Origin of the sequence: Yersinia fenwicki (assembly GCF_043099325.1) — a bacterium.
Taxonomy (GTDB): domain Bacteria; phylum Pseudomonadota; class Gammaproteobacteria; order Enterobacterales; family Enterobacteriaceae; genus Yersinia.
This window is the reverse complement of sequence record NZ_CP170755.1, coordinates 749,731-807,114: the sequence shown is the minus strand read 5'-3', so window position 1 is coordinate 807,114 and position 57,384 is coordinate 749,731. Positions and strand designations below refer to the sequence as shown.

Genomic DNA, 57,384 nt, shown 5'->3' with positions numbered 1-57,384 from the left:
CTCGAAGCCTTTGGCTACCCGCATCGGCTCCTTCATCTGGAGCCAGTCCGGGGAGAATTCGACCACGGACAAGGACGGGATGGTTCGCAGGTAATGCGGCCACAACAGGCTGACCAGCCCTTCAGTCAGTTCCGGCAGATCGTCGTCCAGCTTCTCGCGAAGTCGTCCCATCAGGAAGGCAAAGCCTTCGAACAGGCGTTCGACATACGGGTCGCGTGCGCTCGCTTTATCAAGATTGAGCATTGCCGCCTGTTCAGGGTGGGCCTTAGCAAATTCTTCACCCGCTTCGAGCAGGTAGCGCATTTCGGCGTCGTAATAACGCAGGGTTAAATCATCCATTCTTTTTTCTGCTTAGTTAATTGCTGCGTGTTAAACACTGAAGCAGACTTCGCGAGTCTGGCGGGAATATCAATAAGAAACGAGACCCATCAATGCTGAGCACAAAGGGAGGGCTCTATGGCATATTTTTTTGCCATACCAGGCATCCATCCTGAAGGGATCCCCCGACATTCGGTGTAGCCTTTATCCATGAGTGATGCTGTGTATCTTTCTGAAAAGATGAACATTCCAAGGACAGTAAGCCCCAGGATGATAAACACTGCCTTCAGTAATTTTTTGCCTGATGTAACACTTATCTGCTTTCCGGTAAAAACAACAGGAAAAAGCATCGCTAATAATGGAGCGAAAAAGAAGAAAAAAGCTGCAGCGAAAAACACCCAAAATGAAAAATTGACTACATCAGGATAAGACAGATATTCAGCTAATTTATACATTCCGAGATATGAAATCCCGGCGGCAAGCCCCATGAAGAATGCAACCCCAGCAAAAACAATCACACGCTGTTTAAATGAACACTTCATAAATAACCTATCATGACTCTGCATTGTAATAACACAACATTAAGTAACTCATATTCATTTCTGCTTGATTAACTGCGGTTTTATATGCGATGGCAAAACTGGTTGCGTCATTTAACCAGATGATTTTAAATTTCTTCAATTTACGACGCATATAGACGGATCTTTAACGTAACGGGTTGCAGTTCCTGCCATCCAGCCTGATGGAATACCATTACAACGGACATATCCCTTGCTGAGCAATTGTTTGGGGTACAAACAGGAAAATAATACACCTAATATTACAATAGCAATACAACTCCACTTCAAATAAGAAACATAACTATCCATTGTTTTGAAAGCGAAATCCTTTCCCCTAACAATCATCAGAATGAAATAGATAAGTGGAAAAATCATCACAACAGGCAACGCAATTAATGCAATGCTTAACCATGAAAATACAATGCTATCTTCGAAAGAAAAGTATGCCCGGAATATACTATTCCCAAGATAAATACTCAGCACACATAAGCCAAGGATTATGACTATAGCAAGAAAAGGTCGGATTTTTTCCTCAAACATCAATACAATCTCCGTTGAATACTCGTCAGATTATCCCGAATATAACTGCGAACCTCCTCAACAATCACATCCTTTCCTTTAATTAACATTTTTTCAGCAAACATTGCCCCAAGATCCAGCAATCCCTGTTCAGCCTCTCTGGCTTTGTTTGCAAATTCTTGTTGTGCTGACTCTATATAGGCTACAACCTTGTCAGTCGCACCAAACTTTTCATCAAGAACATTTAAGGTAATGGCCGCGACACCGCCAACGACGACAACTATCGCTAAGTTTGCAACGATCCATGGAGTTACCAGAACCAGTCCCACCCCCCAAACGACAGCAGATGCTATACCAATTTTAACTGCATCTGTTGCCAGACTACCAATGAATTCAGCGAAGGATGTTTCATCATTCATAATGTAGTCGATAGTGCGATATGCTGCAGCCACATAAAAAGTTAATCTAGCACCTTCTATGATCGATTTCGCCAGACCATACTTACCTATGCCTATATCTACAACCTTAGGGTTCTTTGCAGCAAATACTGGCGCATTTAATATTTTCCTAACCCCAGGGTAGCCACTTATTTTAATCAATTCTGTGCCTTTATGATTCACATATACCGTGGCCTTTATACCAAAACTACCTAACTGCCCAACCAACATGGATGTTGTGACGACATCTTTTATATTTGTTCCATAGTTAACAATTATTTGACCTGGTGTGCTTTCAGTTATTGCAACCCAACCGTGCTTCCACGCCCCCCAGGATGACAATAACTCAAACACTTCGGGTAAAGTTAGTAGCATGATGTCTTGGTTATTTTGCTTAAACATCATTCTTAACTTTGCATCAGGTAAATCATGTGTGTTTTTTAACACAGGGTAATCAGATACGAATCCCGTTGGCTTTTGCTCCCCTGTAAGGTATGAGGGCAACTCCGGGGAAGTTTGCACCGGTGCCACAAAGCCTGCTGCTGATTCTGTAGTAGATGCCCCGCCACTCTTCTCGTATGTATCATCCAGCATCGACGGAATAAATTTTGCTTTGCAGGGGCAGGTGCTGTAACTGTCGAGGGTGCCAGCCATACGCCGGTCATGAATGGTGTCGTTATCGATACCGCCGGCAATTTTAAAAAGCCCGGCATGCTTGCCGCAGGTCACACTGTCCCGCTCTCTGGCAACGGGTTTATCAAAGATCGTGTGATCCTCTGCACCCGTCGTTATTCTTCCGCCACAGGTTGTTTTATCACCCTGTACCAGATAGTTACCTTCTGCCATGTGTGGCTCTCCTTGATAAATTCAGTCCTGATTATCCGCACAGTACCGCGCTGCTTGCCGGGTCGAGCGCGATAAGACCCGCCAGAAGCCGTTCCATCTCTGGCTGGAAGCGCGATTTGTCGGTTTCACTGCGGGTGGCTTTCATACGCAGCAGCCGGAGGCGGCGGGATTTGACCTCAAACAGCAGCTCTGGCGTCCACTGTGCCAGGGTGATGGACTGTGCAGCCCCATCGAGTTCACCCAGCAGATGCAGGGCCAGTTCATTCTTCCCCTTCTGCTCGGCCACGCGGGCCATCAGCAGGCGCAGCAGCCATTTATCACGGGTGCTGTCTGTACCCGGGCGGGTCTGAAGCCACTGCAGTGTGGCATCAAGGCCTTCACTGTCCGCTTTCGCCAGCGCTTCCGGCTCCAGAGCCAGAATATCGTTGTCTATGGCACTGACGGCGGTGACGGGCTCATCTTTCCAGCCCGGCATATCGTCCAGCACGCTTTCGCTTATCCAGTTCAGCGTGACCTCATCGGCAAACGGCGTCCCGTCGTTAAAGGCCAGCGTTTCCAGTCCGGTGAGGCGGCGAAGCAGCCCTTTCAGGTCGGCCACGATAATCTCTGCGAGGACGCTCTGCCCGGATTTCAGCAGCGCCTGATGGGTATACCATTGCAGATCCAGCCAGAGATGGTTGGCGCCACGGGAAAAGGCACTGTCTGCCTGTTCCAGCATTTCCGACCAGCTTTTCTGCAGATACAGGCGCTTGAGCATGGCCCGTTGGTCAGCGCGCGGCGGTTCGATGCGCGTTTTCCCTTCCGCGTCCGGAGCCGGGATCGCCCTCAGCGTGTCATGACGCAGGCTTTTCATCAGCCGGTGTGCGGCAAGCCAGCCATCAGGCTGTTCACGCAGGTAGCCCGTCAGCGTACGGGCCTGTGTCAGCAGATCCTGCCCGGACGTGATGCGGGTCAGCACGGGGGCCGTGCTCCCCGTCGTGTCAGGTACGGATGCTGGCGTGCTGCTGGCGTTCTGCGGTACTACCGCATCCACGCCGCCCGCTTTCATCAGACGGGATCCCAGTGCGCTGTAAAGCGCATTCAGCTCTGGCCGGGAGGCTTCCGGCTCTGACTCCAGGCATTCCTGGATAAGCAACAGTGCGCCGACAGTACGCTGTGCGTCATCACCCACGACTTCCGGATACAGCGACAGGCTGTCGAGCACGCGGGAGCCTGCCAGCCATTCCAGGGCGGCTTTACGGCTGCGGTCGCGCTGCGGGTGCAGCTGCGTGCCAAAGTGCTGCAGCATCCTGGCCAGCAGCTCCAGTCCTTCGGCGAGCCCGGCCTCACCCTCCTGATGCAGGCGCGCCCAGCAGTAATAGGTGGCAACGCGAATGTCCTGGGCGGTGGTGGTGAGCAGCTTTTCCGCCAGCTGACAAATCAGCGCGGTATCGATGCCGGAGAGTTTATTGACCTCTTCACGGATACGCTGGAAATCATCGTCGTATCCGGGATCTTCACCGGTCGGGTGACTGTCGCTGACCGGTGTTGTCCAGTGATGCCAGCTTTCCGTTCGCGCCTGTGCCTGTTGCTTCAGTTGGGTTTCATCAGCCTGACAGGCCGTCACAAGGTTTTGCAGTGCGCTCATTGCGTTATTCCACTCCGTCCATGTCACTGTTTCCTGAACTCATCAGAGCCTGCGCCGTAGCGGCGCTGTCCACACTGAAAATCTGGTCCGGTAAGGTGAATCCCCGGAGATCAAGCAATGCCAGCGGGCCTTTACCCAGCTGGGAACGCAGCACCCACTGCAGTGTGCGACCATCCGAAGCGGTGAAACTCATCATCCACTGGCTGCGGTCAAGTTGCTGACGTTTACCCTGCTCCAGCCAGCGGATGAAGCCCCAGGTCCCGCTGTAATCCCCGAACAGCCGCGCACCGGCGCTGGTTGAGGTCCAGGTCAGCATGGTGCCCGGTTTATAGGTCTCGCCTGGCCAGCGGAAGGTCTGCCAGTCGGTCATCTGGTTGAAGTAGTGCAGCTGTTGCCCGTCAATGGTCAGCTGGGTTTCCACCACCTGCGGTACAGGTCGGGCTTGCAGTTCGAAGCTGATGCCCTGGCTGCCGTCGGTAAACAGGATGTCTGACAGCTGGCTCAGCTGGTTAATAGCACGCAGGAACGCCGGGTTGAACGTCAGTCCCTGGCTGTTCACTTTATCCGGCACCCACTGACTGCCCTCTTTGTGCAGCACACCACTGAGCTCCGTGGTCAGGAAGCGCTCAATACGTCCGCTGTCCTTACGCAAAAATTCGGCGATCATCGGCAGCGAGGCTTCGCTTTTACTGGCGGCAAACGGATAGCGGCCATCAAAGGCCGTGTGCCAGTTGGCCACCACTGAACGACTCCACTTGTCATTGAGGCTCGCCGCAGACGGTTGCAGAACCGTTTCCCAGGCCTGGGTCAGCGGCTGCACAAACATCGTGCTGCCAAAGCCACTCCATTCTTCACCGAGGCTTGCAGAAATCAGACTGCCGTATTGCTGGGTATCGGTCAGGTCAACGCTTTTGCCCTGGAACACCGTCTGGGCCAGGGTCTGCATCATCTCCTGCGGATCGGAAGCGCTGGCGACCTGCTGCAGGCGCAGGCGAACACGGGTAATGCGCGTCAGGTAAGTCTGCAGGCTCAGCGATGTATCAGCCGACATCACGTTGCTGCCGGTGTTTTTGCCCATCAGGGTTAGCAGCGGACCAAAGGTTTCATCCATCGGCCCCTGTGGACCGGATGCTGTCTGGTCAATGGCAGGCTTCTCACTTCCGCCCACCAGGTCTTTGGCTGACTTGATGATAGAGTCAGACAGCCCTTCGCTTTTCTGACCGGTCTGCCCCTGCCAGGCGATGGTGTTCATCAGCGCAATCAGCGGCGACTGACGAACATCACTCATCAGCGTGAGCTGGTCGGTAACATCCGCGATATTGTTCGCCGGATTAAGCCGCAGGCTGTTGAGGAAACTCAGCCAGCTGCCTGCAAAGTCGGTGAAATAGCGTTGCGTCAGACGGGCTTTCAGGGCTTCCGGCGACAGGTCAGCAGACACGGTCTTATGGCTGTCACTCAGCACCCAGTCGATTTCATCCCGGCGGGAAGTCGCTGCTTTCTCAATTGCCTGCTGAATGCCGCCTTCCCAGGCCTGACGCGTGAACATCCCCGGCACCACTTCTTCGGTGGTGAACAGGCGGCGGGCATCGGTACCGCTGGTCATATCTTCCAGGGTGACATCCGCAAAATTGCGACGAACGGATTTGAGCATGTTTTCATACAGCGTGCTTTCGGCGTTACGGCGACCAATCTGCTGGAGCAGCACCTGACGACTCTGGCTGACCAGCTGCGCGTCCGGAGTGATTTTCCACTGCGGCTGTTTCGGCAGTTCGTAGAGATAGAAGGCCCACAAATCCGGTGACAGGCTCTGCCACAATCCGGTGGAAATCCCGGTTCGCGTCGGCTGCACGGATTTCATCGTTTCGGCATAGAACACGCCGTCAACCTTATCCGGACGTGACATCATCAGCCAGGCCTTGAGCTGGTCATACCCCGGTTTTGCCAGCTGTGCGCGCTGATCACTGTTCGGTGCCGAGTTTGCGAGCGCACTGAGCTTCTGCTGCAGGGCCTGGTTCGCCGGGTCACGGATAAGACGGTTATTCGCCACCCCGTACCACGGCAGCATGGCATTGAGTAATGGCTGATTATGGTCGAGGCCAAAACGCTGGTACCACGGCGAACCCTCGCTGATGTTATGCTTCAGGCGGCCCGCATCATTGCGCAGACCATGCAGCGCCGTCAGCTGGTAATCTGAAACGGAAGGGTGCTCCACCAGGGCATGAGCCTGTTCAGCAACAGACACAATCTGCAGGCGGTTTACCGCAAACGACAGCAGCGTTCCCGTCCCCCAGATGCCGATGATGGTCATCAGCGACCAGGCCAGCGTCTGTTCCCAGGCCATCCCGACCCGGCGACCGCGTACCCGGGTACAGTCGTCCACAATCCCCTGCCAGGTGACAGGTAACGTCAGGGCATGGCGCTGTGATGCCGGAATAAATTTCTCTTCACCGGCTGCCACCGGTGTTGTTCCCTCAGGGTCTTCTGCAAGCTGGCTCTGTGGCAGGCTGAACATCAGGCCACGTAACGGGATGCGTTGCTGAGTGGCATACATCCAGGGAGCCAGTTGCTCTGCCCAGCAGCGGATACCATCAGCCTTCAGAGACTGGCCAAGACGCAGCAGAAAGTCGTTTTGCCGGTGTTGAGCAATCTGACTCACGCCCTGCTCCCGTAGCCCCGAGAGCATCGACTCCAGCTGATGGGTGACATCGTCAGTCCTGGCACGCAGGGGGAACGACGCCCCCACGGCCTGTTCGGTACGGTTTGTCTGTGACCAGCCACTGTCACAGAGCTTCCATATCCATACGGGGGCCGAATAGCGCAATAACTCGCTGATTTTTTCTAGTCCGCGCAGGTCGTTGTCGCTGATTTGTGGTGTAAGATTCAGCGTCTGTGGTAGTACCCGGACAATACCATCCAGTGGGCGACCCCGGCGCAGTTTGCGCAGGGCAGAATATTTTTCTTTGTCGTGTTCAGCGGTCAGACTGCCACCATAAATCAGCACCGTGCGGTTCCCTTCCAGCCACTGATTCTTCTGCAGACCGGGGACCAGTTGCTCAATGGCTTCTTCGTTACCCGTAACCAGTAACAGGCGGACCTTACGGCGCCAGAAAAGGCCAAAGCGTGAATGCAAATGGCGGCGAAGGGTGTTACTCATCACTACAGCCGGACGAACAGCAACCTTCTCAGTTTCCCGTTTCTTTTTCTCGTCATCACCGTTTGTGCCATCTACCAGGTTATCAAATTCAGCCTTCCCGGCACTGCGAACCGCAACCAATAGCAACAGTGAAGCAAGTAATGCACATCCCGTGACACAACCTCCGGCAATCAACCAGTAAGTCTGTTGCTCGCTGTCAGGCTGAAGACCTGCCATGTCCGGATGTTTCCAGACAATAAATGTCATGGCGGCCAGCAGGGCTAAGAAGAACACGGCGACAGCAAGGTAGCGGCCTTCCGTTGTTTTCGGTAATAAAGCTTTCAGCCTCACGCGTCCATCTCCTGTCGGGAAGCAATCGGGGTAACGAGGGTGCTCCACAGCACATCCTGTGTGGTGTCACCGCTGATGATCATCTGCGGCAATTGAGTTTGTCGGGCAATTTCTGTGGCTGCAGCGATGGCCAGCCAGGGTGCAGCTGCACCGGCATGACCCATTGATACGTCAAGGTTTGCTACCGCGTCGTCTTCAACGGACTGAGCAGGATGCTTGTTCTGGCTCTCAACAACCTCCGCGCGTTGCTCTTTCGTCAAGCCGGCAAGCCACAGGTGTTTAACGATATTTTCTTTGACCGGAACGTTATAGGCTGCCATTCGCATCCCATCTTCCAGTCTTCCTGGCGGGGCAGGGTCCGGGCGATGCAGCAGTGCAACAGGTTCGAGAGCCTCCTGTGTCAGGCGGTTGCCGAGGAGAATGGCCACTGCCGCTTCAGCAGAGTTATTTGAAACCACTGGCGCAATCTGAAGTGACACAATAAGCAGCATCGCAGGCTCTTTAAAACGATTGTTCATCCAGCTATCAATAACGCCAGGACCAGATCCGTCGAGATACTCAACAGCGCACGCTATGCCACTCTCCTGCCACTCTTGTTGCCAGATATCACGAACAGCTGTGAGCGACAGTGATGATGAAATATCAAGAACAACAACCAGTGAGGCCTGTGCGGGGAACTGATCGACAGGCAGACCGGTAATCAATTCTAAAAACAGGCGTGAGATAAGTGATTCAGGAGTATCTTCCGACCCCACCACAATGCGGCTCACTCTTTTACTTTTCTCGCCCTTCCAGTCAGGCTGGGAGGCGATGATGCTTTGATTATTCAGCATCGCGGCCGCAACAACATCCTTCGCCATCTCAGGATAAGCAGTTATAAATGTCGTATTCAGCACTTGAAGTGCGCGTCGAGCCCTCCGGGTTTCGCATAAAATCCATTGTTCCCGGCGTCTGTCAAAACCATTCGCTTTACTGTCCTGCAATGACCAGACCCACATACGAATAATGAAGCTCACAGTCCATGCAACGATCGGCATGCCAATAGCAATTAACCAGAAGTGCCTGTTATCGATGTAGCGTCCGAATATACGCATAAGGATTACACTAATGACTAACATTGCTGCTAGAACAGCGAACCAACGGGATGTTTTTACCGGGGCTGGTCGTGGATAACATTCAGGAAGATGCTTAAGGGAATACGACATTCATTCTCTCATCCGTCAAGGATTTAAAATATTAACCATAATTAATTATCATCAAATGAAATGCTCTCGAGAAGTTTCAACGTATCTTTAGAAAGGTCTTCCCCCTTATCATCAAAAGAGCTATCCCCAGAACCACATAGTGCGTTATTGTTATGTATTAAACAGAAATAAACGCTCTTACCTATGGCTCCGCCCTTGAGTTTCGCCATGTTATTAACAGCCATAAAACCAGATGCATTTTTACTCTTTACATTTATAAGAGATAAGTGGTTGATTTCACCATTTTTCACATACGTTTTATCTGAAACTGACTTCCAGATTTTATTTTTATAATCGTAAATGATTTTATTATCAGTGCCACTAACATTAACCCCCTTATTATTAATTTGCTGTGTATCATATCCAGCTTCAAATGCTTCACCAGAATATAAACAACTCCATTGTGATATTGGTGTTTTTTTCTCATAATACTCATCATCAGTTAATGCTGGATATTTATAATCTGTGAAATGTACATTGCATGCATCAAAACTGGATGATGAAGAAACATCTGCATTAGAGTCCGAAGACAGCGCCCTGGTAACTGAAGTACCCTCAGGTCCAACAACAGGAGTTGTAGCCATAGCGTAGGAACTAACACAAAGAAAAACCGATACATATAACAATTTCATAAAGTTTACTTCCTATGTTTATATCCTTCTGGAAAGTCTAAAACCAAATTTCCAGATGCATTAGGTAATTTATTTTCTGTTAAAATAGCAATAGAAACTCCGTAGGCACAGCACCTTGAGTCAAAACCATTGAGTGAGTGATGGTAGAGCGATCCTATCCTACCTGGCAAGTTAACTGCTGCACTTGCTTTCCAAAAGCTAGGGCTTCGGTAGTAATACTTCGTTCCATGATTCGAATTAACGGAAACTCGTTCTAAAACATGCTCTTCATCAGCATATTTAGCCATCTTATTTTTCACCCAATAAAAACCAGCACTATCGGCAGCTAACATACTATGCGAATCACTTACGTCATTCCTTAGCTCTATAAATTCTGCTGAAAGTGTAGGAAAGTGATGATCTTGCAATGCAGCATTAGATCTAGTCGCGGGTGGTTGTGCTGCAATTGATGCATAAGCATCAACCAAACTATGCTTCAATGGTTCTTGGACTGTTTTACCAATATATTTAAAATAATTTAAGTAGTTTTCTGGGTTTGTTAATTGCAAGAATCCGCGTCCGTACCACGGAGCGTACCAAAGATTACTGCCATTTCCTTCATGAAGAGTACTTATCCATCCAGTTTCTTGAATAGCATTACCTAGAAAACAGGCGATCCTGAATGGAGTATTAATGCAATGCTTTCTCATAGAGAAATTCAGGTTTGATATCTGGCTACTTAGTATGGAGCCAGACTCTCTTAAATTGGTATTAATGGCTTCCCAGGCGAACCTATTCCTACCTGCTTGCCGTAAAGCATGACTAGGTACCATTTGTTTCATTTCAGCGAAACTTAACCATCCGCAATGTCTAAAGTGATTAATAATATTCTTAGGTTCAAAATGCCATAATCTTCCAGAGCTTAATTCTCCTGAGTCAAAACACAGTGCTTCAGCGTGAGCCTTAAACTTCGCATAATCGCCTTCCGACATCGGCGCATGCTCATCACTGCCGGTCTTTAGCCACGAGAATCGGGTATCTACGGTGCTTATTTCCCACTCAAACGGGAAATGACATACCAACCTGCCGCACTGATTGTCATAGTCGCCATTTTCATTCAGCGCAGCAATCGCTGCGGAATTACACTGGCTATTGGAGTCCGCGTCATCGTCAACCAGTTGCCAGCCAGTCCAGTGGGGAAAATCTGCGTCACTGAACTTCTTGATATTCGGATCCGCGAGGTTAACCACTCCTTGCCCGCCCGGATAATTGACCGTCATCCATAGTGGCGCGTCTGCTGGCACCAGAGTCTCATGGTCGGTATTGATGACCCGCCCAAAACGAAGCAGTTCAAATCCCGCGCTAGGGCTGTCCTGGTATTTGGCCATGGCGGTTTTATAGAGGTTGTACTCGTAGTCCTTTCCATCCGCATCAACTAAAGGTTCTCCCACCAGGAGGTATTTCCCTTCAATTTGAGCATCCTTCTGTCGGGTCACCATGGTGCAGCTTCCCTTCTCAAGGGTCATACTGGCATACAGGGGAACCGTGCTGGTACATCGCTCAGTCAGCCCGTCAGTGGACGTGCCGTTATGTGCCGGGGCTTTGTCGTAAAATTTAGTTCCGGATGGAAGATAAAAATGAATGTCCCCGTATACGGCATCGGTTCGGCCATCTTTCGACACGTCAAGTTCGCGGGTATTCCTGCCCGTTAATTTGCTGATATTGTCATCGTCGCAGAATATCTGGAAATGGAAGGCATTCACCGCATCAACCATTCCGGAGGTACCGAGCGGATCTTTCCGGTACACCTTCTCGCCGGCTTTCACTGTCGATTCAAGTGATTTCAGGTGCATATACAGCGAATAAAAGACCACTTTCGCCTCATCACCACTGCCGATCTCAGTTTCGTGTTTCAGCAGCACATAACCGTCATCGCTGCCTTTAACGCCAGGCTTATCTGCATTGAGGTTCAGTGGTGCCTGGTCTCGCTTTTCGATACCCGAACTTTGACGAAGAGACACAACAGAGCCATCGGCTATCGCCCGCACACGTTCTGCAGGGATACCGCCATCGGTGTGCCGGATGTGGATACCACCATGCCATGAACCATGTGCATTGACGGGATAACCACGGCGTTCAGCCACAGTCATTACTCTTTCAATCCACGTCGCATCGGTTTCAGTCGCGTCTTTCGCTTTCAGGAGCGGAGGGCTGATAATCATGTTAGGACTCCTTGTCAGGAAAAGCTGAAGGTGTTGGTCGGTTCAGTGGTTTCAGGAGCGACACTCGGGAATTGTGTGGTGTTGCTGGCTTTATCTTTGCGGCCGTAATGCCCGGCCCTGGTCCTGTACTCACCCAGCGTGGCGGATTCAATCCCGTTGGCATCCAGGTTGATGTAGCTCCCGCCGCCATTGATTACTACACGCTTATTTGCCGTTATGTGGATCTCATTCTCAGTACTGGTAATGTTCAGCTCGCCGCGCGCGACCAGTTCCATCAGGTCATTTTGTGCCTGAATTTTTACTGGCCCCTGGTTGGCAATGAGCTTAATACCGAGCTTACGCACAAACACGCTGAGCGCATTCCCAACCCCCACAAACAGATTCTTCACCACGCTGATATCGGCATTCTTGCCGGCAGTGGCGATCAGGTTCTGACTGGCTGAGAGCTGAAGATGCTGTCCGCTGGCCAGTGCGATGCCGTCCGGCGCACTCATCAGCAGCACCGATTTCTTGAGCTCCGTCAGTTGCTGCTCCAGCAGTTTAATTTGCGCCTGCAGGTCAGCCGGGTTCGCCGTCGCTTTCTGCGCATCCTCTGAGATGGACGTCATCTGCTCCCGGGCATCGCCCAGATTGCTGACGGCTGGCTGCATTTCCAACACCTGGCCCTGCGCCTTCGCCTGACCGTCTGCCGTAATGAACATCCCTTTCTGAGCACGTATCGCGCCCCAACTGTCACTTCTGAGCTCAAAGCCTTCCCCGCGCTTCTGACGCTCAGCGTCCACGAGATGGCCAAGGTTCAGCTGGCTCTTGCCGCCATACTCGGTTGAGAGCTTGATATGCTCCTGATTTTCCGAGTCATCCAGGCGGAGTTTGTTGTTTTTTGGGGTGCGCAGGACGTTGCGTTTGTAGTTCTGGATGGTGACGTGGTCGCCGTGCGCTGAATCGTGCAGCACGCCAGAGATGTACGGACGATCCGGATTGCCATCTTCAAAACCAATGGCCACTTCGGTGCCTGCCAGCAGCGGCAGGTGCAGGCCGTAGGTGTCACCGGCATACGGGCGGGACTGGCGCACCCACAGGCTTTCAAAACCGGTCTCCCAGTTATCGCGGTCGAACAGCATGTTGACGCGGTAGCGGCCATCGCGGTCGATATGGCCGTAGGTATCGTTCTCTTTGGTACTGGTGACGCGCGCCGGTAGTGTGCCGGCCATCACCGGACGGTCACCGGGCTCCGGGCGGAAGCCAAAATCGGGGCTGTCCGGGATACCCTCAAAATTAACACCAAAATCTTCGTCACGACGGGCGTGCGTGTGCATCGCAGTGATGGCCACGCCATGCGCAAACACGTCAGCCACCTCATAGCCGCCAGTGACTTTTAATACCTGGCCGGGGAAGAGCGTCGGGCAGCTGGTGATGCCCCGGGGCTGTGTCTGACCATTCAGGTAGCGTTCGTGGCGAATACGGGCACAGAACGCCCCGGATTCCGGGGCCGGATGGCGGTCGTATTTACTGCCCGGCGTCAGGTAATTGTCGGCATAGTGATAGGCATCACCGTAGGTGGTGGTATCCCCCCGGGTCACATCGACCTGGATGTTCATGTCCTCGTTTGCCGCGCGGTAGTTGTAATCGCGGGTGCTGACCTGCTTTTGCACCACTGCGTGGTGACATTCCATGCCCCAGACGGAGTCCACTCCTTTTGAGTGCTGGCCTGACGGCGGCACCGATGGCAGGGTCAGGCCTTTCTCATAGCCCTGCTGGCTGTCGTAAAATTCCACCACATCGATATTGAGGCGCGTGTCGGTGGTAAAGCGGAACCAGATGCCCACTTCGCCCAGCAGGCGGGTGATAAAACGCAGATCGTCCTCGCCGTACTGCATGACCTGCTCACGACGCGGATAGTCCTGGGTCAGTGAGAACAGAAAATCCTGGCCGCGCATGTTGTGACGCTCGCGCAGGATTTTTTCAACAATCTGCGGAACCGACATGTCCTGATAGATAGCGTTCTGATGTGAACGGCTGAGCAACGCCAGGCGTGGGGTCAGCGTCAGGGCATAGTGCGTTTCGTCTTTTGAGGTACTGAGGCGTTCAAACCCACTGACTACCCCCTGAATAACGCGAACGGCCTGTTGCACCTTAATGCCGTAACCCTGATCCACCGGTGCCTGCAGCGTCATGGAAGCGGCTTTCATCAGCATCATTTCCTTGCTGATGGCATGATCGCTACTGGTGAACTCAATACGGTAGCTGAACGGTTTGCTCAGGGCTTCGTGGCCCTCAAAGGCCAGAACGTCCAGCCCGGACTCGCAGCCTTTTACCGCCAACAGATGGTGATTGTGGCTGAAGCGGATTTTAAGATTCGTGCTCATGCGTCAGTTCCTTCTGGTTCAGTGGCTGGGGTATCAAACTCCAGCACAATGCCCTCATCGTCGGTCCACTCCAGGGTCAGTAATTTGGGCTTCTGCTTCGCGGCCATATGGGTCAGCAGCTGCTGACTCAGCACCGGCAGGATTTGCTGGTTGAGAAGACTGTCAACGTTACGCGCGCCGGTATCCGGCAACAGGCAGGCTGCGGTCAGGGTGTCATACAGGCTCTCGCCAGTCTGCGTGGTCAGGCCGTAGTGACGCTTCAGGCGCTGGCTCACCTGACTGAGCTTCATCTCCACGATGGTGCGCATGGCAGATTCTGCCAGTGGGCGATAAATCACCGTCTGGAAACGTGCCAGCAGCGCGGGCTGGAAGTGGTCACGTAAAATCGGGCGCAGCAGTTCGTGCAGGTCGCTTTCGCTGGCGTCTGGCTGTTCATCCAGCAGTTGCATGAGGTGGTCGCTGCCGAGGTTCGAGGTCATCAGGATGACGGTGTTACGGAAGTCGATTTCACGCCCTTCGCCGTCGCGCATAAAACCGCGGTCGAACACCTGATAGAACAGGTTCATCACGTCCCGGTGGGCTTTTTCCACCTCATCGAGCAGTACCACGCTGTACGGACGCTTGCGCACCGCTTCGGTCAGAATGCCGCCCTGGCCGTAGCCGACGTAGCCCGGAGGGGAGCCTTTCAGCTGGGAAACGGTGTGCGGCTCCTGGTATTCGGACAGGTTGATGGTAATGAGTGACTTTTCACCACCATACAACACATCGGCCAGCGCCAGCGCGGTCTCGGTTTTACCGACACCACTCGGACCGACCAGCAGGAACACGCCCTGAGGGCCGTTCTCAGACGTCAGACCGGTTTTTGCCGCCCGCAGACGCTGGGCAATGGCATTCAGGGACATGTCCTGACCCACCACGCGCTTACCGATTTCAGCTTCCAGGGTCAGCAGTTCGGTCTGCTCGTCTTTCATCAGCGAGGAGAGCGGTACGCCGGTCCAGTCGGCAATCACGTTCGCCACGGTGCGAGTGTCCACATCCAGCGACAGCAGCGGCGTGCTGCCCTGCAGCGCGGAGAGCTGGTTTTGCAGGTGGTTGATATCCGTCTGACGGCTGATGTCCTGGCGCACTTCGAGCAGTTGTTCCGTCAGGCTCAGCTCGCGACCGTACTGGCTTTCCAGTTCGTCGAGTTCGACGATCAGATCGTTCTGCTGTTGTTCAATCACCGCCAGACGTTCGCCGTGCTGATTGTTGCCCAGCGCGATATCTTCCAGCAGCGCCTGCTTTTCGATGTCCAGCGCGGTGAGCTGCGCGCGGTACTGCGTCAGCGCTTCTGGCACGGTGTCGAGGCTCATGCGCACGCGGGCGCTGGCGGTATCCAGCAGATCAACCGCTTTGTCCGGCAGCTGGCGGCCCGTCAGATAACGGCGGGAAAGCATGACGGCAGCGCGGACGGCATCATCGGTAATGTGTACGCCATGGTGTTCGGCATAGCGGGATTTCAGGCCCCTGAGCATCAGGCAGGCGGTGTCGTCGTTCGGCTCGTCCACTTTCACCATCTGGAAACGACGCTCCAGGGCCGCATCACGCTCGAAATACTGTTTGTATTCAGACCAGGTCGTTGCGGCAATAGTGCGCAGTTCGCCACGGGCCAGTGCAGGCTTCAGCAGATTGGCGGCATCCGCGCCGCCCGCAGAGTTACCCGCACCAATAATGGTGTGGGCTTCATCGATAAACAGCAGGATCGGCACCGGCGACTGCTGCACGGCATCGATGACATTTTTCAGGCGCTGTTCAAACTCGCCTTTTACGCCTGCGCCCGCCTGCAGCAGGCCGAGGTCCAGAGTACGCAGCACCACCGTTTTCAGGCTCTCCGGCACGTTGCCCTCATGAATGCGCAGCGCCAGCCCTTCCACCAGGGCCGTTTTACCGACGCCCGGCTCGCCAACCAGGATCGGGTTGTTTTTACGGCGACGGGAGAGGATATCCACCATCTGGCGGATTTCAGTATCGCGACCAAACACCGGGTCGATTTTGCCCTCTTTTGCTTTGGCGGTGACATCGAGCGTGAATTTATCCAGCGCGTTCTGCAGCGCAGGCGACAACTCGCCTTGTTTGCTTTCAGAAACGCCGACCGGGCACCCCACGAACTCAACCGCATCGCTTTTGACTAATTCTTCCTCCAGCTGCATGTCCGGGCGCTCGTCAGATTGCGTATCCAACAACGGGCGCAGTCGCTCAAGCTGGCTCTGGCCCAGCGTCAGCAATGGCCACAGGCCATCGCAGCGCGCCAGTTTTGGTTGGGCAACCAGCGCCATCAGCAGATGGACACTGCGGATCTGTTCTTCCCCGGCAAGGGAGGCCAGTAGCCAGGCTTCCTGCAGGAGGGTCTGAATGCTGGCGGACAGCTGTGGACGCTGACGAACTGAGCGGGGCTGATTATCCAGCCAGGCAAGCATGTCCTGCCACAGCGCATCCATATCCCACTCATAACGGCGGGCCAGCACCGTCAGGTCACCTTCACCCTGCTCAAGCAGCTTCAGCAGCCAGTGCTCAGGCAAAATTTCTGCATGCGCCCGGGTCTGGCAGAGCGAAGCCGCCCCTTCCATCGCACGGGCACAGTAAGGGTTCAGACGTCGCAGCAGAATGGCTGGATTTTCCATGACTTTCTCTCTTTGTCGTTTCCTGGACACGCTACCGCCCCTCGCTGTTTCCCGGGAAGGGGACCAAAGCGCATACGGTCAGGCTGGCAGTTTGTGGGGTTCTTTGCTGAACGCCCGCACAAGCAGGCGTTCAGCAAAAACAAAAAAGCGGGCAGGATGCGCTGCCCGCTTCTGGTCTTACGCGGTAGCGCGTTCGTTCCAGGAATCGGAATGAATGATGTTGCCGTCTTTGTAGGTCCAGGTGATTTTTTCGTAGCGCAGTTCAATGCGCTCAAGGTGGTTATGCTTCTCTTTGGACGGATCCTTGATGTCGTACATTTCAGGATTCACCTTCACCACTTTCACGTTTTCAAGCTTGGTGTTGAAGTACTCAACTTCCTGACCCGCGTCGTTGATTTTGTACCACTTGAATTCAGCAGACTTCAGGGTCTGGCCCGTGGTCACCGCCTTGTACAGGTACGGGCTTGCGGAGTCGATTTCCTTGGTGAACAGGAACGGCGTGTGGATACGCGTGCCGGTCAGCTTGCCGGTGTTGTTGTCGGTCGGGATGTACAGATCGTGTTTCTGTGCCACCACTTCGATGCTGCCTTCACGATCCTGAACGTCCACAGACCCTTTGATGTCCGCGCCGCCGTCGTCTTTCAGCCAAAGATAAACAGGAATTGCCATGTGATTTACTCCATTACAGTTTTATCTGCGCCATCATCCGATGGCGCCTGGGGATTGCCCGGTATCTGACAGGCGTCTGCCTGCGGAACCAGACTGATTTCGACACGACGGTTAAGTGCGCGCCCTTCCGGGGTGTCGTTCGTTGCGATCGGACGGCTTTCGCCATAGCCCTGCACCGCAAAACAGCTTTCCGGCACATCGCCGGTGTCACGCATCCAGTTGCGTACCGCGTCGGCACGCTCACGGGACAGCGTCTGATTCAGTTGGGGGTTGCCGGTGTTATCGGTGTGACCACTGACCACAATCAGCCAGCCCGGTCTGGCCTTAATACCCACCAGCGAGTTAACCAGCAGTTTGGTGGAGCCGGGTTTGAGGTCGTATTTGCCTGAATCGAACAGCGACATGCTGTCGAGGCGAACGATTTTCGGAACCGGTTTGGGTTTCGGCTGCGGTTTGGGCGGCGGTGGTGGAGGCACATACGAGCGGATCGCTTCCAGCACCGGTATGCGCAGATGCCCGCCCTGATACAGACCCAGACTCATGTTCAGCGGTTCACCGTTACGCGACCAGCTATCCAGCAATGCACCGTCCTGACGCAGCACCTTCACGGCCTCTGCCTTCGGGCCGTAATCATCCATCGAAATGCGGTCATAGTGCGCAATATCAAAACCGACACGCTGCAATAACTGGTGATTATTCCAGCCGCTGCAGAGCAGTGTCGCCATCGCTGCCAGGGTGAACATCCCGAGCGCACAACGCAACGTCCTGCCCCGCGGTGTCAGCCCCTGGCCTTCCGGCAGCAGCGGCAGAACAAAGTCAGGGAACAGTGACATCACCGTGCTGTCGGTGCCAACGGGCTGCCATCCAGCGACGTGTTGCATCGCGGTGTGGCGGGATAATGAGGCTGTCCAGAGGGATGAGGCCAGGCTGCCGTCCAGAATAGGTCCTGTCCCCCACAGTACGGCGGTCGGGGCAATGGCCGGGATATCCGGATTTTCATCCATGAAGACCGCTTTGACGTGATGGTGGAACCAGCTCATCAGGCTGTTCATCAGCACCTGTTGCTGCATCGCCATTGCACCACCGGTGGTGACCCAGCTGGAAATCGAGCAGGGCGCTGACGATCCTCGCCAGACGCTGACCCCTTCGCCAGGTATTGCTGCCTGCCAGAGCATGTCGTTCATCATGGCGCTGCCTGCCTGACCGTTCAGAACCAGTGGCACGGAATGACCACTCTCCTTACGCAGCTGGCTGATTTGCCAGCGCAAAGCCAACAGACGGCTGGTCAGTGCTTCACGGTCTGCGTGCTTCTGAGGGCAAACGCTGACCATCACCGACAGCTGCCGCCCCCAGTCGGGGCGAAGCCATAACAGCTGACGTGCCACCTGCTCCAGGTCCTGATGGTCTTCCACACGGATCCAGCACCCCTGGGTGACGGTCAGGACCTGAGAGTGCTCCGGCCAGGCCTGTGGCAGATCGCCGCAGACCAGTACCACCGGCTGACGGTAAGTCGCATCAGGCAGATCGTCGGGGCACAACGTCGATTCATGCTCAGCACGGCGGCTGGCCACAATCCAGCACGCCAGAATGGCCCCCAGCGTTGCCAGCAGAAGCAGGATCGAGACCAACCGTGACACTGGCAGAAACCCCAGGCACACCACGGTGCTCAGCAGAGCGGCCCACAATGCCAGCCCGCGCTGTTGTGCAGGACTCATTTCACCGCTCCCGGCAACAGGGCTTTCAGGGTCTGGTCAAGCCAGAAATCCAGTCCCCACCAGAGGGCCGCCACCACGATAAGGCTCAGACCGATACGCACCGGCCAGGAGGCCAGCCAGCCCCCCGTGCCCCGTCCGGCACGACTTTCTGCCAGTACCGGATGGGTCTGCGGATAGCTGAAGGGAGCGACGTGCTCATTGAGCGCACTGACGAGGGACTGCCGCGCCGGATCGTTCAGAGACCGGTAGCTGCCGAGGAACCCCAGCATCATCACACGCTGAAAACAGGTCAGTACTGCTGCATCGGGGGCAGGGTCGCGCAGAACGTCACGCATCCTGTCACAGAGTGTATCGCCTGCATCCATGGTCCCCAGGAAATGCCCCTGTAGCGGAATGTTGTACCACTGCACACAGGCGTCATCCTCCAGACCCCGACCTTTCACCGCCTCATCGAGCAGGGCACACTGCGCGGCAAGAATGTGCTGACAGCCCGCCTCATCCAGCTCGCGCGTTTTTAGTTCCTGCTGGACACGCTCCACATCGGCAATACAGCGCTCCCACAGGACCCGCCCCTCTCCGTCCTCAAATTTCGGACCGTGACGCAGGCTGATGACCTGCAGCCAGGTATCCTGCATCAGGTCATCAATATCGATGGACGCGGCCGGACCGCGTTTACGCTCACTCATGTTCTCAGTACCGCAAAGAGTTCAAGTTCAGGCTCGCCGAGCATCCCCGGCACATAAAACATGCAACTGCCGCTTTGCAGCATCTCGGTGGCCAGTGGGTGCGTCACATCGAGGCTGAAATACTGATTTTCCAGGCGCAGCGGAATGGCGGCCGGCACATGACGCAGTGGCGTCAGCGGTACACCCACGCGGGAGGAGTTGACGATACTGCGAACGTGATCGGGGCTGCCGACTTTGCACTGGCGCGGGAACTGCTCCTGCAGTTGCGCCACGGACATCGGCGAACGAACGGAGAGGTAATAATCGGCCCCTTCGCGCAGACGCGGATCGTGCAGCCGAGCCTGCCAGAAGTGCAGACGCGGATCGTAATCCAGTTCAATGGACACCACCCGCGACGGCAGACTGGCTTCCAGCAGATCGCCCAGCAAATCAAACAGCGGCGGGAAGACGTTATTCAGTTGCTCATGCTGCCAGGCCGGAATGGCGCTCACCTGATGCTCCAGCGAGAAAGTCAGCAGGCTACCGGCCAGGCGGGCGAGTTCGGGATACAGACGCTCCGGCGGGCTTTGCGGCTGACGCTGGAACTGCCCCAGTACCGGCTCAGCACTGTTCAGCGCATTGAGCAACCAGAACAGGGACACATCGGCCACGGCAAAATCGGCCATCCGCTCATTGCTTTCACGGCGCATGGCCATCAGACGAGTCAGACGCGCACGCAGTTGCGTCATCAGCTGGTCCAGTTGGGTGACCAGCCAGCGGCTGCCCTGCAGCGCTAACAGAGGAGGAAGAAAGGCCTCATCAAGCGCCCAGTTACCCTGCGAGTCCTGCTGCAGACGGGCAACCGGACAGGTCAGGTAATCGCTGTTGTTCTGATGGGCAAAGCGCAGCGTCAGTTCAGGCTGAATGACCGCAATCTGGCGGGTATCTTCACCAAAGCGGTTGCGGACATCCCGCCAGCGCTGGCGGAAACGTACCGGGCGTTCGGCCACTTCATCAGGCTTTAGGCAGTTGCCACCATTGGCCCGCAGCAGCGGCAGGGCGAGCACCACCGTCACGGCCTGCGACTCGCTCTCAAGCGACAGCACCGGTGGCAGGTCGTCCGCATTATCCGTATCGATAAGCGTCCCGTCAGGGAAGCGGATGTGCAGATGACGGGCCTGCAGACGGCCCAGCTTCAGGGCATCCGGCTCAAACGTGGCCTCGATCATTCCCCAGGGCTGGGCAAGACCCAGCCGGGCGATACATTCCGCAGACCAGGCCGCATACGCGGCCTGTTGCTGGAAGTGTTGGGGAGAGACCATCTGACCTCTGCCCCATAACGGTTGTTCCGTTTTCATGGGCTTCCTGCCTTAGCTTAGGATTTCGCCTTCGGCATCTGGGAAACCAGCGACAGGTTGACGTCCATTCCTTCCACCTGGAAGTGTGGCACGGCGTACAGCTTCACGCGGAAGAAGCCCGGATTATCCTCGATATCTTCCACCACAACTTTCGCATCACGCAGCGGGTGAGAGGCCTGCAGTTCGTCGCCCGGGTCGGTCATTTCGGTCACCAGACTGCGCACCCAGGTATTGAGTTCAAGCTCCAGCAAACGGCGGTCCTTGGTGGTGCCGATGTTTTCACGCTGAATCAGCTTCAGGTAGTGCGCAATACGGGACAGCAGGAAGATGTACGGCAGACGGGCGTTGATGCGGCTGTTGGCCGTGGCATCCGCGGTGTCATACAGGGCCGGCTTCTGGGTGGAGTTAGCGCTGAAGAAACAGGAGTAATCTCTGTTCTTATAATAACTTAGTGGAATAAAGCCCAGATTCGCAAACTCAAACTCACGGGTTTCCGGTATCATGACTTCTGACGGGATCTTGACCTGATTGCCGGTGCCCAGATCGTACAGATGAATAGGCAGGTCCTGGACGGCACCACCGGCCTGCGGGCCACGAATTTGTACACACCAGCCGTTGTTAATGAAGCTGCGTACCATGTTAGACGCAAAGGCAAACGAGGCGTTGGTCCACAGGTATTTATCGTGATCCGGGCCTTTCACTTCTTCCACATAGTTAAAGCTGCGCACCGGCACGGTATCCGGGCCATACGGCAGGCGACCCAGCACACGTGGCATCACCAGACCGATATAGCGGGCATCATCCGTCTCACGGAAGGATTTCCACTTGATGTACTCCGCACGATCGAAGTAGTTACCAATGTCCTTGATGGCCGCAACTTCCTCCATCGAATCCTTGAGGAAAAATTTCGGGCCAGCGGAGCCGATAAACGGCATGTGGGCAGCGGCGGAGACTTTTGATATATTACGCAGCAGCGCGACATCCTGCGCTGACGCATCAAATTCGTAGGCGGAAATCAGCGCGGCAATCGGTTCACCGCCCGGGGTGTCGTACTCATCAACATATGTGTGTTTATACAGTCCACTCTGGATGATTTCCGGGCTGTCTTCGAAGTCCTGACGCAGGTCTTCTTTGGACATATCCAGCAGCTCCACCTTCACGTTCTGACGGAAATCGGTTTTATCCACCAGGGACTGCACTCCGCGCCACAGGCTTTCAACAGCCTGGAAGTCCGGGTGGTGCATAACCGCATCCAGCTGGCGGCTAATCTGGTAGTCCAGCTCCGCAATGTGGTGGTCGATGAGGTTGCGGTCGAGCTTCTCCACTTTTGAGCCAGATTTTGTCAGGCACTCCAGGAACACCTGCATCCCCGCGGTTAAACGTTCATCCGCCGTTGCATCCGACATCGCCTGCGCGTCCTGCCAGATATCCAGCGCACTCAGCTCGGACACCGGGTTCAGGTTGATTTTTTCAAACAGGGACGCATAAACCCCACCCGCAGCAGGACGTTCCAGCACCAAGCTTTCGCCACCAGCCGCATTCTCATTTTTTACAGACATCAGCATCTTCCTTATTAATCCGTTAAATCATCGTGACCGTTATGGCTGTTTAGGTGCCAGAGCAGACAGCTCTGAGCGAAGTTCTGCGCTTAACGCCGGGTCGAGCAGAATTTTTTCCAGCTCTTTACGGAAAGCCTGGTTGTCCAGCAGGTTCGCTTTTAAATCGCGAAGCAGATTGCGCATGGACAGCATCGCCTTCAGCTGAGGGATTTGCCGGGAGACCTGCTCTGGGGTAAAATCTTTCATGCTCCGGAAGGTCAGACTGATGTTGTCTTCGCTGCCGTCATCAGCAAGCGTGTTTTTAACGGTCAGACTGACGTTTGGGGAATATTCGGACAACACTGAATCGAAATTATTTTTATTCAAATCAACTTTTTTGCGCTCAGACAGGGGCGCAGACTCCTGACCATTACTGAAGTCGCCCGCCACCAGCAATTTCAGGGGGAGCTCCGTTTTCTTGCTCGCGCCCCCCGTATGCAAATCAAGTTTTAAATTAATACGCGCTTTAGGGATTTCGGACTGAAAGGAAGAGTTAGACATGGCTGCCCCTGTTCTATGGAGTGATAGAAACGGTCAATGCCAGTGAAAAATAAATAAGAAAAACTTACCCTGCCAGAACAAGTTTCCGGTTCGCGTCATCCGACGTAAATATAAATTCCGGAACTAAAAAGCGGGCGCATTCCATCCACCAGCATGCCGATATTGTATTTTCTGGCATTCATCTAACATCAGGATTATTGCCATGAACAGTGTTTTAAAAGTTTACCCTTGATTATAAAAGCCAAAACATGTAACAAATCATTACATCAATATAATTAACGGCAAAGATGACGCCTTATTACTTTATTGGATTATTATCACAAAAAAAAACATTGCACACAGCTCAGGGATGTATAAAAAACACTCAGAAGTTCAGATGAGTACACAGCATGAAATAGCGTCTCATTAAAAAAATGAGTTTTGATGTTTTTATAAACAAGCCGCTCTCTGCAATATAAATACAGATGGCACATCAAGATATTCATTCTTTTTACTAATTTAAATAATGCTTATGTTAGTTGAAGAAAACTTTATGTTTGCTCGCCAGGGCAGATATGGTGTAGGCATCAGGGAGTGAGTACAAGCAGCAATAACAGCCAGTCTGATTGCGAAAATCAAGAAGCGGTTTTACCAGAGAGCTCAAAATGTTGGTTTTATTGCTCAGGTTGTAATGCAATCCGGTTAGAGGCCATCACGACTAACGGGAGGACATAAGCCTGAAAAACCTCTGTACATGCTGACAGGTTGCCCGTCGCCAGAAACTCAACCGGTGCAACCAGTTTGCCCTCATCCGAAAATCCACCAGTCAGTGCCGACTTCCTTACCAGCAGTGAATTCGTATCGCTGTATTCCTGGACCAGAAGCGCTTCATTGTCCCAGTCCCTGTCACTCACCGCTGCATTGACCCAGCCCTGCGATTTAAGCTGTTCAATTGCGTACGTCAGCCGGTACAAATCCGACTGAGCGGAAACAGAACCTGTGCAGGAACGCCACAGATATTCAAGGCGATTAAGCAAACTGGCAGCCAGGCCGTTGTTGCGCCCCAGTACCAGTAACCCCTCAATATCGGATGCAATGGTTCGTGGAAACCGTTTATGCTTATACGCCACCGTTAACCAGCGTAGCAAAAATGTATGCGTACTGAATGGCGACAATGCCTTGCCATCCTGCTGCGCGGTACGTAATGCGACAAGGGCGCACCAGGCAAAATGCGCAAGTAGTGTGACGGTTTGTTCCGGGGGGAGAATATCGTGAGTGTTTTTCATACAGGAATTATATCGGCGCTGCAGACATTGGGGAAGGCCAGTATAAGGTTCATATTTTCAGGCCTGATTAACTGACGCCCTCCAGACTGGAGCAACCATAACCTTCACGGAAAATCTGGCCGTCATCACAGGATGAGGCTATTTCATTCACCCTGGCCTGTAATTGACTAAATTGTCGGGTGAATGAACACCTTTCAGTGCGACTGATAATGAAAGACAACATGCTGGTGACGTTGTTATCCGCTTCCGTCACCGTACGCCATGCATCGTCGATAATGGCATACACCTCCTGCTGCACGCCATCAGTGGATGGTTCGTTTTGCGCCACGCCCAGCGTATCCATGTTCATCATCAGCACCGTTTTGCATTCCGGAGCACTGACCGCTTCCCGTATACCAACGGACAGACAGACATCCTTGCCCGACAGTGTGATTGTTAGATATTTTTAGCTACTTCATTGAATTTCTCTCGTAAGTAGTCTTTTACCCGCAATATCTGCGAAATCGCACTATCGGCGTTATCCATTTGATCCTGGATAATCTGCAGTTCAGGTGGGAGTGGGATCTCCATATTGGCAAAATGCGTAGCAATATAGGGTTCCATATGTTTCATCCATTCTGGTTTTTCCCCTATACGCTCTTCTAACGTAAGAGAAGCCGATAAGCGTCGATTAATCTGATCACTCAGACTGTCGCCCTGTTGTTTAGCGATTTCGCTGAGGATGCGTTTAATTTGATCATCCAGCATAATATTTGAACGTGTTTTCATACAACCTGAACCCCATCCGTTTTGTGTGTATACAAACAACAATACACACCAATCATGCGCATGTAAAGATCGATTATTTTTGTGATGGTAAGCCCCGAACTCACCAGAAGACAGTGGCAGATCTAATGTCCATGCGAGGCTAGTGACGGGCGGAGTACTCAGGTATTCGTGGAAATAGCCGGGGGCTTCGGTCAGCACTTCGTCATGTACCGTCAGTATGACGGTCATAACCGTTAACTCCCGCTCCAGTGCAACCAGTATGAAAGTAGTTTCCTTCGACGAGAACATTCGTGATGATATCCAGGTCGCTTAAAAGACAGCACTATCGCATTTTACCCGCCCTTTGTTTTATGCTTAAAGGAAAATAAACAAGGGGTACAACGTGAATAAAAATGATTTAACCTGGGTGGACAGAGCCCCCCGTCCTGACCTTTCCGACTATCCGAGTGAACGGTCATTGCCTCCTTATCCGGTCTATCTTTTCCCGGAAATATTATCGAAGCCTCTTGGTGCCTTACATCATGGCACTCAAATCCCTGTTGAGTTAATCGCAAATACCGTACTCACCGCAGCTTCGCTTGCCTGTCAGCCGCTCATTGAAGTGATCCAGCCACACACAAATACACCAACACCCTGCTCTCTCTACTTTTTTTCAATTGCAGAATCTGGTGCAGGGAAATCCACTGTCAAAAATATCATTATGAAACCTTTCTATGATTTTGATGAAAGAATGCGGCACGAATACAGTGATAAAAAAGCGGATTATGATGCAAAAATAGAGGTGTGGAAAATAAAGAACAAAACACTCATTAGAAATCTCCGCAAGGCCATTGACAAAAATTTCAATGGAGAATTCGAATCCAGAAAAATTGTTGAGCACACTAGGTCAAAACCCCGGGAGCCAGTACCGCCTCAGATTATCTATAATGATACTGCAGCAACCGATCTGATTTATGGCCTCAGCCGATATCCCAATGCCGGGCTCATTACCGATGAGGCGATAACTTATTTTGGTAATCGCCCCAAGAACAAGATAGGTTTTTTGAATAATGCCTGGGATGGCAGTTCATATCACTTCCGTCGAGGGGGAACTATAGACTGTCATTTTACGCCCTGTTTAACAGCATCACTCATGACACAGCCCGGGGTGTTTGAAAGCTTTATGGAAGTACACGGTAAAATATTCAAAGAAAGTGGCTTTTTATCCCGTTTTTTATTCATCAGAACGGATAACCTTGAACACTACGGTGCTGAGGCATTAGCACATGGAGAGCACTGGTCAGAAATCAGAGAATTTCATGAAAGACTGGATTTACTGCTTAACAAACAAAAAGAACGCATTGATAATAATGAAACAGCAAAAACGCAGTTAACACTGTCAGATAATGCACTTAATATCTGGAAGAAACACAGAGAGTCATTATTAAATAAAATAAAACCAGGTAACGAGCTTTATTATATTCGCGAATTTGCAGTTAAATCCAGCACAAATACACTAAGAATGGCTGCCATCTTTCAGTACATCTGCAACGAGAGCGCAAATGAAATCAGTGAAGATATCATGGATAGCTGTATTGAAATCACTGACTGGTACCTGAATGCAACTAACCGGATTTTCTTTGACACACCTGAGCGTATTGAATTTACACAGGACGTCCTTAAATTGTACCAGTTTATACTGTCTCGCTCTAAACAAGAGAACGGAGCCATAACAACAGGTGAGATTGAACAGTATGGACCAAATAAGCTAAGAAAGGTGGAGAAGCTGACGCCAGTCCTGAATCACCTCGTTGGCCAGGGAGATGTTATGCTCTACAATTCAATATCCAGCGACACCATTTATATTTCAGCACTTAATCATGATGGTATCTTCTCGCAACCAAGAAACACTCCTTCCCGTAATATACGCACGGCAGACTCTACAGCTTTCAGACCTTGCTTCCACATCGATTTATCAGATATCAGATTAAAAGCAAAATAATTTACAAAATCAAAAACACCTTCATATGAAGGCTTGATACCACAACCATTGCAGTACAATAAACGAACAATTATTTATCTTTTACTGTATTATTTATTCTTAAAACCCGCTATTTCATACGTTTTAGCGGGTTTTTATATGTTTGAATTATAAAAATTACATAAAAATGCTCAAAAAACAGCCTCTCAACATTCGCACCTTAGAATCGTTCACTGTAAGATATGCGCCACACTCTCAAATTCGAAAGCACAAGAATGCGGTGAAGGAGTGCAACTCTCATCCCCTACACCTCTGTAAAATTATATTTAAATAAACATACTATTTATTTTATAAGAATACACAACGGTATTCTGGCAACATTATACCGGGTTGCGACAGGCGTAGCACCGCTATAAGTCGCGAGAGATTGTAATACGCTCCAGTACCCAGGCTTCGATTTCACTTTTAAGCCAGCGTGAACTACGCCCGAGTTTAATCGGCTTAGGAAACAGTCCTTCCTGTATTAACTTATAGAACCATTTATCACTTAACCCGGTGAACTCAGTGATAAAAGCCATATCCACGAGTTTATCACTCAGCAGACTGGTATTAGTGTTAGCAGTTGTCATGACGTTTTCTCTCTGTCTTAAGGAAAGGGAAGACAGGAGCACCGGTAAATGTTAATCCGGCACTCTGTCATAACATCTGCTGTATGGGTAAAAAAATACTTATACGTAATTAGTATTGACTGCAGCCAAAATTACGCTGACCGTCTGAATAGTCCTTGCTGTATTCTTTAGCCAGGTAATTGATACGAGTCGTCACTACAGCATACTGCGTAGTAAAATCAGGACTGTTTTTACTGAGGTGGTAATAACCGTTGTCAGGAAACTCCACCAGTGAGTAATACTGCGAATGGTTAAGCTCCAGTGCCCGTACCCAGGCTTCCATAATCATGAAGGCCAGATTGTGTGAATACTCACCGTTCACTGACCGATAATTCCCCGGATACGCATAATTTTCGCGATTAAGGAGCAGTGCAACATGATAGTGTTTCTTACCACAGTTACTGAACTCACGGGTCCAGATATAACGGATCCTGCGGGGGTGAACCCGCTTACCTGCATTCTGTCTGTTCAGTAAATTTGCATTAACCTGAGCGTTCAGGGAGGAAATGAATCGGGTAATTAACGATGAATCAGCGTTATAACAGGCAGTATTGAAATCAGGTAGGCGTAAATCGACCCTCAGGACTAATGTACGGGAATATTCATTCAGTGATTTATTGAGGGTTTCCTGAATACGTTTAACATGGTTCCGATTCAGTGGGTAGTGGTAGTGCGTATTGAAACTCATAAGTGATGACCTTAAGTTAGTTGTTCAATAAGATACAATGCTGGAGTAATAAATTACTTTTAAAGAATGATGAGGAGATATAGCAGGTCTGTGACCAGACCACCTGCGTACTGTATGACTGTCAAGAGTATGCCGTGGGTGTAATGCCCTTCAGTTGGGCACAGCAAACAGTGTGTTTAATACTTGTTGAATAAGGATATTCTCATAATGAAATCTTTAGAATAACACCCTGTCAATTACACTTCTTATTTCAATAGCAATAGTCTGATAATAACACCTCTACAGTGATATTCTTCTATATAGGTATATTACCAACCCGACAGGCAAAAGCTTAATATCGACAAAACTACAATAGAAGAAGAAAATATCAATCAACGTTATTTCAGGATCAACAAACCGATTATTTTACTCTCAAGTTAACGTTAATCACTCATATAATATAACAACCTATATGATCATAATTTAACCGTCTAACAGGCAACATTTACGCCACGCAAAATACCTGATATTCGACAGATAATGCCCCGGATCCACACAGCGACGAAGGCCGCTTAACGTAAATGCCACTGAGCACACCGTCCTGTAGGCCCCACACTTTCCAGCAAATTTTCAGATACACATCACCCTTCTGCAACAGGGCCAGGTAATCGTTAAATCTGCCTGCTTTTCGATAAGCATTTTGCTCAACCACGATCGATTTTGTCGATCGGTTCGATCGAATTTCATCGTTATCCACCGCACTTTTGTGGCTATAGAATCCTCAGGGGCTTTCTGTAGCGACCTGAGTTTCATTAAAAATCATACAGATAAATAAAAATCCCGGTACGGAAGCTGTGCTTTCGGGTTCCCGGTAAGGAGATAAAGAAATGAAAAGAAAACTAATAAACACCGCTTTAATGCTGACCTGTGCGCTGGTGCCCACCATGGTACAGGCCTTTGGTAATCATGAGACGTGGAGCAAGGGCTGGGCCCAGGGGACGTCTGAGTTTGTGATTCTGGGTAAGGGGCAGTCACAGCTGTATCTGGCCTGCGATGATTACGGCTCTCAGCCTGCCAGCGTCATATTCACGGACGCCACGGGACTACAGGTCAGCATGGACAGCGGCAAAACGCTTCAGGTCCGGGTTGACGGCGGTGAACCCATTGACATCAGCGACTCTGACAATCATGCAGGCGATAACAGCCTCACGTTTGCCTGGAACGCACTGCGCACCGGTAAGCTGGTGCTGGTCACCGGTGATGGCGTCCGCCCTGCCCTGTTCACACTGAATGGTGCCGGTAAAGTCCTGCCCGCCTTTAACACTCACGGGTGCGTATCAAAATTCGCACTCTGACCCTGAATGTCAGGCAACCGTCTGACTTATCACTAAAACCAGTAAGGATACATGTTGTATGAACGATATTTCTCTCCTCAGCCAGCGACTGGCAACACCCACCCTGCATTTTGTTCTGCTCAGCATCGTCACCTTCGGTGTCTGGCCGCTGCTCTGGCTGTACAAAAAGCAGGAGATTATCAGCGAGACAACGGGATATCCGCTTTACGGCAATCTGTTCATCATCTGGCTGGCCGTCTGCTTTGGCGTCGGGCGACAGATGGCGGCAATGGCCTCTCCGGACCTCGCAGGCTACGACCCGACCAGCGATGCCCTGCTGGGGTTGAGTGCGGTGCTGTCACTTGCCTGTGCCGTCATGTATATCGTCTGGGCTTTCAAAGCCCGTACTGCACTGCGCCATTATGCGCTGAATACCTTCCGCTTTGACCTGAAGATGAACGCGTTCTACACCGTGGTTTTCAACGTTTTCTACATCAACTACTGCATCAACGATATGCCGCAGGCCCTGGCAAAGCACCGCATTATTCATCAGCAAATTCAGACGACGTCCGATACCCCATCTCAGCCGTAACCCTCAGCACATTGTCACGCAGCTGCGCTTATATCAGCTTTAACCCAAAAGACGGGTATCAGCGCTCTGGCGTGGCTCCTCTAAGGAATACATTATGAATATCAAATACGGGTTGATACCCGCTTTACTTTTACTGCCGGCATCGGTGATGGCCGCTCCGACGCCTCCGATAAAAGTGGAGACCAGTAATCAGGTTCACCCCGCCGGAACGCGCTACGTCACTGTAGTGGTCACCTCCCTGGATGACAGTATCAAAGTTGAAAACATAGACGTGAACCGGGGTAATTGTCGCATCGATAACAAAAAGTTTATGTCCTCCGTGAACAAAGAAACTATTCTGCCTGCCACCCTGCACTACGGTCAGTCAGTCAAAGTGAATTTTTATAATAACTGCGTGGCTTCAGAAGTCATCGTGACTACTGATAAGGGAGGATGGCGTTACACCTACCACTGAGCCTTCCAGCTCTGATTTAAAATCACCTGTTAAAAAATGTCACATCACCCACGGGCTGCCGCTGCGCAGTCCGGAGTAAACCCTATGACCTTTCTGAAAATGCTGATGACCGCCCTGGGTCAGGTACTGACCTGGTGTGGCGGGCATCAGGCCCGACAATATATTGAAATCCGCTTTCGTCAGGCCGGTTACGATGACGACAGCATTGATGCCGCCAGGGAAGCCGTGACGCTTCTGGTTAGCGCACTGATAACCGCACTGATGACGCAGATACTACAGCTTCTCGACCCTCTCTGAATTTTAGCTGTTTTCCATAATGTACACCGCCCCTGCCTCCTCACGGAGCAGGGGCTTTTGCTTTTATGCCGTTAAATCAACCATAAGGAATTAACTATGCGTTTAGCCAGCCACTTTGGGCGAACAAATCAGATCCGCCGCGATCGTCCGTTAACCCGTGAAGAACTAATGCAGGTCGTTCCCAGCGTCTTCAGTGAAAATTGCCACGGATCCAGGAGCGAAAAATACGCTTATATACCCACCATTACCCTGCTCGAAAACCTTCAGCGCGAAGGCTTTGAACCCTTCTTCGCCTGCCAGTCACGCGTTCGAGACCCGGGCCGCCGGGAGCACACCAAACACCTGCTGCGCCTGCGTCGTACCGGCCAGATAACCGGTCAGCAGGTTCCCGAAATCATTTTGCTTAACTCACACGATGGCAGCAGTTCATACCAGATGCTGCCGGGGCTGTTCAGGGCCATCTGCACCAACGGGCTCGTCTGCGGACAGTCGTTCGGTGAAATTCGTGTACCGCATCGTGGCGATGTGGCCGGGAAAGTGATTGAAGGTGCGTATGGAGTACTCGGCGTCTTTGATCGGGTGGAAGAGAAACGCGATGCCATGCAGTCGCTGCTGTTACCACCACCTGCACAACACGCCCTGGCAAACGCCGCACTGACCTACCGCTTTGGTGAAGAACACCAGCCGGTCACCGCCACGCAGATACTGACACCCCGCAGATATGAAGATCGTCAGGACGACCTGTGGACCGTTTATAACCGTATTCAGGAATCATTGCTGAAAGGCGGACTGAGCGGACGCACCGCAAAGGGTAAACGTACTCACACCCGCGCAGTAAACGGGATTGATGGCGACGTTAAGCTCAACCGTGCGCTCTGGGTGATGGCGGAAGAACTGCAGCAGGCCCTGAGCTGATGCAGCACATTCCTGCTAATGCTCACCAGGCAGAAATCTGGCCTGTCTCCCTGCAAAACCAGCCCGGCAGCCGTTCCATCTCCGACGATGACCTCTGCGCCTGGTGCAGGAATCTCTGCTACCGGCCTGGCGAACTCAGCTTGTGCCGATTGTCTGTGGCTGACGGCATCTGGCCCTCACAGTGCGATGCCGATGGCTATGCACAATCCTGCCCACAGTTACGCCTGAACGCACTACCTGCAGATATCACCAGCCGGTAAAACGGCGCGCCTGTTACCAAAAAAATCAAGCGACTTACACGCTCCTGCTCAGCGGGAGTGCGCTTATGACCGTTACAAAAGGAACAACTGACATGACCGACATTATCAACCTTAACGATAACAACCTGTTACGCCAGAAATCTGCCAGTGAAGTCTCCACACTGACCGCCACCCTCGTACAGGACGAACAGCGTGTTGGCTTCTGGCCACAGCACTTCGGCAACATACCGCAGTGGATAATCCTTGAACCCACCGTCTTTGCCTGGATGGACCGCTTCTGCGCGGACTACAGCGGCGGCATCTGGAATTTTTATACGCTGAGCAACGGCGGCGCATTTATGGCCCCGGAAGCAAATGAGGAAGCCGATGATAAATGGTCACTGTTCAACACCATGAATGGCAACGGTGGCGAACTCAGCAGTGAGGCCGCCGGAATAGCCGTCTGTCTGATGACTTACAGCCACCACGCCATGCGCACCGAATGCGACGCCATGACGGAGCACTATTACCGTCTGCGGGACTACGCGCTCAACCACGCGGAATGCAGCGCTATCATGCACATCATCGACTGAGGTCAGCTGCTATGGAACAACAGTTACCACTGTTTGCCCGTGAATTAGCCCCTGCCGACCAGCAGACAGTCAGGGAAGCCTTGGCCCTGCTGGAGCGCCAGTTACGCGAACCCGGCGCGTCATTTACCTCAAGTCATGCCGTCCGTGACTGGCTGCGTCTGCAGCTTGCCTCACTGGAGCGCGAAGAGTTTACCGTGCTCTTCCTCGATAACCAGCATCGCCTCATTGCTCACGAAACGCTGTTCACCGGCACCATCAGCCATACGCAGGTCCATCCCCGCGAAGTGGTTAAGGCTGGTCTGAAGCATAACGCGGCGGCGATTATTGTCGCTCACTGCCATCCGTCAGGGCACGCTGAGCCCAGCAATGCTGATCGTCAGGTCACTACGCATATTCAGCAAGCGCTGGATCTGGTCGATATTCGCCTGCTGGACCACCTGGTGGTGGGGGGTATGGAAATCGTCTCGTTTTCTGAGAGAGGCTGGCTTTAAGGTGGAAAATAGCGATGAAGATTATCAGTAAACGCCAGGCAATGGCGATATACCGCCAGCACCCTAAGTCCCGACTGTTTCGCTTCTGTACCGGGAAATACACGTGGTCCGGCAGCATCTGCCACTACGCCGGTCGGGAAGTGCAGGATATCAGCGGTGTACTCGCGGTCTTCGCAGAACGTCGTCAGGACCGCAACGGCCCCTATGTCGTATTACGCAGCGTCACGCTGAATTAACTCAAATTTAAGGAGAGCTAAATTGTCGAATACAATACCAACCGTAAACCACGATATCCCTGAACCCTGGTGGGGGCTTAAACGCAGTATAACGCCCTGTTTTGGCGCCCGCCTGGTGCAGGAGAACAACCACCTGCATTACCTGGCTGACCGCGCCAGTATCACCGGCACCTTTAGTGACGCGGATTTACGCCATCTCGACCAGACATTTCCGCTGCTGCTTAAACAGCTTGAACTGATGCTGGTTTCCGGTGAACTCAATCCCCGCCATCAGCACGGTGTCACGCTCTACGCAAAAGGGCTGACATGCGATGCCAACACCCTGGGTAGTTGCGGCTATGTCTATATTGCGCTTTACCCAACACCTGCAACAACCGCGTAAATCTTCTTGCTACTTATCTTCGTTTTAACCCATCAACAAAGAGATCCAGCTATGCAAACTCAACAACTATCCTCAACGGGGGAGACCTCACCACGCCCGTCACCGGTGGAGATCTGGCAACGGCTTCTGAGCCACCTGCTGGATCGTCACTACGGCCTGACGCTCAACGACACGCCTTTCGGCAATGATGGTGTGATCAAGGAACATATCGAAGCCGGTATCTCACTGTGCGACGCCGTGAATTTTATCGTGGAAAAGTACGATCTGGTACGTACCGATCGCAGTGGTTTTAACACAGAAACCCAGTCGCCACTTCTCACCAGTATCGATATTCTCCGCGCCCGCAAAGCCACCGGGCTGATGACCCGCAACGATTACAAAGTAGTGACCGATATCACTACCGGCAAATACAGCGGGGCGACTCAATGAAGCTGTCCTTCACCGTGGAGGCCGATAGCATCAATGTACTGGCCCTCAACATAGGCCGGATCGTCGTGGATATCGATGGGATTGAACTGGCTGACCTGATCAATGTGGTCTGTGACAACGGTTATTCACTTCGTGTTGCTGATGCTCCAGGAAAGCTGGTCGTTGAAGATCCGCTTCCGCCCATAGCCCGCGTTAACGGTATCCAGTGCAGTACCGCGCATATCACCGAAGCCGATAACACTCTGCTGTTTTCCCTTTCACACCAGAACGAAGACTTTGGCGACAGCGAGTGGATTCTGTACACCGGGTCGGGCTATCTGCTCCACCTGGGGGCGTGGTCGTTTCCGGTATTACGCCTCAAACGTCTCGGCCTGTCGAAAGCCTGTCGTCGCCTGGTGGTAACGCTGATGCGCCGTTACTCCGCTGGCATTATTCACCTTGATGCCTGTGGCGAAGTGTTGCCCGGCGTTGCTACCTTTGACTGGTAACCCAGCCTCAATCACCACATGGAGTTCTAATGCCAGAATTAACCACTGAAGCCGCTCTCAACATTCTGATTGGCTGGCTGCGGGACAATATCGATTGCGATACGGAGATCATCTTCGACAACGACGAAGATAACACCGACTCAGTAGCCCTGTTGCCCTGGATTGAACAGGCGCTCAAAGATGTTCGCGATCTCCGTCATCTTCAGCTTCTGCAACAGTCCAGGACAGATTAGCCAGCAAACTATACTTTGAGCGCGACAGCTCAACGGCTGGCGCTTTGATTTATATCGATCGTTGCTGTCCTGACGAAACGGGAGAGTAATAAATTTTACGAGCCAGCTTCAGGAGGAAAAAAGCATCGCTCAGGCTGCTTATGCCGGGCAGTAACTGGCGAAAGGTTATCCGTGCGTAAAAGCTGATACGCAGCGCTTGCTGGTTACTGACTCTGCGACGGTAGAGTCCGAGAAAATGGCGGCACTCTACCAGAGCATGCCTGACCAGGGCGCGTCGTGTAGCACTGTGTTGCTGTTGCGTACTGAGAGCGAGAATCTCCGCGATCACATCAATATAGCTGGCCGCGCGGATATCGTAATAATCCTGACGATGGGTAATGGATGCGGGATTGCTTATGTAGGTGTAGTCCCTGCGATCTGCGAAATAAAACCGGCCGTTTCCGGCTGCGAGGTGGATTGTCCAGAGAATATCTTTGTGGCTTTTACCTTCCTGGAATCGCAGGTCATGCTTGCGGATATACGCCGAACGAGCGAGCTGTAGCCACAGGTAGTGCGGCCATTCGCGCTGTTTCACGCAATGGCGTATCCACTCATGGCCAGTGAGCGTCTGACCGTAAGGTTGTTTGCGGTGTACGGGGGCGAGTTGGTGACCGGTACCGTCGGCCCGCCAGCCATTGAACACGGCAACATCGGCCTGAGCTTCATGAGCCGCGTGCAATCGTTCCTGCAAAAATCCGTCGGCTACCTGATCATCGGCGTCCAAAAACACCACCCACTCACCACGGTGCATTTCCAGCGCAGCGTTACGTGCGGCATACACGCCCTGATTTTCCTGATGGATAAGAATCAACCGCTCATCGGTGATAGCACTGAGAATATCCCACGTCCCGTCGGTAGAGCCGTCATCCACGGCTATCACCTCCGTGCGAATGGTGGTTTCACTCAGCAAGGTATGAACAAGAGTACCAATACTGCCAGCCGCATTGAAGACAGGGATAATAACGCTGATATTAATAGTGTTTTTCATCTGGTAAGTAAATTTTATTAAAATGAAGTGGTCAGCGCTGTCAGTCACTGGCGTATGGCCGCCATTGTCAGGAAGATCGTTCCGGCGATTTAGGGACTGGCTCAGATACGGTGCGCTTTTCTCTGATTTCCTTGTTAACCGTCATCAGGCAGTCGTCGCAGTAATCTTTATCGAGTCCAAAAATCCGGTCCAGGACACCCCTTTTCTTATTACAGCGCGTGCATCTTTTCATCACATCTCCGTTACGTTATTTCGCTTCCGTGTTCGCAGAACAAAAGGCGGCAGCCCCTCGTTAAGACAGGAAATGGATTGATAAACAATCAATTAAATTCGTTTTCGGGATTGTGGCACAGGGACAACCAAGCGGGATAATTCATTTTGCAGATCAATATTCGAAAATCGATCGGAATCATCGATCGATAATTCCGCTTCTGTTTTACCTGCTATCCCGTTGAACCCACTGACACACAACACCTGGCCCGCATTCATTACGGGCCTTTTCTATTTATGGAGAATTTAACATGCAGACAGAAGCCGAAGTATTAACCGACCATACCGACGTGATTTGCTCCACCAGTATTGAACGCATCGTCAGCGGGCGTAACGCTGCGCTGGCACAGATTGAAGCGCTTATCAGCAAACTGGACGAAATATCGACACTGACCGGCAGCATCGGCGGCGGTAAAGCCAATGAATGGGGAGTACGGCAATACCGTTACGACTGCTGGTTGATGGAGAAACCTGAAACAGCGATGAAGGCCATTACCCGCAACATCGATCGCAGCATCTGGAAAGACCTGATGAATAAGTCTGGAATGCTGGCGCTCATGGACGCGCAGGCCCGCAACGAGTGGTACAACAGCCTGGAGAAAGACGATATTCCTGCTATCAGTGAAGAAAATATCCTTAGCACTTTTAAACAATTACATCTGAATAAAGGTGAAGTCTTTGAACGTGGCGTGATTAACGTGTTTAAGGGGCTGAGCTGGGATTACAAATCGAACTCGCCGTGTCGGTTTGGGAGAAAGATCATCGTCAATGGTCTCGTGAAACATGACCGCTGGGGATTTGGTCTGAACTGGGGCTGGCAGCGTGATCGCCTGGCCGACCTTGAGCGCATGCTGATGCTTCTCGATGGAAAACCTGTTCCCGACAACCGTGCTGACGTTACCCGTCGCCTGGGAGACCATATCCATGAGAACAGGCACAGCAATCGTTACGAGGATGAGATATTTGTGATTAAGTATTTTCAGAAGGGAACGGCGCATATCACCTTTAAGCGACCAGAGCTGGTCGATAAGCTGAACGACATCATCGCCCGGCACTATCCTGGCATGCTGTCTCGTCGCTAAGGCTGCTGTGAAAATTAACAGTGGTTAGTTGACAAAATAAAAATAATGCACCATCATCCTAGTTGACAAAATTTGGTTTTTGCACTGTAAGGAAAGTGACCCGATGCAAAATTACCCACTACCCTGGACGTTTCACCCTCAGTTAACCGAAGAGCGTTTATCTATCATTGCAGAGATACTTCTTACCGTGCAGGAAGATACGCATGATCTTTTATCTTCTAAAGATGATGACAATTACTCTCGCGCTACATGCACGTTTGCACGCCAGAAGAACCGTATAAAGCGTCTATGTTTGTCGAAAAAACATAGCTGGCTTGGGCTAATAAATCCTAACAATGACTATACAATCACTATTGGTGGGCTCCCAATACGTTCCTTTACTGATGATCCGACGAATCCGCAAAGGGCTAATTTTTTCCGCAGGAATAGCGTAGACCAGCTCTTTGCATCACAGGATACAGTTCCAACGATTTGGCGTTTCGTTGTCGAGAAGCCTGAGTTTGAGGGCGAGGGTGGTCGCGTGCACTTCGCGGGTTATAATGCACTGGAAGAAGTGCTTTCTTTATGGAGTTATGGCGACGAACGAGTAACAGTGCTGCATTCTACAGACGATACTCCGCCAGCACCTGTGAAGATTGAACTGGATGATATCAGCGCTTCAGTTCCTGAAAAGGAAAAGAAAAGTGATAACGGATAATAGTAGGTGAAAAGTGTTTAACGGTTCTAATTTGCGATTGGCTCGTCTGTATCACGAGCTATCACTGGAGCAAGTAGCTGAGCGGGTCGATAAGACCCGCCAGTACATACAGCGGCTGGAATCTGGCTCGGCTGTTCCAACTCCTGAGCTTGCACATAAATTAGCCGCCGCGTTGCTGGTTATGCCTGAATTTTTTGAGGCGCAAGAGCAATCTCCAGTGAATGAAGAGATCGTTCACTTCCGCAAGCGTAGTTCTACTCGTATGGCAACCAAGTGGGCGACACTCGCTAAAGCTGAATTGTATCGTCGTCTGATTGAGGTTTTTGATGAGTATTTGAATTTACCACCAGTCAGATTTCCTGAGCTGCGGGTAAATACTCAAGAGGATATAGAAAAAGCTGCTGAGCAATGCCGCACAGATTGGGGATTAGGCCTTGGGCCGATCGATAACATGACCCGTCTTGCTGAAAAGCTGGGAGCCTTTGTGACTTCTTTCGATTCTATTTCTGATGATGTGGACGCACTTTCTGTTCCTTTAAGTCGCCCGTTTATCGTAAGAAATACAGCTAAGAAATCGCCGTGCCGTCAGCGTTTTGATATCGCTCACGAAGTTGCACACTTGATTTTGCATGAGGGCATCTCGACGGGAGACAGAGTAACAGAGTCACAAGCTAATCGCTTTGCATCTGCTTTGCTTCTCCCACGCTCAGCAATGGCAAAATATTTTCCTCGCCCAATCGGTGGCCGTATCGACTGGCAGGGGCTGAGTCAGTTTAAATTGACGTGGAAAGTGAGCAAAGCAGCAACCATTTACAGAGCTCATCAATTATCACTATTAACTGATGCTCAATATAAAACTGCGTTCTTCGGTCTGAAACGCAAGGGGGAAGCAATTGATGAAAAAGAAGACTATCTCATTCCTAGTGAAAAACCTGAGCTTTTCCAACGGGCAATGAAGTTTCTTCTCACGGATCTGTCTGTCGATGTTGAATCACTGGCTAAACGATTGCACATCATGCCAGCTATGTTGGCAGAGTTGGCAAATGATGATTCGTTATCAACTTTTGCTACTGATGAGGTAGCGACAGAAAACGTCGTGTCTTTGTCGGCATACCGAATGAAAACCGCTTAATTTTAGCTCCCGCTTCGGCGGGATTTTTTATGTTGGTGTAGGTCTTGGGGGACAACCCAAAAGTTCGAGATTACACCTCCACTCCTGATACTCACACTGTAGTTCGCAAAACCTATCCAGCATGTTACCAGCTAAACACTGAGGAACCTGATTATGATATCATTTTCAAACGCTGATGGTGCTCACTACGATTCCGTAAATAGTCAGAGCACCATGCCACAAAAAACAATTCAAATAGACGTAAAAATTCCCGTTCAACCGTCAAATTTTGACGCTTTGCAGAAGGGGGCCTTAATGGGGGCCTCAAAGTTTATGGAACAAGATAAAAACCATACTAATCAATACAATTACAAAACAAAATCCATTCCGAGTCCGGGCACCACCTTATTATCAATGGACGTCAACCGACGTCCATTTTTGCATTTAAAATCCTGCTGTTACTGCTATCATCCCCCTACTCCATATCGACTGAATTCAACCTGATTCTACCTACATCAAGTTACACCTGTGGGCACAAATGCGGGTACAGTCCAGTTCGATAATTATTATACCCACAAAATCTCTTCCGGAGGCCATCCATGGCACTCACCGATGTGAAAGTGCGGTCAGCAAAAACCGAAGATAAACCTTACAAACTGACTGACAGCGATGGCATGCATTTGCTGGTTCATCCCAATGGGTCAAAATATTGGCGGCTACGTTATCGCTATCTCGGTAAAGAAAATACCCTGGCATTGGGCGTCTAACCGCAGCCAGAACATCCTGCGTACCACTGCCCGTAATGAACTTCGCATGGAAGATAAGCGCGGTGAGGAGCATATAGCTCTCTCCACTGAGTTCGGTAAAAGCCAGCTAAACCAAGGGCATATCACCGATGCTCATAATAAACCTCGCGGTCAGGGTTTTGAGCTAAGAACCGATGAACGAGGCGTTATTCGTGTCGCAAAGGGGTTGTTTATCAGCGCCGACGGGCAACAAAAAGCGACAGGAGACGTGCTGGATATGGAGGCGGCATTGCGGGAAATCGACATCTGCCTGCACCAGACCCAGCAACTAGAAATGGCGGCAGGACAGGCACAGGCCCTGAAAGCTGACATAGACAGCCAGATACGCATGTTTAATGAACGCCTGAAACCACTCAACGAAACGTTGCTCTTCTCCGCCCCGGACGGAATGGCGTTCACCTCCGGTGAACATATGCAGCTTGCCGCCAGTAAAAACGTCTCTATCAATGCCGGGGGCGATATTAGCGTGGGCGTGATGGGCAATATGACTGTGCTGGCGGGTGACAACATCGGCCTGTTTGCGAGAACCGGGCAGTTAAGCCTGAAATCCGGTGAAGGTCCGACAGAGATGCAGGCCCAGAACGGCAATATGCGGCTGTTTGCGGAGCAGAAACTCAGCATCACGTCAGAAGAGGACATTCTGTTTGCGGGTAAGAAACGCATCACGCTGATTGGTGGCGGCAGCTATCTGAAACTGGAAGCGGGGAAAGTCGAATACGGCACGACGGCAACCTATATGCGGCGCGTGAAGTGGACCATGACGGCTGCTGCGCAGAGTATGCCGATGAAAATGCCGCGTATAGGGACTTCGCATATCTACTCGGCTATCTATCAGTTACAGGACAAAAACGGCAATATTCTGGTCAATACACCCTATCACCTCGCCACTCCATCAGGCCAGACCGCAACGGGGTACAGCGATAACGAAGGCCGCTCCGTGCCGGTTTATACCCGTCAGCAGGAGAATGTGGAACTGCATGTCCTGACGAAAACACCACAGCCGGAAGAACACATGTGGTTTGTGGGGGAAACCGATATGCAGCAACTGGAAACCGAACTCAGGGAGAACCAGTCATAATGAAAATGCCCGATTTACCCGATACTCCGACACCCGATATTCCCACCGGAGCGACCAACCAGCCGATGGACTGCACCACGACGGGCGTCGAAATGGTCGAAAAACAGTCGCGTCTACCGACCACGGAAAACCGTCAATACCTGCATATCAAGGTGGAATACGCTATGCGTTTTCCGCAACTGTCCGCGCAGATCCGTCGGGAAGGTAAAACTTACCGGATGAGTCTTAAGCAGACCATGATGAGTGGGCTTATTCGCGTGGATGAAATCGCCCGAAATTACTACTGGAATTACAAGGCGGAGGTGGCGTTTGATATGCGCACCACGCCGCCACGTCCTTTTCTGAGCAGTACGCTGCTGAAAAAAGACGGCGCAGGCAGACGCCACACCACCAATCCCTTCCCGGTGCCCGGCAGGGGGATTTATCGCCGTCCTGACATCATTATTGTTAAAGATAAACAAGATCGCTGGCCGGGACTTGCGGGGCCGGACAGTGAAGGCAATATGCACAGCGACAATCTGGCCCGTCTGGTTGAGGTGAAGTTTCCGGGGGATGTTCTTTATCGGGATCAGTACGACGAATATATGCAGATTGTTGGCAATAATCGTATACGAATGACCATTCTGGAGATCCACGACTGCCGTCCGAAAGAGCAGCAGTGGGTTGACCAGGTGGTCAACGTGACGATGAAAGCCTGGCAGACCAGCGGAGCCAAGTACTGGCCGCTGATTCTTTACCCACCGATTTTTATGCCCCGTCCTCCATCCACGCCCGTTGCCGCCAAAATAGAGCCCTGGACTTACGCCGGTAAAGCCGTCGCTGACCTCAGTGAGGGTGCGGTGCGTGGCGTGGCTGAAGGCTGGAACGCTCTGTCAAAAGAGACGCAGCAAGCCCTGAATTCTGCGGCCAGCTGGCTTAACGACAGCGGTGAGTGGGTTTACCAGCAGGGAAGCGAAGCCTGGGTCTGGGCCAGCAAAACCGGTCAGTCAGTTAAGTCCTGGACTAATGAACAGATTAAAGCCGCATGGACAGAAATTCAGCACGCCACCGATATGACGCTCGAGATGCTCAAACAGGTTGACTGGGTGCAGGTTTTAACCAATGTCGCGAAAACGATCGGCGTTATTTTGGTTGCCGTGGGTATCGGCATTCTGGTGGTGACACTGGGTATCCCAGAAGCCATTATTGGCGCATTTTTACTGATTGTTCGTCTGGCAATAAGCGCCTGGGAAACACTGGCGGCTATTCTCGGTACGGGGACGGCAGCACTGGCAGCCGGTTAAACAGGAGCAGGTATGGAATTGCAGGATTTTGAGCTGAACTACATCGAGAAATGGCTGCCGGAAGCCTCCATGAAATACAAAGACGGTAGCCCGGCGGTCAATCTCGGTCTGATTATCACCGTCTTTTTTAAAAACGGCCATACCCCGGAAACCCGCCGTAAGATGGTGGAGTGCGTGGATCGCTTCTATGGTGAGTTTACACCCTGGCTGAAAAAAACCATCACCAAAAACTGGGTGGGTATTACTGATAAGAATTACGCCAAAAAGCGGCAGGAGATCCTCGACTCAACGCCCGAGGAGATTTTTTCCTGGTATCTTGGGAGTGCAGAGAAAGATTTTTTGGCCCCCGATTACGACATTCTTATCATGGGTAAAAGGGTGTTTCATAATGACAATGACCGTTCAGTTATCAAACTGACATTCCCATTGTCCTTGCTAAAAGAACCTGATGGAAAGCAGCGTTATGAATCGTGGATTATGTGGCTCTGTGACACCTTCATGGTGGAAAGTGGTTATGCAGGACTGTCGTTTGTTCTTCCTTACGCATTTGAGCGGATGTTCCCCTATGAATTTTCCTTAGCACAACGTTTTTCCGGTGTGATGGTGGATTCTCTTGGCTTCCTCGATGGTGTTAATTCAACTGAAGGGCTGAAAGGTGCCTGCTGGTATACCATTGTGGGCACGCCGTGGCTGGAAAAACTGGGGGGAGCAGAAAAATTAAAGTATCGTTTAGCCAAAACGCCTGAAATCAGCCTGTTGCCCTATAACAATGGTGTCGTACTTAAAGCTGGTGAACTTCCCCCTCCACTGGGCGAGTTGAAAACAGAAGGCCTGCCGCCGCTACTGGTGAAGGTGAACCAGATTATTCGTCCTGTGCGACAGGATGGGCATAACAGTCTGCACTTCTATTCGGAATACGAGAATTTTCAGTTTGATAAAGAGTCCTCGATGAAGTGGTTTGCCCGCTTTGATGAAGCCAGCGCCCTGCTGGATAAAGGCAAAACAGGGAAATCGAACGACCCTGTTCGCATCACTCGCTGGACTGATGAAATCGCGCCCTATGCCGGGCAGTGGGCATCGATTGTTAACGGTACTACCGAGTATATTCAGACGCGTGAAGGGCAGAAAATGCCGTACTTTGAGGATAAGTACGGTAAGCAACACCGCGCGTGTTGGAAGTTGTTGAAACGTGATGATAAAGGTAGCGTCTATACACTTCCAGAGTAACGCCATGTGCTAAATCATTCTCATAGGGGGCGAGCGCCTGCTTGCCCCCTACAAAGACCCGAGGGTAGAAATGAGCGAGTTAAGCGCAGAATGTAGTGGTCAACAAGAATTGGCCACGGCTTTAGAGTTTTTCCAGAACAATCGTTCTGATTCATTCGGCGTCACCCCCCCGTTATATTGATGAGGTCTGAGCTGGCTGTAATATCCCGTTATGTAATTCGTTATCGCCGTCCTGACATCATTATTGTTAAAGGTAAACAAGATCGCTGGCCGGGACTCGCGGGGCCGGACAGTGAAGGCAATATGCACAGCAACAATCTGGCCCGTCTGGTTGAGGTGAAGTTTCCGGGGGATGCATTTTCAGAAGATCAGTACAACGAATATATGCAGATTGTGGGCGGATTTGGTCATGAAGATAGCATGACCATCCTGGAGATCCACGACTGCCGTCCGAAAGAGCAGCAGTGGGTTGACCAGGTGGTCAACGTGACGATGAAAGCCTGGCAGACCAGCGGAGCCAAGTACTGGCCGCTGATTCTCTACCCACCGATTTTTATGCCCCGTCCTCCATCCACGCCCGTTGCCGCCAAAATAGAGCCCTGGACTTACGCCGGTAAAGCCGTCGCTAACCTCAGTGAGGGTGCGGTGCGTGGTGTGGCTGAAGGCTGGAACGCTCTGTCAAAAGAGACGCAGCAAGCCCTGAATTCTGCGACCAGCTGGCTTAACGACAGCGGTGAGTGGGTTTACCGGCAGGGAAATGAGGCCTGGGTCTGGGCCAGTAAAACCGGGAAGTCGGTGAAATCCTGGACTAATGAACAGATTAAAGCCTCATGGACAGAAATACAGCACGCTACCGATATGACGCTCGAGATGCTGAAACAGGTGGACTGGGTGCAGGTTTTAACCAATGTCGCGAAAACGGTCGGCGTTATTTTGGTTGCCGTGGGTATCGGCATTCTGGTGGTGACGCTGGGAATCCCGGAAGCCATTATTGGCGCATTTTTACTGATTGTTCGTCTGGCAATAAGCGCCTGGGAAACACTGGCGGCTATTCTCGGTACGGGGACGGCGGCACTGGCAGCCAGTTAAACAGGAGCAGGTATGGAATTGCAGGATTTTGAGCTGAACTACATCGAGAAATGGCTGCCGGAAGCCTCCGTGAAATACAAAAACGGCAGCCCGGCGGTCAATCTCGGTCTGATTATCACCGTCTTTTTTAAAGACGGCCATACGTCGGAAACCCGCCGTAAGATGGTGGAGTGCGTGGATCGCTTCTATGGTGAGTTTACACCCTGGTTGAAAAAAACGGTCACTAAAAGCTGGGTGGGTATTACTGAGAAGAATTACGCCAAAAAGCGGCAGGAGATCCTCAATTCAACGCCCGAGGAGATTTTTTCCTGGTATCTGGGAAGCGCAGAGAAAGATTTTTTAGCCCCTGATTACAGTATTTTGATTATGGGAAAAAGGATTTTTCATAATGATAATGATCGCTCAGTCATAAAATTGACATTCCCATTGTCCTTGCTAAAAGAACCTGATGGAAAGCAGCGTTATGAATCGTGGATTATGTGGCTCTGTGACACCTTCATGGTGGAAAGTGGTTATGCAGGACTGTCGTTTGCACTCCCTTATGCCCGTGAGCGAATGTTCCCCTATGAATGTGCGCTGGCCCAGCGATTTTCCGGCGTGATGGTGGATTCCATCGGTACGCTTGAAGGTGGTGGAGCCGTCATTGGCCTGAAAGGTGCCTGCTGGTATACCATTGTGGGCACGCCGTGGCTGGAAAAACTGGGGGGAGCAGAAAAATTAAAGCATCGTTTAGCCAAAACGCCTGAAATCAACCTGTTGCCCTATAACAATGGCGTCGTACTTAAAGCTGGTGAACTTCCCCCTCCACTGGGCGAGCTGAAAACAGAAGGCCTGCCGCCCCGACTGGTGAAGGTGAACCAGATTATTCGTCCTGTCCGGTTTAATGGGTCGAGATCCCTTCATTTCTATTCGGAATATGAAGGACTTCAATTCGACAAAGAATCCACTATGAAGTGGTACAGGCGTTTCGACGAAGCCAGCGCCCTGCTGGATAAAGACGAAACAGGGAAATCGGACGACCCTGTTCGCATCACTCGCTGGACTGATGAAATCGCGCCCTATGCCGGGCAGTGGGCATCGATTGTTAACGGTACTACCGAGTATATTCAGACGCGTGAAGGGCAGAAAATGCCGTCCTTTGAGGATAAGTACGGTAAGCAACACCGCGCGTGTTGGAAGTTGTTGAAACGTGATGATAAAGGTAGCGTCTATACACTTCCAGAGTAACGTCATGTGCTAAATCATTCTCATAGGGGGCGAGTGCCTGCTTGCCCCCTACAAAGACCCGAGGGTAGAAATGAGCGAGTTAAGCGCAGAACAACACCAACTGGCGAAGATAATTCATGATTATGCCTGTCGATTTCCTTCGACAAAAAATGGTGATGCTCATCTACTACAGGGCTGCTATGACTATAATGGAGGCATTCAAACAAGTGCTCAGTAGCTCGTCAAAAATCCAAACTGACTACATTTGTCAGCAATACAGCACGCCACCGCTATGACGCTCGAGATGCTCAAACAGGTGGACTGGATGTAGGTTTTAACCAATGTCGCGAAAACGGTCGGCGTTAAGTTGGCTTGCCTTGATTTTGATCGACTCAACACGTCTGCGCGGCAGTTTTGAACCACTTTGGTGCACATTTTGGGGCAAAACTGCGTCAAAATACGGACTTCATCAGGGTGCCAGTTACGCGCACTGGTTATTCCCATATCCCGCGCCTTTTCCGTAATCGAGTGTTTGGCCCGACCAGGCAATAAATCCTGTGTTTTGACTGCGTGATATAGTCAGTCGCCCATCACCTACGGTGATGCCGTTTCGGGCAATGTGAGTAATGCATACCGATTCAGCAGTTGACTAAACCGGCTGTCAATCTGTTGGCGCAATGCTGAAGATGGTTTTTGTCCTGACTCGGACTGCACCTGATACTGACGCAACAACTCTTCCAGCGGTAAGGTTTTTGCCAACGGCTGCTGTATCGCAAACACCACCGTTTTCAGCTCCGAGACAGTCATATAGCGCCCCTTCTTTTCATCCAATCCATTCAGTCGCTCCGCCAGTTGCCGCAAACGCTCTTGCGCCAATGCATAGTGTTCCAACTCCACTAATGGTGCAGCACCGGCTTCTCGCTGTTGCCATAACGTACTCAGTCGTTTGACTTCTTGACTGGCAGGCCAGAGTTGCTGTGCTTGTGATAACAACCCATCCCCCCGCATTTGTGCCCATAACGGCGATAACTGTGTCAGCTTTTCCAACTGTGAGCCACTGGCTTGCAATACGGGGTCTGCCAGTCGTGCCAACTCAGCATCTGAGGTCTGTTTTCTCAGTTCATCGATTGAGTTGGCTGCCAGCGGCGCAGGTAATGGCGCGACACTGGTCAGCAACGCCTCTCGCAACGGATGGGATGACAGCGATTGCCAGATAAAGAAACTCCCCGCCATCAAAACCGCCATCAGCGATAACCCAGCGACAAAACCGTGCCCCGCTTTCCAACGTGATGGGGGCGGCGAAGGCGGCGACAACTCCACCTCAACACGCACCGGGACAGGTTCGTTAACAAGATAGACCAGTGGTTCGCTGACTGCAGCCGATGAGAATGTCGGTTGAGACTGTCGTTGTGGTTCAGAGACACCGGCATGGCGTACCGGAATACTTAATCGGTCTGGCGTATCTGCGGCAGCCTCGGTGCTCTCCAAACGTAGTGCTGCGTTATGCAACATCAGGCGCACCCCATCCAATTTACTCAGATGCTTAAGCTCCAGCGTTTGCAACTGCGTACATAGCTGTTCCAACGCACGCTCTGCCCGGTACACCTGAGCCAGATCACCGTAGCATAACGTCATGGTGCGCCAAACTTGCTGCAACCGATCACTCAACCAGGCCAATAACGCCACCCGGGCATGCGTTTGCGGCGGCCATAACGCACTCCACTGATGAGACAGCAAGCCTGCCAGTAGCTCCAACCCTTCACACAATCCGGCAAGACCGGCAATGTGCGTACGTGCCAAGGTAAAATCTACCGCGGTCTGTAACTCAACCCCGTTCTGGCGAAACAGCGCCAAACAAAGCTGCTCGACCCGCCTCCAGTCAACATCCGGGCGAGCTGGATGATGTAATTTGCCGATTTCGTCACGTAAGGCACTAAATTCAGCAAAATGGCGGGGGTCACCGCCGGTTTTAACCGTACGCTCGGTATTCGATATCATGTGTTTGTTTTCCCTGAATAGGCGTTAAAATGAGTCGCCCGGATTGAGATAATGTTGTTGTTTAAGATGTCGTATCAGCACCCGGCCCTCTGGCATAAACGCGGTGCCAAAGTGCACCAGCCCAAATTCTTTTAGCTCGGCGTCAATCCCATACTCCAAATGCCCCGGGGTGGATTGCGGCAGCAGCACCACGTTGAGGCGTTTCAGCCGTGGCTCATATTTCAGCAGCGTAGCGGAGAGCGTATCTATAAGTTGATGCGCTGTACCCGGCATGCCCTGTAATATTTTGGTCATATCAGGCAGGCCGAAGTCGGGGAGATGTGAAATAGCGTCAGCTCGGGAGTTCAAGATACGTTGGATATTATCCAGTACCGATAAGATGACTTGTTCTTCTTCACTCACAGCATCGAGGGGTAAATCGCCCGTGAAGTTACCGGTAAGGACTTCATATAAAGAGGGGGAGCTTTGGTTCATGGTTTTTTATTCAGCATTATTAAATAATAGAAGACCTAAACTTCAGGGGTAAATATAATAAATTACACTTATGGAATAAGAAAAATTAAATTTTATTATTTTCATCAAGTCCACATTTTCATTTATTACAACTTGCACTAAAGACAACCACATACCTTTGACTAAAGATAGTAACCATTTGATACCAACTCTATTTCGACATTATTTGCACAGGCTATATTATCTTTATCGTTAAATGTATTTTCGATACTATTATTGTCCCAACATCATTGGCGACATCAAATAGCTTATATGCAGCTCATGCATCCGCATATGTGATTCTCACTAGTAAATATAGCATCCAGCCCACTAGCAACCGATCATCAAAAACATCTCTTTGATTAAACCTATACTGTTCCGTATCTAACAAGATATATTTAAAAAACCATCCATCACACTTTATCACCTCATCAATAACAGAGATAAAACTATCAACATCATTGTTATTCGACAACTGTTTAATCATTATCGATAATAAATATCTTTCACTCGAAACTGCTGGGGTATTTTTATAGCAAATAGTTATTATACTATCATCTTCATTCTCATCGGCTAGAACAATTTTTATAGATTTATTGTTATCAATTAAATAATCCACATAGGACAGTTCTTCTTCTGTAATACCCAACGCATTAATGGCTATCATTCGTTTTGAAGGATGAGCGATTAACCAATCACTTCCTTTTTCTTGCCATGCAGGCATCACATCAATAATGTGCTTTAACTCATTCAATAAATCATAGAGTGTTAATTTTTCTATTTTATAGAGTAATGACTGAATTTTATAATACATACAAACCTATTAGATAGAGAGTGAGTTTTCATATATTAAAAATTCCATTATTATTCACCATTAATAATTCAACTTTATATTTTACCTCTCTGTACTATTAATACTAACAACAATATAATCAGAAAAACGATTTACTGACACTCTCTAATTTTCCAGTTCTTACTTGAACCCAATGCATACGGAAAAAGTGTACACGTCTAGTCCAAGTGTCCTGTCCATTTTCGTGCGCCAGCAAACTCCACTTCTTACAAGAGTCACAGAATAAAGTTTAATTACAAGTCAAACCACTTAGGAAAATGACCATTTGCAACAAGTTCTATTTCAGCATTATTTTCGCAAATAATATCTCCAGCGTCCTTACCGTTAACTTCTTCTTTTGTAATAATTATGCTTCCTAATTCCTCAGGTAAATAAAAATTTCTAATGCTGAAGGTACTTCATTCCGTTCAATTAATTTAGGTAGAAATAACATCCAACCAACTGGTAAGCGGTTTTCAAATACTGAGTGTTGTTCCATTCTGTATTGTTCTGTTTCAAGAAATATATAATGATAAGCCCAAGATACAAGCAATAATATATTTTCTAAAATCCTCAGGAAATCTTTTTTCTATATTGTGTTCGAGGTTATCTCACAGCCAAAGTCAGTGAGTATCTATTCTCCGCTATTGCAGGGGTGTTTTTGAGCCAAAAAATATTTGGACTTTCATCTTCTTTATCTCCAGCCAACACAATACTTACCGGCTTTTTTAGCGATGACCTCATCTATATATTCTATAGCCTCAGGTGTAACCTTTGATTGAGTTATAGCAACAACTGTCTTCGATGGATTAGCAATCAGCCACTCCTTTAGTTTCTCATCCCAAGAAGGTAATAAATTGATAAAATCATTTATCTCATTAAGAAAATTATCTGCTGTTGCAACATTCGTTATATATAAGATACTTTGGATTACATATAACATTAAATCACTTTATTTACATCAATAAAAAGCTAAAATGTATTTAATTGTCATAAACCCGAGAGTACCATCAAAACATATTCAATTGAGACTCAAAAAATAATAACAAACTCGATACTTCAGTAAAAAAACTTGAACTCAGTGGCAAAAAATTCTAAATCCTTATCGTAAAAGTTGATTAATCTTTCTCAGTAGCTAAATAAACATCACCCTTATCATCCCTCTCCAGTAACGATCAGCAGGCTTGATGTTTTTTGCCATAAATATCCTCAAATACGGGTAACGTCGGCCCTTCACGCAGTTGAATATACTGCGTCGTGCCGTTAATTATGCTTGCCCAGCGTCCAGAATGAGGGGCTATTTCATTTATCCAACGGGTGATGCGTACCGGTTCGTATGAGTTTTCTATCTCCCCATTATCCAGCAGGTTACTGGCCTCATCGAAACGCCTGTACCACTTCATAGTGGACTCTTTATCAAACTGTAAATGTTCGTATTCTGAATAAAAATGTAGAGAACGTGATTCATTAAAACGTACTGGCTGAATGAGTTGATTTACTTTTACCAGTAAAGGCGGTAAACCCTCTGTTTTTATTTCACCCAACGAAGGTGCGAGTTCTCCAGCGTTCAGAATAGTGCCGTTGTTGTATGGCAATAGGCAGATTTCGGTGTGTTGGCTAAACGATGTTTTAACTTTTCTATCCCACCCAACTTGTTCAGCCACGGCGTAACGAGAATGGTATACCAACACGCACCTTTCAGGCCAATGACGGCTCCACCACCTTCAAGCGTACCGATGGAATCTACCGTAACACCAGAAAAACGCTGTGCTAAAGCAAATTCATAGGGAAACATCCGTTCAAAAGAGTAAGGGAGAATAAACGATAACCCCGCATAGTCACTTTCTACCACGAAGGTGTCACATAACTACATTAGCCAGTTCTGATAACGCTCTTTACCATTTAATTCTTTCAGCAATGACAGAGGGAACAACAACTTAATAACAGATCGATCATTATCGTTATGGAAAATTCGTTTACCCATAATAAGAATTTCATAATCTGGTACTGTAAAATCGGTTTCCGTACCACCTAAATACCAAGAAAAGGTCTCCTCTGGGGATGAGTCCAAAATCGACTGCCGCTTTTTCTGGTAGTTTTTATCAGTGATTCCCACCCATTTAGGGGTTAGCGTCTTCTTTAGATGTGGCTAAACACGCACTCTACCATTTTGCTGCGAATTTCCGGCGTATGCCCGTCTTTATATTTAACGGTCATTTCCGGTAGCCATTTCTCGATGTAGTTCAGTTCACAATCCTGTAATTCCATCATCCCCCGTTATCCGGCCGTTACCACCGGATCCATCATTCAGGCAATGGGTTTTCAACTCACACGGTGGAAAGAGTTAAAGCTCTGTCATTAGCGGCAACCAACCAAGATCCAGAAGTTTTATTTCTAGCTCATTAGCTTTGCTTATGTGTTCTTTATTTCGTCCATCAAAGATATCTATAGTTGAGACAACAATAGTTCCTTTTTGCTTTTCAGCAGCCATCACAGGTACTATTCTAGCAGCCTCAGGAATTAACTCTGGTAATAATATCGCTGGAATATAAATCATCCACCCTACACAAATTCGATCAGGGAATACATTTTCACTATTATTCCAATAGCCATTAGTATTTATTGATGCATACACATGTCCTTTATTAGAAACAAGGAAAGTTAAAAAATCAATGACTTTTTCTACATTTACATCTGTTTTGCCACAGGTAATACTAACATCCAAAGTTGTTTTTTTTATATTTTCGACATGCTTTTTTATATAGTTTATTGAACAAACTTTGCTGTCAGTTTCACCATCCCATACACCTTCTATTATTAACGGGTAATCTTTATTTATTTGACTGCGCCATCTTTCAACAACCTTAGGTTCAGCCTTGTCATGGTCAAATACAACATACTCAAGCGCTTGCTTTCTTGAATATCCTTTTTCGTACCATCGTTTTTTTGTCCCCAACATTCCATCTATCAATTCAGAAATATAAAACAATTCATCAAGGCATAACTCAACGTCAGGACGTAGAGTATCTTCATAGTAAGCATTTGTTGATATTCTTATCATGGCACCCACCTTGTAATTATGTCTTTAAAGTCTTTAAACATTCTCGAAAAGTATCGATAGCTCACTGGCTGCATAAAAACCCAAACGACTTTTAAAGGTTGATTAACCGTCGCAACAGCTTGGTGCCGTGCAGCTTGACTTAAACCACTTTTGTAACCTTTCCACCATCCTTTAGGATCGCCAAAAGCATCGAAAAACTGATCATATCGTGCCTTAGCTTCCCAGAACTGACACAGTTTATCTTTCCAGCCGTCAAATGAAACACCGCAGTACTTAAACTCCTGAATCTGCTGCGTTTCAGAGTTATAAAATGTGCTGCAAATACGCGTCTGGTAACTAATGGTAATAATGCTCCAGCGCGAGCAACGTCTTACCATAGGTAATACTTTTCCTTCCGGAGGACAGTTTTTACACGTTTTTTCGTCGGTTTTAGTCTGTGCTCCCGTGTTGGCCTGTGCTCGCGTTTTGGTATCCACCCCCACATAACTCACGGTTTCCGAATGATCCATATCGTCTTCCCAGAAATCACCGTGAGTTTCAGCGCAGACATCCATTGGCTCATGTAGAGCAGGATCGTAAGCTTTCCCCTGGTAATCAAATCCGCCTTTGCTGCTGCCCCATGCACCCCCATATGTAGGATCCGACATACCGTAATCGTCCCAGCCTCCGTCATTTCCTGACACTGGATATGTAGGCGAGCCAATGGCACCGCCCGCTGCTCCTGCACTACCTGTCGCAACTCCTGTCCCTATACCAATGAAGGCCATCAGAGTTCTCTCCTTTCCCTGTTTATCACCACATGTTTAAAATCTTTCAGGCGCTGGTCCGCTGAATAGCCGTTGTAAGTTTTCAGCCATTTTTCCACTTCAGGTTTCTGGTAAAACTCCGGATAAAAAACCTCCAGTCGCAAAAAATCCCGCCTCACGTTTTTTTCACTCAATTGCAACGTGTTTGCATAGTCCAGCGCTTTCCTCAGGCGGGCGAGGAATATGTCATCCGGTTCTTTTATCTCCGGGTATTTCTTCTTCAGTTTTTGAGCTGTATCTCGGACAAAGTCATCGTCCTCCATTTTATTAACTTCGGTGCACTGCTCTTCCGTCAGTTTCAGCATATAAATTCCTTTTGCTTCAATGAATAAACACGTTTATCCACAGTCGAGTACCATTGAGCGATATTCTTGGTTAATTTCCAGTGCTGCTGTTCGTTCAGTTGTTCACCGAGCCTGACCTGAACTCTAGGATCCTGAAGACGCAGCAAAGCAATTCTCCCATTAGGCAGTTCAGCATTCAGGCACTGTTGTAAATGTGCTAGTAGCTCAGAGAGTGATAATGCAGACAGGATCCAAGATACAGCAGGCAGATGTTGTTCAAGTTCTGCTAACTGTTCTCTGAATGCCATAGCCGTGTGCATATCAATTAGCCAGGGCCCTGCGAAAGCAATTCTGGAATCAGGATATTTATCAAATAATGGCAGGACAGCACTATCAGTGGCTTGAAGCTCCTCACCATAGTGGCGCTCATACTGGAGGCCATCCACCAGGGCAAACAACGAGGTTCTTGTCGATGCGATCAACTCCTGGCTTGCAAGGCTGAAACTCATATTCATGATTCACCTCTAACAACAAAAGTATCGCCATTCATCGCAGCCTTCATCAGGCAACTGAGACAAATGCCACTCCCAGCCACCGCCTGAAATGGCATTGTCGTTGCCGCCGTCATCGCCGTCCTTTTCAACTTCCGCACATACTGGCTTGTCGTGCCGTACTCTATTTTTCCCGGCTCGATTTTCAAGTAACTGCCGCCGCCGTTGAGCGTGATACGCTTTTTACCCGCAAATAAGATGTCATCGGCTGAAGTGAGGGTAAGTTTCTGTTCGGCAAATAGCCGCATATTGCCGTTCTGGGCCTGTATATCAACCGGACCTTCGCCCGATTTCAGGCTCAACTGCCCGCTACGGGCAAACAACCCCAGCTTGTCGCCGGTCAGCACAGTCATATTGCCCATCACACCGGCACTGATATCGCCTCCGGCATTGATCACCACATTGTCACTGGCACTTAGCTGCATATCTTCACCACTGGTGAGCGCCACGCCCTGTGGAGCCGAGAAATGAATAACCTCATTAAGTGGCTCCAGCCGCTGCGTAAACATCGCCCTCTGGCTATCGATATCAGCCTTGAGCGCTTCTGCCTGTCTGGCGGCAGCTTCCAGCTGTTCAATCTGCTGCTGAAGGTGGTCTATCTCTTTCAGCGCGACATCCATATCTAATACTTGACCAGCTGCTCTCTGCTGCCCATCGGCACTGACAAATAGCCCTTTAGCCGCACGTATTGCACCGTATTCATCGGTGCGTAACTCTGCGCCCGTCCCACGTGCTTTCCCCTGCGCATCCACCAAATGGCCGTGACTCAACTGGGTTTTTCCAAATTCGGTGGCGAGCTTGATATGCTCCTCGCCCCGTTTGTCTTCCATCCGCAATTTTGTATTGGCAGGCGTCCTGAGAATATTGCGGGTGTGGTTATCTCGGGTGACGAGATCTGGGTATTCTGAGTCGTGAAGTGCATAGGCAATATAGGGTAAATCAATATCGCCTTTGCTGAACGCTATCGCCACCTCTGCACCATCGATCAGTGGGGTATGCCAGCCATAAGTTTCACCGGTATACGGCTTCGCCATTCGTAACCATAAATAGGCAAACCCTTGTTCTGTGCCGTTACGGTCAACATCCAGTTTGACTCGGTAGCGGCCCGTATCATCCAGCCAAGCATACGGGTCGTTCTTCTCTCGGCTCTCTATTCTTGCCGGAAGTGTGCCGTGGATTTGTGGACGCGAAATTGCCGTCGGGCGAAAACAATAACGTTCACTGTACGGTATGCCCCACACCGAGACATGCAGGCGGGAATCGCGGGCGGCGCTGAAGGTGGTGAGTGTGATAACCACGCCTTCATTCATGGCTTCAATCACATTCCTTTGCGGCTCCAACACCATACCCGGTGTCAGGGAGGACGCATTACTGAATAAATGAAGACGGGCGGATTGATTTAGCTCACGTTCATGATGAAGTCGGGCATAAAACGCACCACTTTCCGTTTCCGGTTCGGGGTCTGTATCATCACCTGCCGTCAAATAAGGGGCACTGTAATGGTAATGTTCACCCGTGGTCACCGTATCGTTACGTACATCAACAGTGGCGTCCAGTGGCGTCGTGGCTAAACGGTAGTTGTAGTCACGGGTGCTGACACCCTGGGTGACAACATGATGCCAGCTGCGGACGTTCCAAACAGACTCCACAGCACCATCGTCAAGGCCAGAAGGTTCACTATAAGGAAGACGCACATCAAACTGGTAATGTAACTGGCTGTCGGCAAATATCAGCATCTCCTGTTCCGTTGCTGACTGCATTTCAGAGCGGAACCAAATACCCACTTCAGACAGTAACCGCTGGATAAACTGTAAATCCGTTTCCCGCCATTGGGTTATTAATTCTCGCGGCGGATATGTCCGTTCAAGACGAAAGTCAAAGTCTGGCCCTTCCAATCCATGTTTACGAAGGACCCCTTCCACGACTTCAGGTACGGACTGATTCAGGAAAACCCCACTGCTTTGAGTATGAGAAAGTAACGCCAAGCGAGATTCAAGGATGACACGGTAGTGCGACTGGTCAACAGAGGTGGACAGCCATTCCAGTTGCGTGAGCACCCCGTAAACCACTTTGCCGCTGTGCATCCGCAAAGTGGCATACTTCATCAGGACTTGCTCAGGCGGAATATTCATCGCCGGAACGGAAAATTCAATATTCCAGGTAAAAGGGGTGCTTAACGCCTCACGCCCGCGTAGTCGCAGTACATCCAGTTTCACTGTGCTGTCATTAATTTCCAGCACATAGTCGGACTGACCATCAAAAAGCGGTAACCGGTTATCCATAACGTTATTCCTTTATCGGCACCAGTGAGAACCCATTGCTACCTAATTCAATAGTACGTGGTTTGTCTGGGTCAAGTTCATCTCGGCTCAGCACCAGACGCCAAGTGTTCTCTTTCATGTCTGGACGATTAAACAACCCTATGATGGCAACGAATTGCGTGTTTTCATCCATTGGCATGTCCAGTGTGACGTTGCCTTTCGGCATCACCAATAAAGACCTTGAGGCCAGAATATCGTCTTTAAGTACCGTATCGGCATTACGCAGCAGGGTCTGATAGTCGGCCGAATCCACATTCTTTCTATCTTTGAGTTGATACACTCGCACCATCGTCGATAACGGTGTTTGCTCACCGTCAGCATTAATCGCTGCACGGGGAGAGAAATCCAAATGCAGCGTTTTTATCTGTTTATAAAAAATGGATTTCGTCAAATTAACGGTTCCATCCTTGACGGTCTGAGTCAAACCACAACCCGCCAGCAGGACACTCAGGGTAAGGAGGAGAAACAGCCGCCATCCAGTGACTAGTGTTGCCATTCAGAAATTCCTTTTATTGAGTCATGAAAATAGGAGGGAATTATTCAAAGCGGTAATGACCATCTTCTGCCGGAGGCAAAGGCGCGCATGTCAGCCCTTCATAGCAGCCCAAGCTGACAGTGATAAATTGTCGGTTATCGTTGAGCTTTCCATTCTTCAGTCCGAGCAAGCCAGTGCGTCCCAATTGGATACGTTGGTTCTTTTCAAACCGAGGCTCGGGTAGCAGTTTGACAGGCACAGTTAGGCGCAACCGTAC

56 protein-coding genes and 6 pseudogenes (2 of these 62 cut by a window edge) are annotated in these 57,384 nt (G+C 50.4%); 24 read left to right on the top strand and 38 right to left on the bottom strand.

Annotated elements, in window-relative coordinates; all coding sequences use genetic code 11:
- The 20 genes from tssF to ACF3VQ_RS03570 form a co-directional block, all read right to left on the bottom strand.
- Positions 1-339 carry the 5' portion of a type VI secretion system baseplate subunit TssF gene (gene tssF, locus ACF3VQ_RS03665; protein WP_392433444.1) on the bottom strand. Its footprint begins 1,416 nt before the window's first position, so only the first 339 of its 1,755 coding nucleotides appear in the window; it begins with the start codon at positions 337-339; the stop codon falls past the left edge of the window.
- Between the two features lie 89 nt (positions 340-428).
- A complete protein-coding gene (locus ACF3VQ_RS03660; protein ID WP_392433443.1) occupies positions 429-860 on the bottom strand; it encodes a hypothetical protein in 432 nt (143 codons plus the stop codon).
- Between the two features lie 135 nt (positions 861-995).
- The gene (locus tag ACF3VQ_RS03655; RefSeq protein ID WP_392433442.1) at positions 996-1,418 is read right to left on the bottom strand and encodes a DUF1240 domain-containing protein; all 423 of its coding nucleotides are present in this window, start codon (positions 1,416-1,418) and stop codon (positions 996-998) included.
- Positions 1,418-2,680 (bottom strand): PAAR domain-containing protein, encoded by a 1,263-nt coding sequence (locus ACF3VQ_RS03650; RefSeq protein WP_392433441.1) that lies wholly within the window; start codon positions 2,678-2,680, stop codon positions 1,418-1,420. The genes ACF3VQ_RS03655 and ACF3VQ_RS03650 overlap by 1 nt, the downstream gene beginning before the upstream one ends.
- A 31-nt stretch (positions 2,681-2,711) precedes the next feature.
- Positions 2,712-4,307, bottom strand: a complete 1,596-nt coding sequence (tssA, locus tag ACF3VQ_RS03645; protein WP_392433440.1) for a type VI secretion system protein TssA — start codon at positions 4,305-4,307, stop codon at positions 2,712-2,714.
- A gap of 4 nt (positions 4,308-4,311) precedes the next feature.
- Positions 4,312-7,785, bottom strand: coding sequence for an ImcF-related family protein (locus tag ACF3VQ_RS03640; RefSeq protein ID WP_392435434.1), 3,474 nt, complete (start codon positions 7,783-7,785; stop codon positions 4,312-4,314).
- 2 nt (positions 7,786-7,787) lie between these two features.
- Positions 7,788-8,996, bottom strand: a complete 1,209-nt coding sequence (locus ACF3VQ_RS03635; protein ID WP_392433439.1) for a hypothetical protein — start codon at positions 8,994-8,996, stop codon at positions 7,788-7,790.
- Positions 8,997-9,037: 41 nt separating this feature from the next.
- Positions 9,038-9,667 carry a hypothetical protein gene (locus ACF3VQ_RS03630; RefSeq protein ID WP_392433438.1) on the bottom strand — a complete coding sequence of 210 codons (630 nt, stop codon included), beginning with the start codon at positions 9,665-9,667 and terminating at the stop codon, positions 9,038-9,040.
- 5 nt (positions 9,668-9,672) lie between these two features.
- Positions 9,673-11,868 (bottom strand): M23 family peptidase, encoded by a 2,196-nt coding sequence (locus tag ACF3VQ_RS03625; RefSeq protein WP_392433437.1) that lies wholly within the window; start codon positions 11,866-11,868, stop codon positions 9,673-9,675.
- 14 nt (positions 11,869-11,882) lie between these two features.
- Positions 11,883-14,234: a type VI secretion system Vgr family protein gene (locus tag ACF3VQ_RS03620; RefSeq protein WP_392433436.1), complete on the bottom strand. Its 2,352-nt coding sequence runs from the start codon at positions 14,232-14,234 to the stop codon at positions 11,883-11,885.
- The gene (tssH, locus tag ACF3VQ_RS03615) at positions 14,231-16,894 is read right to left on the bottom strand and encodes a type VI secretion system ATPase TssH (RefSeq protein WP_392433435.1); all 2,664 of its coding nucleotides are present in this window, start codon (positions 16,892-16,894) and stop codon (positions 14,231-14,233) included. Before tssH ends, ACF3VQ_RS03620 begins: the two co-directional genes overlap by 4 nt.
- 177 nt (positions 16,895-17,071) lie before the next feature.
- Positions 17,072-17,563: an Hcp family type VI secretion system effector gene (locus tag ACF3VQ_RS03610; protein ID WP_392433434.1), complete on the bottom strand. Its 492-nt coding sequence runs from the start codon at positions 17,561-17,563 to the stop codon at positions 17,072-17,074.
- Positions 17,564-17,568: 5 nt separating this feature from the next.
- Positions 17,569-19,278 carry an OmpA family protein gene (locus tag ACF3VQ_RS03605; RefSeq protein ID WP_392433433.1) on the bottom strand — a complete coding sequence of 570 codons (1,710 nt, stop codon included), beginning with the start codon at positions 19,276-19,278 and terminating at the stop codon, positions 17,569-17,571.
- A complete protein-coding gene (gene tssL / locus ACF3VQ_RS03600) occupies positions 19,275-19,964 on the bottom strand; it encodes a type VI secretion system protein TssL, short form (RefSeq protein ID WP_392433432.1) in 690 nt (229 codons plus the stop codon). The genes ACF3VQ_RS03605 and tssL overlap by 4 nt, the downstream gene beginning before the upstream one ends.
- Positions 19,961-21,301, bottom strand: coding sequence for a type VI secretion system baseplate subunit TssK (tssK, locus tag ACF3VQ_RS03595; RefSeq protein ID WP_392433431.1), 1,341 nt, complete (start codon positions 21,299-21,301; stop codon positions 19,961-19,963). The genes tssL and tssK overlap by 4 nt, the downstream gene beginning before the upstream one ends.
- Positions 21,302-21,318: 17 nt before the next feature.
- Positions 21,319-22,866, bottom strand: a complete 1,548-nt coding sequence (gene tssC / locus ACF3VQ_RS03590; protein WP_392433430.1) for a type VI secretion system contractile sheath large subunit — start codon at positions 22,864-22,866, stop codon at positions 21,319-21,321.
- 33 nt (positions 22,867-22,899) lie between these two features.
- Entirely contained in the window at positions 22,900-23,400 is a 501-nt protein-coding gene (gene tssB / locus ACF3VQ_RS03585; protein WP_032664111.1) for a type VI secretion system contractile sheath small subunit, read from the bottom strand.
- A 653-nt stretch (positions 23,401-24,053) separates the two neighbouring features.
- A complete protein-coding gene (locus tag ACF3VQ_RS03580) occupies positions 24,054-24,665 on the bottom strand; it encodes a DUF2913 family protein (protein ID WP_392433429.1) in 612 nt (203 codons plus the stop codon).
- A 67-nt stretch (positions 24,666-24,732) separates the two neighbouring features.
- Positions 24,733-25,017 carry a hypothetical protein gene (locus tag ACF3VQ_RS03575; protein WP_392433428.1) on the bottom strand — a complete coding sequence of 95 codons (285 nt, stop codon included), beginning with the start codon at positions 25,015-25,017 and terminating at the stop codon, positions 24,733-24,735.
- A gap of 83 nt (positions 25,018-25,100) precedes the next feature.
- Entirely contained in the window at positions 25,101-25,661 is a 561-nt protein-coding gene (locus tag ACF3VQ_RS03570; protein ID WP_392433427.1) for a hypothetical protein, read from the bottom strand.
- Positions 25,662-25,815: 154 nt separating this feature from the next.
- Between ACF3VQ_RS03570 and ACF3VQ_RS03565 the strand changes: the two genes are divergently transcribed.
- The gene (locus ACF3VQ_RS03565) at positions 25,816-27,414 is read left to right on the top strand and encodes a YfjI family protein (protein WP_392433426.1); all 1,599 of its coding nucleotides are present in this window, start codon (positions 25,816-25,818) and stop codon (positions 27,412-27,414) included.
- 389 nt (positions 27,415-27,803) lie between these two features.
- On the opposite strand, the gene ACF3VQ_RS03560 is transcribed toward ACF3VQ_RS03565, so the two are convergent.
- Positions 27,804-28,022 carry an AlpA family transcriptional regulator gene (locus tag ACF3VQ_RS03560; protein ID WP_032648634.1) on the bottom strand — a complete coding sequence of 73 codons (219 nt, stop codon included), beginning with the start codon at positions 28,020-28,022 and terminating at the stop codon, positions 27,804-27,806.
- Positions 28,023-28,131: 109 nt separating this feature from the next.
- The gene (locus ACF3VQ_RS03555; RefSeq protein ID WP_392433425.1) at positions 28,132-28,749 is read right to left on the bottom strand and encodes an inovirus Gp2 family protein; all 618 of its coding nucleotides are present in this window, start codon (positions 28,747-28,749) and stop codon (positions 28,132-28,134) included.
- 866 nt (positions 28,750-29,615) lie between these two features.
- Here ACF3VQ_RS03555 and ACF3VQ_RS03550 point away from each other — a divergent pair.
- The 13 genes from ACF3VQ_RS03550 (at position 29,616) to ACF3VQ_RS03490 (ending at position 35,411) form a co-directional block, all read left to right on the top strand.
- Complete coding sequence (locus tag ACF3VQ_RS03550) at positions 29,616-30,083, top strand: hypothetical protein (protein WP_392433424.1); 468 nt, start codon at positions 29,616-29,618, stop codon at positions 30,081-30,083.
- Between the two features lie 58 nt (positions 30,084-30,141).
- Entirely contained in the window at positions 30,142-30,654 is a 513-nt protein-coding gene (locus ACF3VQ_RS03545) for a DUF4234 domain-containing protein (RefSeq protein ID WP_392433423.1), read from the top strand.
- 94 nt (positions 30,655-30,748) lie between these two features.
- On the top strand, positions 30,749-31,108 hold the full coding sequence (locus tag ACF3VQ_RS03540; protein WP_032648627.1) for a hypothetical protein: 360 nt from the start codon (positions 30,749-30,751) through the stop codon (positions 31,106-31,108).
- 84 nt (positions 31,109-31,192) lie between these two features.
- Positions 31,193-31,405 carry a hypothetical protein gene (locus ACF3VQ_RS03535; protein WP_392433422.1) on the top strand — a complete coding sequence of 71 codons (213 nt, stop codon included), beginning with the start codon at positions 31,193-31,195 and terminating at the stop codon, positions 31,403-31,405.
- 96 nt (positions 31,406-31,501) lie between these two features.
- Positions 31,502-32,320 (top strand): DUF932 domain-containing protein, encoded by an 819-nt coding sequence (locus tag ACF3VQ_RS03530; protein WP_392433421.1) that lies wholly within the window; start codon positions 31,502-31,504, stop codon positions 32,318-32,320.
- A complete protein-coding gene (locus ACF3VQ_RS03525; protein WP_071995300.1) occupies positions 32,320-32,580 on the top strand; it encodes a hypothetical protein in 261 nt (86 codons plus the stop codon). The genes ACF3VQ_RS03530 and ACF3VQ_RS03525 overlap by 1 nt, the downstream gene beginning before the upstream one ends.
- 92 nt (positions 32,581-32,672) lie before the next feature.
- Entirely contained in the window at positions 32,673-33,152 is a 480-nt protein-coding gene (locus ACF3VQ_RS03520; protein ID WP_050597496.1) for an antirestriction protein, read from the top strand.
- Positions 33,153-33,163: 11 nt separating this feature from the next.
- Positions 33,164-33,643 carry a DNA repair protein RadC gene (gene radC, locus ACF3VQ_RS03515; protein WP_032648621.1) on the top strand — a complete coding sequence of 160 codons (480 nt, stop codon included), beginning with the start codon at positions 33,164-33,166 and terminating at the stop codon, positions 33,641-33,643.
- Positions 33,644-33,657: 14 nt separating this feature from the next.
- A complete protein-coding gene (locus tag ACF3VQ_RS03510) occupies positions 33,658-33,879 on the top strand; it encodes a DUF987 domain-containing protein (RefSeq protein ID WP_032648619.1) in 222 nt (73 codons plus the stop codon).
- Positions 33,880-33,901: 22 nt separating this feature from the next.
- Entirely contained in the window at positions 33,902-34,261 is a 360-nt protein-coding gene (locus ACF3VQ_RS03505; RefSeq protein WP_392433420.1) for a type IV toxin-antitoxin system YeeU family antitoxin, read from the top strand.
- 51 nt (positions 34,262-34,312) lie between these two features.
- Positions 34,313-34,690: a TA system toxin CbtA family protein gene (locus ACF3VQ_RS03500; RefSeq protein ID WP_032648616.1), complete on the top strand. Its 378-nt coding sequence runs from the start codon at positions 34,313-34,315 to the stop codon at positions 34,688-34,690.
- Positions 34,687-35,178 carry a DUF5983 family protein gene (locus ACF3VQ_RS03495; protein WP_032648614.1) on the top strand — a complete coding sequence of 164 codons (492 nt, stop codon included), beginning with the start codon at positions 34,687-34,689 and terminating at the stop codon, positions 35,176-35,178. Before ACF3VQ_RS03500 ends, ACF3VQ_RS03495 begins: the two co-directional genes overlap by 4 nt.
- Positions 35,179-35,207: 29 nt before the next feature.
- The gene (locus tag ACF3VQ_RS03490) at positions 35,208-35,411 is read left to right on the top strand and encodes a DUF957 domain-containing protein (RefSeq protein WP_032648613.1); all 204 of its coding nucleotides are present in this window, start codon (positions 35,208-35,210) and stop codon (positions 35,409-35,411) included.
- Between the two features lie 49 nt (positions 35,412-35,460).
- Here the strand turns inward: ACF3VQ_RS03490 and ACF3VQ_RS03485 are convergent, their stop codons facing one another.
- Entirely contained in the window at positions 35,461-36,438 is a 978-nt protein-coding gene (locus ACF3VQ_RS03485) for a glycosyltransferase (RefSeq protein WP_050597499.1), read from the bottom strand.
- 521 nt (positions 36,439-36,959) lie between these two features.
- Here ACF3VQ_RS03485 and ACF3VQ_RS03480 point away from each other — a divergent pair.
- The 7 genes and pseudogenes from ACF3VQ_RS03480 (at position 36,960) to ACF3VQ_RS03450 (ending at position 43,992) form a co-directional block, all read left to right on the top strand.
- Positions 36,960-37,790: a DUF4942 domain-containing protein gene (locus tag ACF3VQ_RS03480; RefSeq protein ID WP_392433419.1), complete on the top strand. Its 831-nt coding sequence runs from the start codon at positions 36,960-36,962 to the stop codon at positions 37,788-37,790.
- A 103-nt stretch (positions 37,791-37,893) separates the two neighbouring features.
- Positions 37,894-38,487, top strand: coding sequence for a hypothetical protein (locus ACF3VQ_RS03475; protein WP_392433418.1), 594 nt, complete (start codon positions 37,894-37,896; stop codon positions 38,485-38,487).
- Positions 38,488-38,500: 13 nt separating this feature from the next.
- Positions 38,501-39,619 carry a helix-turn-helix domain-containing protein gene (locus ACF3VQ_RS03470; protein ID WP_392433417.1) on the top strand — a complete coding sequence of 373 codons (1,119 nt, stop codon included), beginning with the start codon at positions 38,501-38,503 and terminating at the stop codon, positions 39,617-39,619.
- 578 nt (positions 39,620-40,197) lie between these two features.
- Positions 40,198-40,362: pseudogene (locus tag ACF3VQ_RS03465) on the top strand (Arm DNA-binding domain-containing protein); the annotation flags it as partial.
- 1 nt (position 40,363) lies between these two features.
- A pseudogene (locus ACF3VQ_RS03460) lies at positions 40,364-41,482 on the top strand (DUF2345 domain-containing protein); the annotation flags it as partial.
- Entirely contained in the window at positions 41,482-42,765 is a 1,284-nt protein-coding gene (locus tag ACF3VQ_RS03455; protein ID WP_392433416.1) for a VRR-NUC domain-containing protein, read from the top strand. The pseudogene ACF3VQ_RS03460 and the gene ACF3VQ_RS03455, both read left to right, overlap by 1 nt.
- A gap of 12 nt (positions 42,766-42,777) precedes the next feature.
- Complete coding sequence (locus tag ACF3VQ_RS03450) at positions 42,778-43,992, top strand: DUF3396 domain-containing protein (protein ID WP_392433415.1); 1,215 nt, start codon at positions 42,778-42,780, stop codon at positions 43,990-43,992.
- 99 nt (positions 43,993-44,091) lie between these two features.
- On the opposite strand, the pseudogene ACF3VQ_RS03445 reads toward ACF3VQ_RS03450, so the two are convergent.
- Positions 44,092-44,217, bottom strand: a pseudogene (locus ACF3VQ_RS03445) (IS3 family transposase); the annotation flags it as partial.
- Here ACF3VQ_RS03445 and ACF3VQ_RS03440 point away from each other — a divergent pair.
- The 3 genes and pseudogenes from ACF3VQ_RS03440 to ACF3VQ_RS03430 all read left to right on the top strand — a co-directional run.
- Positions 44,215-45,081: pseudogene (locus tag ACF3VQ_RS03440) on the top strand (VRR-NUC domain-containing protein); the annotation flags it as partial. The pseudogenes ACF3VQ_RS03445 and ACF3VQ_RS03440 overlap by 3 nt on opposite strands.
- A gap of 12 nt (positions 45,082-45,093) precedes the next feature.
- Positions 45,094-46,308, top strand: coding sequence for a DUF3396 domain-containing protein (locus ACF3VQ_RS03435; RefSeq protein WP_392433414.1), 1,215 nt, complete (start codon positions 45,094-45,096; stop codon positions 46,306-46,308).
- Positions 46,309-46,378: 70 nt separating this feature from the next.
- Positions 46,379-46,565, top strand: a pseudogene (locus ACF3VQ_RS03430) (arylsulfatase regulator); the annotation flags it as partial.
- Between the two features lie 316 nt (positions 46,566-46,881).
- Here the strand turns inward: ACF3VQ_RS03430 and ACF3VQ_RS03425 are convergent.
- The 14 genes and pseudogenes from ACF3VQ_RS03425 to tssG form a co-directional block, all read right to left on the bottom strand.
- Positions 46,882-48,285: a VasL domain-containing protein gene (locus ACF3VQ_RS03425; RefSeq protein ID WP_392433413.1), complete on the bottom strand. Its 1,404-nt coding sequence runs from the start codon at positions 48,283-48,285 to the stop codon at positions 46,882-46,884.
- 24 nt (positions 48,286-48,309) lie between these two features.
- The gene (gene tssE / locus ACF3VQ_RS03420; RefSeq protein ID WP_392433412.1) at positions 48,310-48,759 is read right to left on the bottom strand and encodes a type VI secretion system baseplate subunit TssE; all 450 of its coding nucleotides are present in this window, start codon (positions 48,757-48,759) and stop codon (positions 48,310-48,312) included.
- 298 nt (positions 48,760-49,057) lie between these two features.
- On the bottom strand, positions 49,058-49,591 hold the full coding sequence (locus ACF3VQ_RS03415; RefSeq protein WP_392433411.1) for a hypothetical protein: 534 nt from the start codon (positions 49,589-49,591) through the stop codon (positions 49,058-49,060).
- A gap of 712 nt (positions 49,592-50,303) precedes the next feature.
- Positions 50,304-50,552, bottom strand: coding sequence for a hypothetical protein (locus ACF3VQ_RS03410; RefSeq protein WP_392433410.1), 249 nt, complete (start codon positions 50,550-50,552; stop codon positions 50,304-50,306).
- A 232-nt stretch (positions 50,553-50,784) separates the two neighbouring features.
- Positions 50,785-51,012 carry a hypothetical protein gene (locus ACF3VQ_RS03405; RefSeq protein ID WP_392435777.1) on the bottom strand — a complete coding sequence of 76 codons (228 nt, stop codon included), beginning with the start codon at positions 51,010-51,012 and terminating at the stop codon, positions 50,785-50,787.
- Positions 51,013-51,051: 39 nt separating this feature from the next.
- A pseudogene (locus tag ACF3VQ_RS03400) lies at positions 51,052-51,725 on the bottom strand (type VI immunity family protein); the annotation flags it as partial.
- 23 nt (positions 51,726-51,748) lie between these two features.
- Entirely contained in the window at positions 51,749-51,880 is a 132-nt protein-coding gene (locus tag ACF3VQ_RS03395) for a hypothetical protein (protein WP_392433409.1), read from the bottom strand.
- Between the two features lie 73 nt (positions 51,881-51,953).
- Positions 51,954-52,670, bottom strand: a complete 717-nt coding sequence (locus ACF3VQ_RS03390) for a hypothetical protein (RefSeq protein WP_392433408.1) — start codon at positions 52,668-52,670, stop codon at positions 51,954-51,956.
- Positions 52,667-53,437 (bottom strand): Tox-REase-5 domain-containing protein, encoded by a 771-nt coding sequence (locus tag ACF3VQ_RS03385; RefSeq protein WP_392433407.1) that lies wholly within the window; start codon positions 53,435-53,437, stop codon positions 52,667-52,669. Before ACF3VQ_RS03385 ends, ACF3VQ_RS03390 begins: the two co-directional genes overlap by 4 nt.
- On the bottom strand, positions 53,437-53,781 hold the full coding sequence (locus ACF3VQ_RS03380) for a hypothetical protein (protein ID WP_392433406.1): 345 nt from the start codon (positions 53,779-53,781) through the stop codon (positions 53,437-53,439). The genes ACF3VQ_RS03385 and ACF3VQ_RS03380 overlap by 1 nt, the downstream gene beginning before the upstream one ends.
- Positions 53,775-54,275: a DUF4123 domain-containing protein gene (locus tag ACF3VQ_RS03375; protein WP_392433405.1), complete on the bottom strand. Its 501-nt coding sequence runs from the start codon at positions 54,273-54,275 to the stop codon at positions 53,775-53,777. The genes ACF3VQ_RS03380 and ACF3VQ_RS03375 overlap by 7 nt, the downstream gene beginning before the upstream one ends.
- Positions 54,272-56,593, bottom strand: a complete 2,322-nt coding sequence (locus ACF3VQ_RS03370; protein ID WP_392433404.1) for a type VI secretion system Vgr family protein — start codon at positions 56,591-56,593, stop codon at positions 54,272-54,274. The genes ACF3VQ_RS03375 and ACF3VQ_RS03370 overlap by 4 nt, the downstream gene beginning before the upstream one ends.
- A 4-nt stretch (positions 56,594-56,597) precedes the next feature.
- Complete coding sequence (gene tssJ, locus ACF3VQ_RS03365; protein WP_392433403.1) at positions 56,598-57,128, bottom strand: type VI secretion system lipoprotein TssJ; 531 nt, start codon at positions 57,126-57,128, stop codon at positions 56,598-56,600.
- Between the two features lie 40 nt (positions 57,129-57,168).
- Positions 57,169-57,384, bottom strand: partial view of a type VI secretion system baseplate subunit TssG gene (gene tssG, locus ACF3VQ_RS03360; protein ID WP_392433402.1) — the 3' portion only. The gene runs 867 nt beyond the window's last position; 216 of the gene's 1,083 nt are visible here — the last part of the coding sequence; its start codon lies off the right edge, out of view; the stop codon is at positions 57,169-57,171.

Excerpts from the sequence above, each read along its gene's own strand:
- ACF3VQ_RS03580 (WP_392433429.1), bottom strand. The coding sequence starts at position 24,665 with ATGAAAAACACTCACGATATTCTCCCCCCGGAACAAACCGTCACACTA.
- tssK (WP_392433431.1), bottom strand. The coding sequence starts at position 21,301 with ATGAAAACGGAACAACCGTTATGGGGCAGAGGTCAGATGGTCTCTCCC.
- tssC (WP_392433430.1), bottom strand. The coding sequence starts at position 22,866 with ATGCTGATGTCTGTAAAAAATGAGAATGCGGCTGGTGGCGAAAGCTTG.
- ACF3VQ_RS03630 (WP_392433438.1), bottom strand. The coding sequence starts at position 9,667 with ATGAAATTGTTATATGTATCGGTTTTTCTTTGTGTTAGTTCCTACGCT.
- ACF3VQ_RS03560 (WP_032648634.1), bottom strand. The coding sequence starts at position 28,022 with ATGACAACTGCTAACACTAATACCAGTCTGCTGAGTGATAAACTCGTG.
- ACF3VQ_RS03530 (WP_392433421.1), top strand. The coding sequence starts at position 31,502 with ATGCGTTTAGCCAGCCACTTTGGGCGAACAAATCAGATCCGCCGCGAT.
- ACF3VQ_RS03450 (WP_392433415.1), top strand. The coding sequence starts at position 42,778 with ATGGAATTGCAGGATTTTGAGCTGAACTACATCGAGAAATGGCTGCCG.
- tssA (WP_392433440.1), bottom strand. The coding sequence starts at position 4,307 with ATGAGCGCACTGCAAAACCTTGTGACGGCCTGTCAGGCTGATGAAACC.
- tssJ (WP_392433403.1), bottom strand. The coding sequence starts at position 57,128 with ATGGCAACACTAGTCACTGGATGGCGGCTGTTTCTCCTCCTTACCCTG.
- ACF3VQ_RS03550 (WP_392433424.1), top strand. The coding sequence starts at position 29,616 with ATGAAAAGAAAACTAATAAACACCGCTTTAATGCTGACCTGTGCGCTG.
- ACF3VQ_RS03650 (WP_392433441.1), bottom strand. The coding sequence starts at position 2,680 with ATGGCAGAAGGTAACTATCTGGTACAGGGTGATAAAACAACCTGTGGC.
- ACF3VQ_RS03625 (WP_392433437.1), bottom strand. The coding sequence starts at position 11,868 with ATGATTATCAGCCCTCCGCTCCTGAAAGCGAAAGACGCGACTGAAACC.
- ACF3VQ_RS03375 (WP_392433405.1), bottom strand. The coding sequence starts at position 54,275 with ATGAATATGAGTTTCAGCCTTGCAAGCCAGGAGTTGATCGCATCGACA.
- ACF3VQ_RS03520 (WP_050597496.1), top strand. The coding sequence starts at position 32,673 with ATGACCGACATTATCAACCTTAACGATAACAACCTGTTACGCCAGAAA.
- ACF3VQ_RS03370 (WP_392433404.1), bottom strand. The coding sequence starts at position 56,593 with ATGGATAACCGGTTACCGCTTTTTGATGGTCAGTCCGACTATGTGCTG.
- ACF3VQ_RS03545 (WP_392433423.1), top strand. The coding sequence starts at position 30,142 with ATGAACGATATTTCTCTCCTCAGCCAGCGACTGGCAACACCCACCCTG.
- ACF3VQ_RS03435 (WP_392433414.1), top strand. The coding sequence starts at position 45,094 with ATGGAATTGCAGGATTTTGAGCTGAACTACATCGAGAAATGGCTGCCG.
- ACF3VQ_RS03555 (WP_392433425.1), bottom strand. The coding sequence starts at position 28,749 with ATGAGTTTCAATACGCACTACCACTACCCACTGAATCGGAACCATGTT.
- ACF3VQ_RS03500 (WP_032648616.1), top strand. The coding sequence starts at position 34,313 with ATGCAAACTCAACAACTATCCTCAACGGGGGAGACCTCACCACGCCCG.
- ACF3VQ_RS03380 (WP_392433406.1), bottom strand. The coding sequence starts at position 53,781 with ATGCTGAAACTGACGGAAGAGCAGTGCACCGAAGTTAATAAAATGGAG.
- ACF3VQ_RS03490 (WP_032648613.1), top strand. The coding sequence starts at position 35,208 with ATGCCAGAATTAACCACTGAAGCCGCTCTCAACATTCTGATTGGCTGG.
- ACF3VQ_RS03655 (WP_392433442.1), bottom strand. The coding sequence starts at position 1,418 with ATGTTTGAGGAAAAAATCCGACCTTTTCTTGCTATAGTCATAATCCTT.
- ACF3VQ_RS03635 (WP_392433439.1), bottom strand. The coding sequence starts at position 8,996 with ATGTCGTATTCCCTTAAGCATCTTCCTGAATGTTATCCACGACCAGCC.
- tssH (WP_392433435.1), bottom strand. The coding sequence starts at position 16,894 with ATGGAAAATCCAGCCATTCTGCTGCGACGTCTGAACCCTTACTGTGCC.
- ACF3VQ_RS03480 (WP_392433419.1), top strand. The coding sequence starts at position 36,960 with ATGCAGACAGAAGCCGAAGTATTAACCGACCATACCGACGTGATTTGC.
- ACF3VQ_RS03495 (WP_032648614.1), top strand. The coding sequence starts at position 34,687 with ATGAAGCTGTCCTTCACCGTGGAGGCCGATAGCATCAATGTACTGGCC.
- ACF3VQ_RS03385 (WP_392433407.1), bottom strand. The coding sequence starts at position 53,437 with ATGGCCTTCATTGGTATAGGGACAGGAGTTGCGACAGGTAGTGCAGGA.
- ACF3VQ_RS03410 (WP_392433410.1), bottom strand. The coding sequence starts at position 50,552 with ATGTTATATGTAATCCAAAGTATCTTATATATAACGAATGTTGCAACA.
- ACF3VQ_RS03605 (WP_392433433.1), bottom strand. The coding sequence starts at position 19,278 with ATGAGTCCTGCACAACAGCGCGGGCTGGCATTGTGGGCCGCTCTGCTG.
- ACF3VQ_RS03485 (WP_050597499.1), bottom strand. The coding sequence starts at position 36,438 with ATGAAAAACACTATTAATATCAGCGTTATTATCCCTGTCTTCAATGCG.
- tssE (WP_392433412.1), bottom strand. The coding sequence starts at position 48,759 with ATGAACCAAAGCTCCCCCTCTTTATATGAAGTCCTTACCGGTAACTTC.
- ACF3VQ_RS03455 (WP_392433416.1), top strand. The coding sequence starts at position 41,482 with ATGAAAATGCCCGATTTACCCGATACTCCGACACCCGATATTCCCACC.
- ACF3VQ_RS03525 (WP_071995300.1), top strand. The coding sequence starts at position 32,320 with ATGCAGCACATTCCTGCTAATGCTCACCAGGCAGAAATCTGGCCTGTC.
- tssB (WP_032664111.1), bottom strand. The coding sequence starts at position 23,400 with ATGTCTAACTCTTCCTTTCAGTCCGAAATCCCTAAAGCGCGTATTAAT.
- ACF3VQ_RS03540 (WP_032648627.1), top strand. The coding sequence starts at position 30,749 with ATGAATATCAAATACGGGTTGATACCCGCTTTACTTTTACTGCCGGCA.
- ACF3VQ_RS03620 (WP_392433436.1), bottom strand. The coding sequence starts at position 14,234 with ATGAGCACGAATCTTAAAATCCGCTTCAGCCACAATCACCATCTGTTG.
- ACF3VQ_RS03390 (WP_392433408.1), bottom strand. The coding sequence starts at position 52,670 with ATGATAAGAATATCAACAAATGCTTACTATGAAGATACTCTACGTCCT.
- ACF3VQ_RS03575 (WP_392433428.1), bottom strand. The coding sequence starts at position 25,017 with ATGATGAACATGGATACGCTGGGCGTGGCGCAAAACGAACCATCCACT.
- radC (WP_032648621.1), top strand. The coding sequence starts at position 33,164 with ATGGAACAACAGTTACCACTGTTTGCCCGTGAATTAGCCCCTGCCGAC.
- ACF3VQ_RS03395 (WP_392433409.1), bottom strand. The coding sequence starts at position 51,880 with ATGATGGAATTACAGGATTGTGAACTGAACTACATCGAGAAATGGCTA.
- ACF3VQ_RS03535 (WP_392433422.1), top strand. The coding sequence starts at position 31,193 with ATGACCTTTCTGAAAATGCTGATGACCGCCCTGGGTCAGGTACTGACC.
- ACF3VQ_RS03415 (WP_392433411.1), bottom strand. The coding sequence starts at position 49,591 with ATGTATTATAAAATTCAGTCATTACTCTATAAAATAGAAAAATTAACA.
- ACF3VQ_RS03610 (WP_392433434.1), bottom strand. The coding sequence starts at position 17,563 with ATGGCAATTCCTGTTTATCTTTGGCTGAAAGACGACGGCGGCGCGGAC.
- ACF3VQ_RS03425 (WP_392433413.1), bottom strand. The coding sequence starts at position 48,285 with ATGATATCGAATACCGAGCGTACGGTTAAAACCGGCGGTGACCCCCGC.
- tssL (WP_392433432.1), bottom strand. The coding sequence starts at position 19,964 with ATGAGTGAGCGTAAACGCGGTCCGGCCGCGTCCATCGATATTGATGAC.
- ACF3VQ_RS03405 (WP_392435777.1), bottom strand. The coding sequence starts at position 51,012 with ATGAAGTGGTACAGGCGTTTCGATGAGGCCAGTAACCTGCTGGATAAT.
- ACF3VQ_RS03660 (WP_392433443.1), bottom strand. The coding sequence starts at position 860 with ATGAAGTGTTCATTTAAACAGCGTGTGATTGTTTTTGCTGGGGTTGCA.
- ACF3VQ_RS03570 (WP_392433427.1), bottom strand. The coding sequence starts at position 25,661 with ATGACCGTCATACTGACGGTACATGACGAAGTGCTGACCGAAGCCCCC.
- ACF3VQ_RS03475 (WP_392433418.1), top strand. The coding sequence starts at position 37,894 with ATGCAAAATTACCCACTACCCTGGACGTTTCACCCTCAGTTAACCGAA.
- ACF3VQ_RS03510 (WP_032648619.1), top strand. The coding sequence starts at position 33,658 with ATGAAGATTATCAGTAAACGCCAGGCAATGGCGATATACCGCCAGCAC.